Genomic DNA, 57,352 nt, shown 5'->3' with positions numbered 1-57,352 from the left:
TCATCGGTGTTCGCTTCTGCAAATGCGTAAGTGCCCATGACGTTTTCACGCATATCTTCGGGTAAATGACCAGACGATACTTCTACATCGACACGCTTAACAAATTTCTCTTTTGTAAATTTAGGGTCATAGGCAAACAGAATCGTATGCGATGCTTCTTTAGCGTGATGCTGATTGAACTGATGCTTGTTGGCAAAGCTATCGTGCAAACGCTGCTTGGCTTCATCACTTTCAACAACCACAAATTTCCATGGCTGAGAGTTGATTGAAGACGCTGATAGTCTCAACGCCTCAAGAATTGTCGCCAGGTCATCGACTGAAATGCGTTTACTCGCATCGTACTGTTTAACCGCGTAACGCTTATTTAAATCTTCAATAATTGGATGAGACACAACTAACTCCTCAATACGTCTGCTATTTGTTGTTCACGCATGAATGCAACGAACCGAAAATTAAAGTACTCAATGAATATGGCGTGTATGGTATAGATTCAGCTTTTCAATGATAAGCCCCATAAAAAACGAATTAGTTTCAAATATTTTTTGACAATAAAAAACCCTCGTCTTAGCGAGGGTTTTTATATCAATCTAAATTAGCAGAAGCTTAGTTAGGCGTAATCGCGTTGTGGTAAACGTCTTGCACGTCATCACAGTCGTTAAGCATGTCCATGAATTTTTCAAACATCGGCATGTCTTCTTCGCTTATCTCAGTTTCGGTCTGAGGCATCCAGCTCATTTCTTCTGCAATAAAGCTAATGTCTGGGTAGGCTTCAGTTAGCGCTGTTTTTACTTGATAGAATTCAGTGTGTGGCGCGTAAACTGTAACTTTACCGTCTTCAACTTCAACATCAGTTACGTCTACGTCGGCTTCCATTAGCACTTCTAGGATAGCGTCTTCGTCGTCACCTTCAAACTGGAATACCGCCTGGTGATCGAACATATGCGATACCGCACCCTGTGCACCAAGTTTCGCGTTGGTTTTAGTAAAGCAGTTACGTACTTCAGTGATGGTGCGGTTTGCATTGTCAGACAAGCAGTCAACAATGACCATGCAGTTACCTGGGCCAAAACCTTCATAACGCATAGGCTGGAAGTCTTCGCCAGCGCCACCAGCGGCTTTATCAATCGCTTTTTCAATAACGTGGCTTGGTACTTGGTCTTTCTTCGCCTTTTCCATTAGGCGGCGAAGTGAAAGGTTGGTGTCTGGATCGGCACCACCATTTTTCGCACATACGTAAATTTCTTTACCGTATTTAGAATAAACTTTAGTTTTTTGGCCGGCAGTTTTTGCCATGGCGTTTTTACGAACTTCGAATGCTCTTCCCATCTTAAAATTCTCTTTCTCGCAATTTGAAATGCTGCGTTGGGTTTTATCGGGCTACCTGTTGCCTGACCGTGCATCAGGCGCATCGCTCTGCCTTACTTGGTAGCATTGCCGAACTCGACGTTTCAATAAATGTTCGAACGCGACGGTGCTAGAAATTGCCAAGCGAAACACTGCCCAAAATAACGGTAGGCTAAGCGACACAAAAAATTTGGGCGAAATTCTACCTTAATTTTCGTGTAATACCAATGTGAACGCCCCTAGAAAGGGTGTAGGTTAGTAGCTTTCACATTTTTAATGAGGTCAAAATGTACTCTGACCCCATATTTATGCTTACGGTAAGTGCTCGGTTGCTAGGTAGTCGTGTGACTGCATTTCCTTTAAGCGGCTAAGACAGCGTCTGAACTCAAAATTAAGTAGCCCCTCGGTGTACAAGCTTTCCAGCGCGACTTCTGCAGATATGATCAGCTTTACATTTCGCTCGTAAAATTCGTCCACCATCGCAATAAAACGACGCGCCACATCGTCATTATGCTGGCCCATTTCCCTAACATTGGCTAAAAGCACTGAGTGATAACAACGGCTTAACTCAATGTAGTCGCTCTGGCTTCTGGGCCCGCCACACAAGGCTTTAAAATCAATCATCAATACCCCGTCAGCGTTTCTAAGCGTCGGTATTTTTCGGTTGTTCACCTCAATATCTTCGCCTTTAGAGCCTTCTTCCGGAGCTAATTGAGAAAAGTAGCTATGCAAGTTTTCGGTGGCTTCGCCATCAAGTGGGTAGTGATAAATTTCGGCTTGCTCTAACGTTCTAAGACGATAATCAATACCGCTATCAACGTTTACCACGCGGGTATTCTGATTGAGTAGATCGATAGCAGGTAAGAACCGCGCACGCTGCAATCCGTTTTTATACAAATCGTCAGGGACTATGTTCGACGTCGCCACCAGCACAATACCGTGACCAAACAGCTCTTCCATTAACGTGCCTAAGATCATGGCATCGGTTATATCAGACACGAAAAACTCGTCAAAGCATATTACCCGCGCTTCTTTTGCTAACTTAGCCGCTACCAGCTTTAGCGGGTCTTGTGCGTTTTTAAGCTGCTTTAGTTCATCGTGTACACGGTACATAAAGCGGTGAAAATGCACGCGCATTTTCTTTTCGAAAGGCAAACAGTCGTAGAATGTATCTACTAAATAGGTTTTGCCTCGCCCTACACCACCGTAAAAGTAAATGCCCTGGATACCAGGCTTCGCATGGCCTTTCCCAAACGCTGCTTTTAACTTTACCCGCCACGTCGTTTTCTTTTCAGGTTGGGTAAGTTCATCAAACAAACGTTGAAGTTCTTTTACTGCATTTTCTTGCGCCGCGTCGTAATGAAAGTCAGACGACTGAAGATCTAGCTGATATTTTTCCCATGGCGTCATCGCCGAAACCACTCCGTACAAAAGTCAATAGCGGCGCTTGCTGCACCGACCTGCTTGAATTTCTCAATTATGACCTTAATTTTAATGGAAATCACGGTAGAATCTCACATTGAAATTCGACATACACCGAATAAATGTCACGATGTATGCGCTTTTCGGGTTCGACCTTGCTATATTCAGCGTATGGTCGAAAGCAGCTTTTAGATCGTAGAAGTAAAGGTCGGCTGCAAGATGTAGATTGATTCGGAGAATATAATGGAATTGTTAGTATCTCTTGCTTTGTTAGTAGTTGGGTTAATTATTGGCTTTTTCGCAGGTCGCTTTTTTCAACAAAAGCAGGGCGCAGGCAATACTGCACAGACTGAGAAGCAAGTTAAAGAGATCCTCGCACAGCAGGCGCAACACCACATTCATCAAACTCGTCAAAGCTTAGAGAGCATTGAAAGCCAGTGCGAAACCTTAAAGCAACAAATTGAAGAGTATGAATTGCTGCTTGAGCAAGGCAGCGATGATGACAGCAAAGTTCCTTTTTATGGGGAACAAGCAACTACGTATTTACGTAACAACCTAAAAGGGTCTGACAAATCGAGAGTTCAGCGTGTATCTGACACACAGCCAAGAGACTTCGCTAACTCGGGTTCTGGGCTGTTCGTCGGCGGATCTGATAAGAATACCGCAGAAAAACAGTAACATCGGGAACTTTATCACGACCTCGGACTCTTTTAGTGAAACCATGCTATGTCGCATATAACATGAAGGAGTGTAAGCGAACATGAAAATGTCTTTCCGCCATTGTCTATTGGCGTCTGCCGTTGTTGTAAGTTCATTGGGCTTTACTGCTAGCACACAGGCGGCGTTACCGTTCTTTTCTGATAAGAAAGATGAAGTTCCCTCTTTAGCCCCTATGCTAGAAGAAGCTACCCCAGCGGTAGTAAGCATTGCGGTAGAAGGAACACAAACCTCTACGCAGCGTGTACCCGAGATGTTTCGCTACTTCTTTGGTGCCCCGCAAGAGCAGGTTCAAGAACGCCCTTTCCGAGGTCTTGGTTCTGGTGTCATCATTGATGCCGATAAAGGTTATGTTGTTACCAACAACCACGTTGTTGATAATGCAGATGAAATCACTGTTAAGTTAACTGATGGTCGCGAGTTTAAAGCGAAAAAGCTAGGCTCTGACGAGCAAAGCGATATCGCGCTACTTAAAATAGAACCTGATGATTTAAAAGCGTTACCGCTTGCCGATTCTGACGCGCTGCGCGTAGGCGATTTTGTAGTAGCTATTGGTAATCCGTTTGGTCTTTCTCAAACGGTTACTTCTGGTATTGTAAGCGCTCTGGGCCGCTCTGGCTTGAACATTGGCGGTTATGAAGACTTTATTCAAACCGACGCAGCAATTAACCGCGGTAATTCAGGCGGTGCGTTAGTTAACCTTCACGGTGAACTGGTTGGTATCAACACCGCTATTTTTGGTCCTAACGGCGGCAACGTCGGTATTGGTTTTGCCATTCCTGCCAATATGATGAAAAGCCTAATTGATCAAATTGCAGAATTTGGTGAAGTTCGCCGCGGCCTTCTAGGCATTTTAGGTAGCGATATTGACGCGGGCCTTGCTGAAGCCATGAATGCGGAAGTGAACATTGGTGCGTTCGTGAGCGAAGTGCAGCCAGACTCTGCTGCTGAAAAAGGTGGTCTGCAAGCCGGTGATATTATTACTGCCATTAATGGTCGTAAACTTCATAGCTTCCAAGAACTGCGCGCAAAAATTGCGAGTATGGGCGCGGGCGCTGAAGTTGAGCTCACTGTGATGCGCAAAGGTAAGAAAATGAATGTAGACGTTGTATTAGATGACGCTACAGACACGACAGTGACGGCTGCTCAAATTCACCCAGCCCTAGAAGGTGCAACCCTGTCTAACGGCACTGACGATGCTGGTAATGCTGGTGTAGTGGTTTCTGATATTAAGCGTGGTGCTCCTGCGGCGCGAATTGGCCTTCAGTCTGATGACGTTATAATCGGCGTTAATCGCGTACGTACGTCCACGGTTGCAGAGTTTAGAAATGCACTAGACGAAGCAAAAGGCGTTATCGCACTCAATGTAAAACGTGGAAACTCTACGCTTTACTTGGTAATCAGACAGTAGCAATTCAGCTGTTCAATTACGTTCCCCGCTTAGACGCATTAATGTCCAAGCTGAGGATTAGCATAAAAGCGGCGCTTTATTAGCGCCGTTTTTGTTTTCAAATGATAACCGTTGAAAACAGTATGCTCCTAGCTTCGTAACGGGGCTTCTTTACGGTCTCCTCTGATAAGTTGCATTCTCAAGCTACACCTATGTCCACGTAAATAAGGCTGTATGAACAGCATGCAAGGTTTCGAAGTACGTGCTAGTGTAAATCGAGTTGCACAAAATTTGCGTTTCATTACGGTAGTTTATTAAATAAAGTGATATCCTTTGCCATAAGATAATAATTTAAGAATGTTGCGCTTTAAGATTGTGAAGTAGTGCTGAGTTAATGGCACGTATTAATTAAGTGCGACAGATAACAAAAAGTGTGATTTGTGACTGGCCGCTCAATTTTTAACTTCTTACTAAAATCTGTATTTCTTGGCGTAGCTGTTGCTGCATTACTGTTAGTTTTCCTACCCGATCTACGTCAAGGCAAAGACTTTGCTCAAGGATTCTTTAACTCTCCATCAGTAAGCGCTAGTCGCGAAAGCTATTTTACAGCCCTAAGCCGCTCTGCGCCTGCAGTAGTCAATATCTACAGCGTCAGTATTGAGAACGGTTCAGGGCTATTCAGAAATCAATCTCGTGGGCGCACCAATTTGGGTTCTGGCGTTATCATGACAGAAAATGGCTACTTACTTACTTGTCACCACGTAGTTGCAGATGCAGATAGCATTTACGTAGCGGTTCAAGATGGACGTATTTTGGAAGCGCAAATTGTGGGCACCGACCCACTGACCGACCTTGCCGTGTTAAAAGTCACCGCTGATAACCTGCACATTATTCCTCAGGTTTCAGAACCTGACACCCATGTGGGTGATGTGGTGATGGCGATTGGTAATCCTTTCGATCTGGGGCAAACCATTACTCAAGGCATAGTTAGCAGAGCCGGGCGAAACGGTCTATCTAATTATGTTGATTTCATTCAAACCGATGCAGTTTTGAACCAAGGTAACTCTGGTGGCGCGCTGGTAGATAGCAATGGTATTTTGCTGGGTATCACGAACGCCAACTTCCAGGTGCTAGATTCAAACAATCGCGCTCGCAATGTAGACGGCATTAACTTTGCCGTGCCTTACGAATTAGCTAAGCGAGTCATGGATGAAATTATTAGCAATGGACGTGTTGTTCGCGGGCAGCTTGGCTTTGTTGGCGGTGAAAACCGCAACCGACCAGGCATAGACGTTTCAGCAGTAGCTAAAGGCAGCCCTGCCGACATCGCGGGTATCCGCCCTGGCGACATCATAGTAGCCATAGACGGCGTACGTTTAGAAAGCGCATCAAAAACGCTGGATATGATTGCCGAAACCGAGCCCGGTACCGAACTTGAAATTGAGCTCAGCCGCGACGGACGTTCAATTACTCTAACGGCAACGATTGCTGAGCTTCGCGCTGGTCAATAAGTGTTGTCGGAGCTGGCAAATTAGTTCGGCTTCCCAAGTTTAGAACGTGAAGATTTAATACCAGTTTGCATAGATAATAGACACAAAAAAAGCGCCAGATAGATAGTCTATCTGGCGCTTTTTCGTAAAAGTTCGAAATCTTGAGTTATTCTTTCACTCTTTCAATGATGGCACCCAAGCCACCCAACTTTTCTTCAATGGCTTCATAACCACGGTCTAAGTGATAAATGCGATTCACGTGAGTCTCACCTTCTGCGATGAGCCCAGCGATCACCAAGCTTGCCGACGCGCGCAGGTCAGTAGCCATTACCGGAGCTCCTTTAAGACTTGAGCTGCCTTTAGACACTGCCGAGTTCGCTTCCAATGCGATTTCTGCGCCCATACGTTGTAACTCTGGCACGTGCATGAAGCGGTTTTCAAAAATGGTTTCTGTAATTACGCCCGTGCCTTCAGCAACACAGTTTAAGGTAACAAACTGCGCCTGCATATCCGTAGGGAATGCTGGGTGTGGTGCGGTTTTAACTCGCACAGCCTGCGGTTTGCGCCCTTCCATGTCTAGCGCTATCCAGTCATCACCAGTGGTGATTTTAGCTCCGGCTTGCTCTAGCTTATCTAGCACTGCATCTAATGTATTTGGCGCCGCATGAGTACAGCGTATTTTCCCACCTGTTACAGCAGCCGCTACCAAGAAAGTACCGGTTTCTATACGGTCAGGCAGTACTGCATAATCACAACCGTTTAAAGTTTCCACGCCATCAATGGTTATTTTATCGCTTCCTGCACCGCTAATTTTCGCGCCCATCTGAATAAGACAGTTTGCTAAATCAACGATTTCGGGCTCGCGTGCCGCGTTTTCAAGAATGGTTGTTCCGTCAGCCAGCGCCGCTGCCATCAGTAGGTTTTCAGTGGCACCCACGCTTACCATATCCATGAAAATACGCGCACCTTTCAGACGACCATCGACTTCGGCTCTAATATAGCCTTCGTCTACTTCAATCTTCGCGCCCATCTTTTCAAGGCCAGTTAAATGAAGATTTACCGGGCGCGCACCTATAGCACAGCCACCGGGCAAAGAGACATTCGCTTTACCTTGCTTAGCTAACAATGGGCCAAGTACCAAGATAGACGCGCGCATAGTACGTACTAACTCATAGGACGCTGTAACGCTTTGTAGCGTACTCGCATCGATAACGATATCGTTAGGTGCGGGTAGTGCGACTTCAACCCCTAATTCACGCAAAAGTGCCGTCGTTGTATTGATGTCACGAAGACGAGGAACGTTGGTGTAACGACAAGGAGAGTCGGTCAGCAAGCTTGTCATCAACAATGGCAAGGCCGCGTTTTTAGCGCCAGAGATGCGCACGGTACCGTTGAGCGCAGGGCCCTTTTTAATTACGAGTTTATCCACGTGCTACGCCTATTATTGAGGAATATTAAACTGGCGCTCACGCTCCCAGTCTTTTACTGAAAACGTCTTGATGGTAATTGCATGCATGCTGCCGTCTGCAATTTTATCAGCCAGAGGCGCATATACCGCTTGCTGGCGCTTCACACGGCTCATTTCGTTAAAAGCATCGCTGACCGCAATAATATTAAAATGCGAACCTTCGCCCTTTACATGGACTTCGTGAAGGTCTAACGCATCTTTCAAGATTTTTTCAATTTCAGACAATTCCATAACTTACTTCTTAATTCGCTAACGGGTGTTTATTCTACGGGTAAAAAGCTATCTGCGTTGCTTATTTTAGCAAGCTTACGTAGCTTCTCAGGCATTTTAGATAGGCTCATGCTAACACCATTTTGCTTTGCATCCCTAACGGCATTAATAAGCCAAGCCAATCCTGCACTGTCTGCGCGCTCAACATCACTCAAATCAACAAGACATCTTTTATTGTTAATCAAGGTACTACGCTCATTTCCGTTCAAACTATCCCAGAAATTCTTCGACAGCGTTTCACGGTCAAGATGACCGCGAACCACTACATTGCCTTTGTCGTTTACCTCGAATAGGCTCACTCAGCCTCTCCTTCGATTTCGATTGGCTCGCCTTGCTTAAGCTCAACTGGCTTACCAATTTTGTCGCGCATTAGTGCGATAACTGCATCGATACCGTCTTGACGAAGGATTGATTCAAATTCGCTACGCTTGCTGTTTAGCATGCTGATGCCTTCAGCAACCATATCGTAGGCTTTCCAGTCGTTCGTTTTACTGTCTTTACGAACTTTAAAAGCAATTTTGATTTCAGGGCGGTTTGGATCTTGAACCACTGCGCGCACTGTTACTGATTTTTTATCATCAAAAGATGATTCAGGCTCAAAGATGACTTCTTGGTTGTCGTAGTAGCCCATTGCCACAGCGTAGGTTGTTACCAAATATTGACGAAATACGCTGATGTACTCGCCCATCTTCTCTTGAGGTACTGACTTAAAGTGTTTACCTAGTACCATAAAAGCAGCGAATTTGTAGTCGATATGAGGTACTAATTCTTCTTCCATAATAGTGCGTAGCATTTCAGGATCAGCTTTGATCGCTGCTTGGTTCGCTTTGATGCGCTCAAACGTGCGGTTTGCTACGTCTTGAACCAATTCATACGGATTTTGTTCATTAACTTCTTGTGCATTCGCTATGCCCGCTACAGACATCATGAAGATGCCAAGTGCTACCATAAACTTTTTCAAAATTACTCTCCTAACTTAAAGCTCTATTTAGCAGACCTGATGGCAATCCAATAAGTTTCATCACGCCGCTGGAATAATTTAACGACCTGGTAATATACGTCTGGCCGTAATACTGCGATTAGTCTTCGTCGCTTCCGCGATTAAATAAGAACTGACCAATGAGGTCTTCAAGAACCAAAGCTGACTTAGTATCCTGAAGGTAATCGCCATTCTGTAAATTAGCGACACCGTCGAAAGAGAAGCCAGGTTGGAAGCCAACATACTGTTCGCCTAGCAAACCCGAGGTCAAAATAGACACAGAGCTGGTTTCTGGAAAGCCGTTGTATTCATTTAAAATTGACAGCTCAACTACTGGCGTAAAATCTTCTTGGTCTAGCGTAATCGATGACACACGGCCAACCGTCACCCCACCAACCTTTACTGCCGATCTCGGCTTTAAGCCGCCAATATTGTCGAATTTTGCGTATAACGTGTAGGTATCGCCTTCGGTGGCTACCGTTTGGTTTGCTACTTTCAGTGCCAATAACAACAACGCACCGATAGTAAGCATGACAAACACACCAACCATTACTTCCGTTTTATACTTACTCATTCCAATCCCCTACTCGATACCAAACATAAGGGCAGTTAGCACGAAGTCCAGCCCTAATACTGCTAATGATGAATAGACCACCGTTTCGGTAGTCGCTTTGCTGATCCCTTCCGATGTTGGAATAGAATCGTAACCTTTAAATATGGCAATCCACGTTACAACCAAGGCAAACACGAGGCTTTTTATTACGCCGTTTATGACATCCTGGTTCCAATCTACTGTCGATTGCATAATTGACCAGTAGCTGCCTGCATCAACGCCTAACCAATCAACACCCACTAAGTGGCCGCCTAAAATACCAATGGCACTGAAGATAATGGCAAGCATAGGCATCGCTAACATTCCCGCCCAAAAACGCGGTGCGACGATACGTCGTAGCGGGTCTACCGCCATCATCTCTAAACTACTCAGCTGTTCCGTGGCTTTCATTAAGCCTATTTCAGCTGTTAAGGCTGAGCCAGCTCGCCCAGCAAAAAGCAATGCGGTAACAACGGGACCAAGCTCTCTTAACAATGAAAGTGCGACCATGGGGCCTAAGCTACCTTCTGCGCCATAATCAACCAAAATGGTGTAGCCTTGTAGCGCCATTACCATGCCGATGAATAACCCCGACACCATAATAATTAGCAGCGACTGAACGCCCACTACATACAATTGCTTAATCACCAGCGGTACATTTTTAAGCCTAGGAACAGCGATTAACGCTCCGAATAACATAAGAGCTGCTCGACCAACCGCAGTGACCTTCCCTATCGTTTTAGCGCCTATTGATTGGAAGAACTTCATTTATCTGCCCCCAAGAAGCTTGCTTTCAAATCAGGTGCAGGATAATGAAATGGTACCGGACCATCTGCTTTTCCTTTCAAGAACTGCTGGACTAACTCAGAGTCACTTTCTTTGATTTGCTGCGCCGTTCCTTCACCGATAACCCGCTTGTCAGCTAAGATATAAATATAATCAGCAATGGTCAGTACTTCAGTGACATCGTGAGTCACCACTATGCTGGTAAGGCCTAGTGCGTCGTTTAATTCACGAATAAGCTTAACCAGCACACCCATTGATATAGGATCTTGTCCGGCAAAGGGTTCGTCGTACATGATCAAATCTGGATCTAGTGCAATTGCCCTTGCCAAAGCAGCCCTGCGCGCCATACCACCAGACAATTCACTAGGCATTAATTGAGCTGCACCGCGCAATCCTACTGCCTGTAGCTTTAAAGCGACAATTGTCGCAATAACGTCTTCAGAAAGTTTTGTATGTTCGCGAAGGGGAAACGCCACGTTATCGAACACACTCATATCGGTAAAAAGCGCACCACTTTGAAAAAGCATGCTCATTCTACGCCGTGTCTCATATAGCGTTTTTCTCGACATAGAAACAATCGAATCGCCGTCGAATCTAACGTCACCTTCATCTGGCGTTAACTGCCCGCCAATAAGGCGTAGCAGCGTGGTTTTACCTATACCACTTGGCCCCATTACCGCAGTAATTTTGCCTTTGGGTACCTTTAGCGATATCCCATCATAAATGATGCGATCGGCGCGCTTAAAGGTAAGGTTATCTACTTCAACTAAATGATCCATAGTTACTTAAATGTCGACCCCTGACGTTGGATTGAGACCTTATAAAATAACGCGTTCAATCCACTTAGAAAATTTTAAGGTTATAAGAGTAAGTGAGTATTCAATTTCTGTGCCTTCACTTGATCCACTCTTAAGGTTTACTGCACAGTTTACTTTATGGTCACATAAAATCAAAAAAGTTTACTCTCCAGTGTACTTTTTTGAATTTCTAGCGCCAGACACTGCATAGAGCACCTTGTCTGGGCGGTGTAATTTAAGGGCATTGTACGCTTTTTCAAGCCCCTCGCCAAAGTCAAAAAGTTACAAGTTATGTTCGATTAAGACGAATTATATACCAGTCCGTATAGATTATTACCCACGCAGCGAGGTTTAAAATGTTCGTAATCGCGGCGTGTTACCGCAGGTATAGTGGTTCTACATCAAGGTGACACAGCAAAGAGTACGGACATTATAAACTCGCCCTTCGGGAAGGTCTGGCAAGCTTCCCAATTCAATCCTAATACCATCCTATTTTGTTCTTTCTTAACTGAAACTGAATATGAAGTCTTGTGTGTGTAAGTGCGACCTAATTTGCGTATTCAGCGGAAATTTACATCAATTGACAGTATTTGGCGAAAATAAAACGCTGCGAGCATAGGCAAATGGCACTCTTTTTGCGACAATCTAGCGAAATACTTTCTATTACAGGTTGTTGTGCTTTTAAACATTGTCATTTTTCTTGTTGGGCTGATTGTACTGAGTTGGAGCGCTGACCGGTTTGTATATGGCGCCTCAGCATTAGCAAAAAACATCGGCATTTCTCCAATGATGATCGGACTAACGATTGTCGCTATGGGATCTTCGGCACCTGAAATTGTGGTTTCCGCCATAGCCTCCGCAAATGGCAATATGAACACCGCCGTGGGTAACGCGCTAGGTTCTAACATCACGAACATCGCGCTAGTTTTAGGTATAACCGCGCTAGTGAAACCATTGCTTGTTTCATCAACAACGTTAAAGCGCGAACTTCCAGCACTCCTTATCATCTCATTGATTGCCATTGGCTTTATGTTTGACGGTGAACTTAAGTCTTATGAAGGCATTATCCTACTAGGCCTGTTCATTTTCGTACTGGCAATGATGGCGTGGCTGTCGCTACAGGTAGATAAAGAAGACCCTCTGGTTGCGGAAACCGCAGATGAAATCCCCAAAGGCGTTTCAAATACGTCAGCCCTCATTTGGATTGGTGTAGGCCTTGTAATACTTCCATTAAGTGCTCACTTTTTGGTGAACTCGGCAGTAGAAATTGCCAGATACATGGGCATTTCGGATTTGGTTATCGGACTAACGATTATCGCGTTTGGTACAAGTCTACCTGAGCTAGCAGCAAGTGTTGCGGGTGTACTGAAAGGTGAAGACGATTTAGCACTGGGTAATATCATCGGCTCAAATATCTTCAACCTACTTGCCGTACTTGGCGTGCCCGGCTTAATCGCGCCTGGTATCCTGGACCCTGACGTTTATAACCGAGATATGTACGTAATGCTTGGTTTAACCTTATTATTGTTCTTGTTCAGCTTCGATTTAATCGGCAAACGTACAATATCAAGAACTAATGGATTCATACTTCTGGCTTGCTTTATCGGCTATCAATTCTGGCTATTCGGATAATCATGAATACACAAACTCAGATGAACTATATCGACTCAGCGAAGCGCGTTATTGAAATTGAAACGCAGGCTATTGCTAATCTGGCAGAACGCTTAAACAATGAATTTATCGCTGCCTGTAATATTCTCTTTGCCTGCAAGGGTAAAGTTGTCGTGAGTGGTATGGGAAAGTCTGGGCATATCGGCAATAAAATTGCCGCTACGCTTGCCAGTACAGGTACTCCTGCGTTTTTCATGCACCCTGGTGAAGCCAACCATGGCGACTTGGGCATGCTAAGCAAAGGCGATGTCTTACTCGCCATCTCTAATTCTGGCGAGACTAACGAACTCGTTAATTTATTGCCCGTAGTTAAACGCTTAGGCATACAGGTGGTCGCCATGACCAACAGTGCTTCCAGCTCATTAGGACAACACGCAGATGTCGTACTTGATATCAGCGTTGAAAAAGAAGCGTGTTCGCTAGGCCTTGCTCCTACGTCAAGCACAACCGCCACACTGGTTATGGGTGATGCGCTTGCGGTAGCACTACTAGACCAAAAAGGTTTCACCTCAGATGACTTTGCGCTTTCGCACCCAGGCGGCAGTTTAGGCAGAAAACTTCTGCTTAAAGTTAGCGATATCATGCAAAGCGGCAGTGATATCCCCCTTGTCCATGCCAGTGCTTCTGTTGCTGACGCACTGCTGGAAATATCTAAAAAGGGGTTGGGTATGACAGGCGTGATAGCGGCAGACGGTACGCTGACAGGCGTCTTTACGGATGGCGACCTACGACGAATTCTCGATGCCCGCGTAGACGTACACAGTGCGACAGTGAAAGAAGTAATGACTAAAGGCGGCAAGACTACCACCGCAGGTCAGCTGGCTGTAGAAGCCCTGAATTTGATGGAAACCCATAAAATTAGTGCGTTAATGGTTACTGACGATAAGCGCAAACCTGTTGGGGCATTTAACATGCATATGCTACTAAAAGCAGGAGTGCTTTAAATGACAACCACCTTGTACACGGAAATAAATGACTCGCTTTTCGCTAAACTAGCCAAGATAAAGTTGCTGGTATGCGACGTTGATGGTGTGTTCTCAGATGGCCGAATTTATTTAGGTAACGACGGTGAAGAACTTAAAGCATTCCATACCCGTGATGGATATGGTGTAAAAGCGCTAGTGAGCAATGGAGTGAATGTCGCGGTTATTACTGGACGTCGCTCTGCCATTGTTGAAAATAGAATGAAGGCACTGAATGTTGCACATATAATTCAAGGCGAAGAGAATAAAGCAGACGCGCTTAGTGACCTGATGAAACGCCTTGAGTTAAACACTGACGAAGTGGCTGCGGTAGGTGATGACATGCCAGATACGGGTATGTACAAGCACGTTGCGGTTAAAATTGCGGTTGCCGATGCCCATCCTTACGTAGCAAAACAAGCAAACTGGATTACGACCCTTCCCGGTGGGTTTGGCGCGGTCCGAGAAATATCGGATACCATTTTGCAGGCCAAAGGGGTAACAAATGAGATTTTTGGAGCTAGTGTATGAGCCTGTTTGGCTTTAATCGCTTAGGATTAAGTATATCGGCGCTATTTATTCTGGCGATGCTGATGTACATCCCTACGTGGATGGAAGAGCAGCCTGAAACGCAGGGGAATCGTGAAAACGATGCGCTAAAGCCCGCCTACAAAGCAAAAAATCTAACCACTACGCTGTACAATCAAGACGGTGAGTTAAATCACAAAGTATTTGCAGAGTCGATGGAGCATTACGACCAGCTTGGCTTTGTATTGTTTCAGCAACCTAAATACACCCTTTATACAGAAAACGCGTCATCACCATGGGTGGTAACCGCTGATGAAGGTACACTATACAATAACGAGCTAATCCAGCTGGAAAACCAAGTTAATATTGAGAACCAAACTGGCGATGACTTTGTCAGAAGTATATCGACCGAGTACATTCAAATTAATTTAGAAACCAAGCAAATGACATCTGACCAACCCGTTGAAATACTGGGCACCCAATATGTCATTTTAAGTAATGGGTTTAACGCGAATTTACGCACACAAGAATACGAGCTTTTAGATCATGTACAAACCACTTATTCCCCTAGCAACTAGTTTATTGCTTGCCATCGCTAGCGGTGCGGTACACGCCAGTGAAGATGATTTTTCGCAGCCCATAAAAATAGGCTCGAACACCCAGTTTATCGACGGTAAAAATAAAACCGCGTTGTACAAAGACGACGTACTCATAACTCAAGGCTCTTTGGTTATTGAAGCTGACGAAGTGGAAGTAATTGCCACTGACGGTGGTGGTCGTGAAATATTTATTGCTAGAGGAAAGCCTGCAAGCTATTCCCAGCAATTGGAAGACGGCACGCCAGTTTCGGCAAAAGCTAATGAAATACGCTATGAAGTGGTGAACCGAACGATTTCTCTTGCTGGAAACGCAGAGTTGAAACAAGACACCAGTAAAGTACAGGGTGACAACATCACGTTCGATATGATTACCGAGCAATTGCTAGCGACTGGCGGCGCAGGTAAGGATGGTGAGGGTCGAGTGACCACAGTATTCACACCTGAGACCATTCGCAAAACTTCGTCTAAGAAAGACAAAAAAGACAACGAGGGCAATGAATAGCAATGGCAACTTTGAGCGCTAAAAATCTTGCTAAGGCTTACAAGTCAAGACAGGTTGTACGAGATGTAAGCCTGTCTGTCTCAACGGGTCAAATTGTCGGTCTTCTTGGCCCAAATGGCGCTGGTAAGACCACCACATTCTACATGATTGTTGGTTTAGTGAATTTGGATAAAGGCAAGATTGAAATTGACGACAATGAGCTAACTCATCAGCCCATGCACGAGCGTGCACGCCGCGGAATAGGCTACCTACCGCAGGAAGCCTCTATTTTCAGAAAGCTCACGGTACATGAAAATATCATGGCCATTTTGCAAACCCGTAAAGATTTAAATTCACAACAGCAAGAAGAAGAAGCTGATGCGCTACTTGATGAATTTAATATTAACCATATACGTAATAGTACGGGGATGAGTTTGTCAGGGGGCGAACGCCGTCGCGTTGAGATTGCCCGCGCTCTGGCAGCAAAACCGCAATTTATTTTGTTAGATGAACCATTTGCTGGTGTTGATCCAATATCAGTTAATGATATAAAGAAGATAATACAACATCTTCGCGATAGGGGGATTGGAATCCTTATCACGGACCATAACGTACGAGAGACATTGGATGTTTGTGAAAAGGCGTACATTGTGAGTCATGGCGAGCTTATTGCGCAAGGAACGGCGGAACAGGTTTTAAGTAATCAAAAAGTAAGGGATGTATACCTAGGCGAACAATTCAGGCTATAGTTAATGTAACCGAATTGTCATTTTTCAGTTTCGCTCTGGTATATTCAATTTAGAGCATTTAAATAAGACGTAGATGAAACCATCTTTACAGCTAAAATTTAGCCAACAACTTACCATGACACCACAGCTTCAGCAGGCCATTAAACTGCTGCAGCTTTCTACACTTGATCTTCAACAAGAGATCCAAGAAGCGCTCGATTCTAATCCGCTATTAGAAGTTGAAGAAGGTAATGACGAGCCGCAACTAGAAAAGAACAATATCGACAACGATGACAGCGGCTCTGAGGCCACTGCTTCTGCATCTAGTGACACACTAGAAGCCGGCGATGCACTTGAGAAAAACGATCTTCCCGATGAGCTGCCAATCGACAGCACATGGGACGAATACTACTCTGCTTCATCTTCGCCTGCTCCGGGTCCATCCAATGACGACGAGCAAATCTTCCAAGGTGAGACTACTGAAGATATTCAAGAGCACCTTCTTTGGCAAATGCGCCTTACCCATTTCTCGGATACCGATCGCGCAATCGCTACAGCAATCATCGACTCTATTGACGAGTCAGGTTATTTAACCGTTACCCTTGATGATATTTTAGAAGCGGTCAACGATGATGATATGGAAGAGCCAATTGAAATGGACGAAATAGAATGTGTGCTAAAGCGCATTCAGATGTTCGACCCTATTGGTTCTGGCTCACGCTCTCCACAAGAATGTTTGATGGTGCAATTGCGCCAATTTTCAGAAGACACACCGTGGCTTGCTGAAGCAAAGCAACTGATTGAAGAGTACTCTGACTTACTGAGCAGCAAAGACTATCGTACGCTTATGCGTAAAAGCCGATTGAAAGAAGATCAGCTACGCGAGGCAATGCGTTTACTGCAAACCTTGAATCCTCGCCCAGGTAGTGCTTTAGTTACTAAAGAGCCTGAGTACGTTATTCCTGATGTCTCAGTAACCAAGAAAAATGGCCGTTGGGTGGTTGAGCTGAACCCCGACAGTCTGCCTAAGTTAAGCGTAAATCAACAATACGCAGCAATGAGTCGCCGTGCCAAGAATAGTAGCGATTCACAATTCATCCGCTCACACATGCAAGAGGCTAAGTGGTTCATAAAGAGCCTTGAATCTCGTAACGAAACCTTAATGAAGGTTGCAAACTGCATTGTGCAGCAGCAAATGGGCTTTTTTGAGCACGGCCCGGAAATGATGAAACCAATGGTGCTAAATGATGTCGCAGAAATGGTAGATATGCACGAATCCACTATTTCGCGAGTGACAACGCAAAAGTACATGCATACGCCACGTGGAATCTTCGAATTGAAGTATTTCTTCTCAAGCCACGTTGCAACAGAGTCTGGTGGTGAATGTTCATCTACAGCGATTCGTGCATTGATCAAGAAATTAGTGGCCGCTGAAAAGCCTAGCAAGCCGCTAAGTGATAGCAAGATTGCTTCATTGTTGGCCGAACAAGGCATTAAAGTTGCCCGGCGAACAATAGCAAAGTACCGGGAATCGTTGTCGATCCCGCCGTCGAACCAACGCAAAAGCCTTATTTAATCGGGCTTAATAATATAAGGAAGACGAAATATGCAAATCAACCTTACTGGTCATCATGTCGAAATCACCGACTCTTTGCGTAATTATGTCGATACGAAGTTCAGCAAACTTGAACGTCACTTTGATCACATTTCTAATGTGCATGTCATCCTGAACGTTGAAAAATTAAATCAAAAAGCCGAAGCGACCGTTCATTTAAGTGGCGCTGAAGTATTCGCATCCTCAGAAAATACCGACATGTATGCGGCGATTGACAGCATGGTTGATAAACTCGACCGGCAGGTAATCAAGCATAAGGAAAAACTGAAAAAACATTAGTAGTTAATTAAGCATGGATATACAAGCCATCGTAAGTCTGGACCGCACCGAGTGTGCGGTTCAGTGTAATAGTAAAAAGCGAATTCTTGAGATCATCGCTGATATCGCTGCCAAGCAAAACGAGAACATTGATCAGGCAACGGTACTTAACAGTTTGATGGCTCGAGAGCGTATGGGTAGTACAGGCATTGGCAATGGTATCGCCCTGCCCCACGGGCGCCTGCCGGGCCTTGAGAAAGTGATTGCCATTGTTGTAACCAGCACGCCAGCAATCGACTTTGACGCCCTTGACGAGAAACCCGTAGACATCTTTTTTGCGCTACTCGTTCCCGAGGAACAGACCGAAGGACACCTTCAAACGCTGGCCACCGTGGCTGGTAAACTAAGCGACAAAGAAACGATTAAAGCAATACGTCGCGCAACGACAAGCGACGATATTCTATCTGCATTAAGTTAAACATTAAGCGCCTATTAACCGTTTAGTAGGCGCCTAATTCAACAACGCGTATGTGATAAAACCAGAGTATTAGGGAGAAAGTAGGTGAAGCTGATAATAATCAGTGGTCGTTCGGGGTCTGGTAAGTCTGTCGCACTTCGCGCATTGGAAGATTTAGGTTATTACTGTGTTGATAATATCCCGGTAAACTTACTTCCCACCTTAACCCATACAGTTGTTGACGAGTACGATCAGGTTGCGGTAAGTATCGATGTGAGAAACTTACCTAAAAATCCTGACGATTTGGTAGAAATTCTAGACTACCTGCCTTCTTCGTGGTCGATGACCATTGTTTACATTGACGCGAGCGATGATGTACTGGTTAAGCGTTTTAGCGAAACACGTCGTCTTCACCCTCTCGCCAAGCTTAATAAATCGCTTTCAGAAGCCATTAAAGCCGAGTCAGCCCTACTTGCTCCTATTGCTGAACGCGCAGATTTATATTTAGACACTGATAAGCTTACCATTCACCAACTGGCAGAGTTAATTCGAGAGCGTATCTTGGGTAAGAAAAGCTCACGCCTTGTGCTTGTGTTCGAGTCGTTTGGCTTTAAGCACGGTATTCCTAAAGATGCGGATTACGTTTTTGATGCCCGCTTTTTACCTAACCCCCACTGGGAGCCGGACCTTAAACATCTGACCGGATTAGACGCGCCAGTAGAAGTATTTTTGGGGTCGCAGCCTGTAGTGACCAAGTTCATTTGGCAAATTCAGAATTTAATAACGACATGGCTGCCTCATTTAGAGCGCAATAACAGAAGTTACGTAACCGTAGCGATTGGCTGTACTGGTGGCCAACACCGTTCGGTTTATATCGCACAGACCCTGTCGAAAACCTTCAGTGAAATACACCCTGATGTACAAATTCGCCATAGAGAGCTGAATCAGTAATGACTATTCAAAAAACGCTAACTATCGTCAATAAGTTAGGGTTGCATGCAAGAGCGGCGACCCAACTGGTTAAACTGGCTAATCAATTCGACGCTAAAATCATCTTAAAAAAAGGCGATAAAGAAGCAGACGCAAGCAGTGTATTGGGATTAATGATGCTTGAAAGCCATCAAGGTGAACAGGTAGACGTGATTGTGGACGGCAGTGATGCTGTTGATGCACTTGCAGCTATTGAAGAGCTTATTGAGGGCAGATTTAACGAAGACGAATAGTCTTACTTGCCCAATCCATTGACCAATTAATCAACACTTAGCGCAGTTATCTTAAAATCCCGCGCAAAACCTACGCAATTATCATGACAGACTCATCATAATTGCGATATTCTACGCCCACTTAGGCTCTATGGCCTGCATTGTTCATCTTTTAGCTTGTAGGAATAACGCCTTATGGCAGAAGCGCTTGTTTCTAAATACGTACAAACTCAGTTACGCGCACTCAACGCTGCGTTGACCAACGGTCAATTCGTATCTGTACGTAAGCTTCTGCTTGAATTACCGCCTTCAGACGTCGCCCACATTCTTGAATCTAGCCCTAGCAGAACCCGTGACGAATTATGGGAGCTCATTGATGGTGACTTTCACGGCGACATTTTAGAAGAACTGTCTGACGATGTTCGAAACGGTATCATTACAAAAATGCTTCCCGCTAATGTGGTTGACGCACTTGAAGAGATGGATACCGATGACTTAGCAGAGACGCTAAGCAGCCTTCCCGAGCCAGTATTGGCCGACATTCTAGACTCGATGGATGCACAAGATCGCGTGCGCGCAGAGCAAGCGCTGTCTTACGGTGAAGAAACCGCTGGTTTCATCATGAACACCGACACCATCACATTACGTCCCGATGTGACCATTGACGTGGTTCTGCGCTATATCCGCTTAAAAGGCGAGCTACCTGAGAATACGGATACGTTTTACGTGGTAAACCGAACTGACAACCTTGTTGGTATTGTTCCGGTTACCCGTTTACTCACCGCAGATACCGACGATAAAGTGTCTGACGTTATGGACGAGGAATCTGAAGCGATTCCTGTGAATATGCCAGACGATGAAGTGGCAAGCCTGTTCGAGCGATACAATTGGCTTTCAGCACCTGTTGTAGATGAAAACCATCGCTTAGTGGGCCGAATTACCATTGATGACGTGGTTGATATTATTCGTGAAGACGCGGAACACTCGATGATGAGTATGGCGGGTCTTGATGACGACGAAGATACCTTTGCACCCGTTATGCAAAGTACCAAACGACGCTCGGTGTGGCTGGCAGTAAACTTAGTGACGGCGCTAATGGCTGCGATGGTGAGTGATCTATTTGAAGCAACGCTGAGCCAACTGGCTGTGTTAGCTATTCTAAATACCATTGTCCCTAGTATGGGCGGTGTAGCGGGTAATCAGACGCTAACGCTAGTTATCCGTGGTATGGCACTAGGCCATGTTAACGCAAGTAACTCACGATGGCTTATCAGTAAAGAAATATCCATCGGCTTTTTAAACGGTGCTATTTGGGCGGTGCTTATTGCCTCTGTCATCGCGTTATGGAAACAAGATTACATGCTGGGCGTAATTATTGCCTTTGCCATGATGGTAAACATGATTGCGGCTGCTTTAGCGGGTGCAACCTTACCTATGATCATGAAGCGTCTTAAGATAGACCCTGCCCTAGCTGGCAGTGTTATCTTAACTACGATAACCGATGTAGTGGGTATTTTTGCTTTCTTAGGTACTGCGACGCTGTTTCTAATTTAAGTTAATTTTGAACTCTCATGCCTGATAGGGCATGGGTGAGCTAAACAACACTCATGCAATAAGCGCTTTCGCTATATATCCATTGACGTTCAGCTTGTAACCCACACCCCAGACGGTTTCTACTAGCTGTCCACCATTTTCAATACTGTTGATTTTATCAAGCTTAGTGCGTAAACGATTTATATGGGTATTCACCGTGTGCTCGTAGCCTTCGTGGTTATAGCCCCACACCTCACTGAGCAATTGATTGCGAGAAAAAACTTGGTTTGGATGACGACAAAAATAATCCAGTAGCGCAAACTCCCTAGCCGTTAACGTCAGCACTTGGCCGTTTAGGGTTACGCTATGAAAACGCTGGTCGATTTTAAGGGGTCCTATTTCGATGCGCTCTTCACTACCTTGAGATGGTCTTAAATGTGCTTGGCTAGGCATACTTCTGCGCATATGGGAGCGAATACGGGCAGTAAACATGCGTGCATCAAATGGCCCTGATAGATAATCATCTACGCCTACTTCATAGTAGTTTGCTTCATCTACCTCTTCGTCGGCCACATCGTCTGTCATCGCGTCACTTTCCACTGCCATCACCCAACTTTCTGGGTTCGTATCAACAAGGCCTTTTATACGATTAAGACAGATAATGTTTCCATGCGACTCAACAATAACGAGCGAATAATGCTGCGCCTTAAGCAACGACTCTGCGGATTGAAAATTAGAGACTGCGTCGTAAAGAAAGCTATGCTTACTTAAGCATTGCGATATGTTCTGTTGAAACTTATTTCCACTGTAGATGATAAGGATCATATCTCGCTCCTAATTCGCCAATAAAAAACAAGACCAGTGCGTTCGTGGTTTTCTTTCACAGTGATTACAATTTTTTTATAAAAAATATAAATTCAGAATTTATAACAGCACTGTTATTTATTGAGACGAATCTGTGTGCAATTTGTGAAAGTTCTGTGATGAATTGGACATTTTACTGCCCTAAATTTTTATGCGATTTAAGCCATAAATAAGGACAATAAAATGAAATTCACTAAACTTGCTAGCGCAACGCTTTTGTCGCTAGCAGCAGTATCAGTAAGCCAAGCTGTCACTTTAGACATTGAAATTACCAACCTTACTCAGGCGCAGAGTTTTACGCCGCGTTTAGTCATAGCTCACGATGACACCGTCGATGCCTTTGAAGTTGGGCAACCTGCGTCGTCAGCTTTAGCGTGGTTAGCTGAAGCTGGTGTTATTGACGACGAACAAAATGCTGATTCAAGCGGCGCAAACTTTGAAGCGTTACTCGGCCCTGTTGATACCGACAATGGTTCAAATACGTGGCACCGTTTTGGCGGACTTCTCGCGCCGAAAGCTACGTTAAGCTATCCCTTCGATACTATGGACAAGCCATATCTTTCGCTACTTTCCATGCTAATACCTACTAACGACGCTTTTGTTGGTATGGACAGTATTGAAATTCCAACCGAGCCGGGTACCTACACTTATTACCTTAATGCATACGACGCCGGTACTGAGCTTAACGATGAATTAAATAGTGCCCGTACAGATGTTGTTGAAGCTGGGACCGGAAACGCGCTGGGTGGATATGGCGTACCGGGTGTTGCCGGTGGCGGCGCTCCCACTCGTATTGTTGATTTGGGTACAGGTGGCACGGGTGTGGGTGCACAAATCGTTAATGGCGAAATTGAAGATGGTGAAGATGGCCCAGTACACATCCACCGCAATGCGCTTGGTGATACTGATAGCGCCGCTGGTGCCAGTGATCTGGACTCTACCGTACACCGTTGGTTGAACCCAGTAGCACGTGTAGTTATTACTGTTCCTGCATCTTAAGGAGCCAATACGATGAATAATCCAATAATTAAACTCAGTACATTATTGATGCTTTCAGCGCTTCTTGCTGCCTGCGGCGACGATGGTGATACAGGCCCTCAAGGACCAGCGGGTCCGCAGGGGGAAGCAGGTACTGACGGACAAGATGGTACGGATGGCCAGGACGGTTCGGACGGACAAGACGGTATTAATGGTAATTCAGCGGTTTATACCGTACAAATTACCAATTTAACCTACTCTCAGCCCTTTGCACCTGCCGCCGTCATATTGCATGAGTCAGGCTTCCATTCATTTAATGAAGGCGAGCCAGCCAGCATGGGCATTGAAATAATGGCTGAAGGCGGTGACCCGTCTATGGTCATTACTGAAGCCATGGACTCCACGGACTTTTTGGATGCCCAAAACTCTGGGGGCATACTGGGTCCTCGCTCAATGGGCGCAGAACTAACTCTTGTGGTTCCAGAACTCGATGCTGACGACCTTCGCCTTACGGTAACGATAATGCTGGTCAACACCAACGACGCATTCACCGGCTTAAACGCTGCGAATGTAAGCAACATGGCGGTTGGTGATATAAAAACGTTCATGACAGTGACTTGGGATGCGGGTACAGAAGCAAACACAGAAACAGCTGCTACTATGCCAGGCCCTGCCGCTAGTGCAGCGGGTGGCGGCGGAGAAGCTGCGGGCTATGATGTGGTGAGGGATGATCTTGCCGATGCAGTAAGACTTCACCAAGGTGTAGTCACTAGTGCAAACGCTGACGATCCAAGCCGTGAGGGCCTGTCTACATCGGTACTAACCGAGGCCCATCGCTTTGATTTCCCAACGAGCCGCGTGGTGATAACCCGAACCCGTTAAATGGTCAAACACAGTACACGTGAAAGCGCCCTATTACTCAGGTAATGGGGTGTTTTTACTTTTGTGCGAAGGGGAAACGGAGATAAAACTTAACGGGAATAAGAAAGATAAGCGCTGGCTTTGCTGAGTAGATAAACTTCACAAAACCAGGCTAATACGTTATTTGATAAGCTATTTAATAAGTTACTTAATAAGCTACTTAATAACTTTAAGGGTAGGTTTACCCTTTTTAGGTGGAACAGGTGCGTCTTTCACGTCGCTTGCATCAGCATCTTCCAGCGACGTCGGACCGCTAGGTTGAGAAACATCTTCAGATGTTTCTGGACGCTCTTGCTGCGCACGAGCCACATCTTCTTCAGTGGCGAATACCGTACCTGCACCATTTTCTCTTGCGTAAATAGCCATTACCGCTTCACAAGGCATACTTAATCTTCTAGGTTGCCCAGAAAAGCGTGCTTGAAACGATAAGCCATCTAAATCGAGAGAAAAGTTAACACACGCACTAGGTGATACGTTTAAAACGATCTGACCGTCTTTAACGAATTCCTGCGGCACTTCAACCAACTCGTTGGTTGCATCTACCACAATGTACGGCGTTAAGTCGTTATCAACAATCCACTCATAAAAAGCCCTAAGCAAATAGGGCTGGTTTGACGTCATAGATGTCATAACGGGTTGTGGATCTCGCGCTCTTGGTCAGTCAGAGACGCTTTAAATGAACTACGAGAGAAAATACGGTTCATGTAAGCGTTAATTTCTTTGCTGCCAGCACCGTTTAGTTCAATACCTAGTGCAGGTAAACGCCATAATAGCGGAGCAAGGTAGCAATCAACTAAGCTGAACTCTTCGCTCATAAAGTAAGGCATTTCACCAAATACAGGCGCAAGAGATAGCAAAGCTTCACGCAGCTCATTACGTGCTGCTTCTACATCACCTTCGCCACGGAAAATACGGGCAGCAAGCGAGTACCAGTCTTGCTCGATGCGGTGCATCATAAGGCGGCTCTGACCACGTGATACTGGGTAAACCGGCATAAGTGGTGGATGAGGGAAACGCTCATCAAGGTATTCCATGATGATGTGCGACTTGTAAAGTACAAGCTCGCGATCAACTAGAGTTGGAACAGTACCGTAAGGGTTAAGCTCCAACAGATCTTCAGACAAGTTGCTAGGATCTGTGTAGCTGATTTCAACACCCACACCTTTTTCTGCCAACACAATACGCACCTGGTGGCTATAAATATCAATTGTGTCAGAGAACAACGTCATAATAGAACGTTTATTCGCGGCTACGGCCATTCAATTTCCTCCGTCGAGAAACAAGTTTACGCTTACAAACGGTAAGCTTATTACGTTAACTCGTGCTACCTGAAGACCCTATTTACTAGGATTTTCAGATAGCACGAGTAAATACCAAAAAAGGGGGCGAGAAGCCCCCTTTTCATATTATACATAAATCTGTGCGATTAGTGCACTTCTCGCCAGTATTCTTTCTTCAGTAAGTAAACAAATACAAACAATACTGCGATAAAGATAAGTACCCACTTACCGATTTTGTGAGATTCAAGTTTAGAAGGCTCACCTGTGTACTCTAGGAAGTTCACGATATCGGCAACAGCTTGGTCGTACTCGTCAGGAGACATTGCGCCAGTACCATCTGACTTAATGCCTACATAACGCTTAACCATCTCTCCATCAACCATTTGCTCTTCATAAGTACGTGTTGGCGTACCTTGAAGTGGTTGAAGTACGTGTGGCATACCTACTTCTGGGAATACTGTGTTGTTCACACCAAATGGGCGGCTTTCGTCAACATAGAAAGAGCGCAGGTAAGTGTAAATCCAGTCTTCGCCACGAACACGAGCCACTAGCGTTAGGTCTGGTGGAGCAGCACCGAACCAGCCAGCAGCGGCTTCTTCTGGCATTGCACGAGTAATGTAGTCAGACACTTTTTCACCCGTGAACTGCAGGTATTCTTGACCTAGTTCGTCAGGAATACCCAAGTCTTGGAATGAACGCTGATAGCGCTGATACTTCATTGAGTGACAGCCTAAGCAGTAGTTCATGAACAATTGTGCACCGCGTTGTAAAGACGCCTTATCGGTTAAATCGATAGGCGCTTTATCTAGGTGTACGTTCCCGCCTGCCGCAAGCGCTACGCCAGGTAGGAAGAAGGCTAAAAAGCACATCATTTTTTTCATTTAGAAATCCTCTCTGGCACAGGTTTAGTGTTTTCGTTTTTGCTGTACAAGAACAGTGCTACGAAGAAACCGAAGTACATTACCGTTGCAACTTGCGACGCAATGATTTTCCAGTTTTCTTGTGGTGTACCACCTAGGTAACCTAGGAAAATAAACACAATTGCAAACACGATAAGGTTTACTTTGTGTAGGCCACAACGATAGCGCCATGACTTAACACGACCACGATCTAACCAAGGCAGGGCAAATAGCGCAGCAATTGCACCGAACATCGCTAATACACCGAATAGCTTATCAGGAACCGCTTTTAGTACTGCATAGAACGGTGTGAAGTACCAAACAGGGAAGATATGCTCTGGTGTTTTAAGTGGGTTAGCAATTTCAAAGTTAGGGTGCTCTAGGAATTTACCGCCCATTTCAGGGGCAAAGAACAGCACGTAAGTGAACAATGCTAAGAATACACAGAACGCCACAAGGTCTTTAAGTACGATGTGTGGGAAGAACGGCAATACGTCATCAGCAATGTCGTACTTGCTTGTGTAGTATTCATGAATTTCATACTTCGTCTTTTCAGACTCAGGTAGTGAACCTTTCTTGTGCTTGATAGCGATACCATCAGGGTTGTTAGAGCCCACTTCGTGAAGTGCAATAATGTGAAGGAACACAAGAATAACGATAACCAGAGGCAGCGCAATTACGTGAAGTGCGAAGAAACGGTTAAGCGTAGCGCCAGAGATAACGTAGTCACCTTGTAGCCAGATAACAAGGTCAGGACCAACAACAGGAATAGCACCGAATAGTGATACGATTACCTGCGCACCCCAGTAAGACATTTGTCCCCAAGGTAGAACGTAACCCATGAAAGCTTCTGCCATAAGCGCTAGGTAAATAAACATACCAAACACCCATAGAAGCTCACGAGGCTTCTGGTAAGAGCCGTAAATCATGCCACGGAACATGTGTAGATATACCACAATAAAGAACGCCGATGCGCCAGTACTGTGCATGTAACGGATGATCCAACCGTAGTCGATCTCACGCATGATGTATTCAACAGAAGCAAATGCGCCTTCTGAAGATGGAACGAAGTTCATGGTCAACCAAATACCAGTAACAATCTGGTTAACCAAAACAATAGTTGCTAGAAAACCGAACACATACCAGAAGTTCATGTTCTTTGGAGCAGGATATTGAAGAGCGTGCATATTCGCAACGCGCATCATTGGGATGCGCTCTTCAATCCAACCTAGGAAAGCATTCATATTACACGGCCTCCGCTTCTGAACCGATGATGATGTTATTGTCATCAACGAATTGATATGGCGGTACAACCAGGTTCAACGGTGCAGGAACGTTTTGGAATACACGTCCAGCCATGTCGAATTTCGAACCGTGGCACGGGCAGAAGAATCCATCTGGAACGCCTTCAACCACTTCTTCAAATGCACCGTCTTTAAGATGCTGTGGAGAACAACCCAGGTGAGTACAGATACCAACAAGGATAAGGTACTCTTCCTTCATTGAACGGAAACGGTTTTGAGCAAAGGCAGGCTGCTGCTCAGCTTCAGAGTTAGGATCTTTCAGCTTATCTTCGTGCGTGCCTAGTTCTTCAAGAATTTCAGGCGTACGACGTACAATCCACACAGGCTTGCTTCGCCACATCACACGTACTAACTGTCCAGGCTCAATCCCGCTGATATCTACTTCAACGTCAGCACCGGCGGCTTTCGCTTTGGCGCTTGGATTCCAGGACGCAATAAAAGGCACAGCAGCACCAACGACACCTACACCACCAACTACCGACGTGGCAACGGTCAAGAACCGACGACGAGTGTTGTTTTCTGGCTGGTTTTCATTGTGTGCAGACTCTGTTGCATCTACAGATACATTGCTCATCCACATTTCTCCAGGTTTGGATAATTATGATGTGTAACCCAAGCTTATACTGGTTTTATCACGCTTGCGTCATGCATCATATGGCTTGTCATGACAGCGACGTAACAGTAAAAATTTACTGGTTTACGAGGTCACGAAAGTTTTCAAAATTTTCGACCGCAAATGATAAAAGAAAAGCCCTTATAAACACAAGGTTTTACTGATATTTAAGCGATAAATTAATTCAAAAGGTGTGTTTAGGTTTAGTGAGGGAAAGGCCTAAAATCAAGGTTTTGAAGAATATTTGGTTAGATAACACCAGCAAATTAAACCTTTGTTATGAATTGTAGAGGCTTGAAGACTTTACTGAATGTGGGACGCAGGCAACTTGTAATAGAAAAAAGAGCAAAAAAAACCCGGCATAAGCCGGGTTTTTGCAAATACAAAAAACGTAAAAATTAACGCTTTGAGAATTGTGGACGCTTACGCGCTTTGTGTAGACCAACTTTCTTACGTTCAACGCGACGTGCGTCACGAGTAACGAAGCCAGCTTTACGAAGTGCTGGACGTAGTGCCTCATCATACTCCATAAGAGCACGAGTAAGACCGTGACGGATTGCACCCGCTTGACCGTTAGAACCACCACCTTTAACAGTGATGTATACGTCAAACTTTTCAGTCATTTCAACAAGTTCAAGTGGCTGACGAACAACCATGCACTCTGTTTCACGACCAAAGTACTCGTCAAGAGCGCGTTGGTTTACTTTAATGCTACCTGTGCCTGGACGTAGGAACACACGAGCAGTAGAACTTTTGCGGCGGCCTGTGCCGTAGTATTGAGTATCTGCCATGTTAATAGCTCCTTAAATGTCCAAAACTTGTGGTTGCTGTGCGGTGTGCTTGTGCTCTGCACCTGCGTAAACTTTCATTTTACGGAACATTGCGCGACCTAGAGGGCCTTTTGGCAACATGCCTTTAACTGCTTTTTCAATAACCATTTCTGGCTTGTGAGCAATTAGTTTTTCAAAGTTTGTCTCTTTAAGACCACCTGGGTAACCAGAGTGCGCATAGTACATTTTGTCTTGCGCTTTACGGCCTGTTACCGCAACTTTCTCAGCATTGATTACTACGATGTAATCACCAGTGTCCACGTGAGGTGTGTACTCTGGCTTGTGCTTACCACGAAGGCGTAGTGCGATTTCAGAAGCCAAACGGCCTAGAGTTTTGTCTGTGGCGTCTACCACATACCAGTCACGTTGAACCGTTTCTGGCTTAGCAACAAAAGTTTTCATTTTCAAATTCACCCGAATAATATCGTCGTTACTGATTTCTGAACACCAGAAATCACCTTAAAATCAACACAATGACCCCTTCGAGCCGGCTGATTCTTCCACCTTCCCAAAGGTGGGCGTAACTGGGCAGGGCGCGAATTATACAGGAATTGAAGGAAATGCGAACCCCTAAGCACAAAAAATATGGATAAAATTCCATCATCTGCCGATGACACAGAAACAGATTTAAGGTAACGTCAAACTGTTGTGTTCGGAACCAATATAAAAACAAATGAAAATGTCTCGCTTCGTAGCTTCAATGATGATGCTACACACGCTACTTTTGTCCAGTGTAAATGCTGAGGAGTTAGTATATACACGTGCGTTTGCCGATGATGATTATGGAAGTTATCACGTAGCTGTGCTCAATGCCGTATTTAAGGCAACAAAGGAATATGGCGATATAACCCTTGTCCCTCATCCTCAGCCCATGACGCAAAGTCGTCAGATGCAATCCCTATTAAAGGGAGAAGCAGACGTACTGTGGAGCGTAACGAACCAGACTCGAGAACAAAAGCTCATTCCTATTAAGCTTCCTTTACTCAAAGGATTTGCTGGATTCAGAGTGCTTGTTATTAACCCATCCCGGCAAAGCGAACTCACCGAAGATGCCGATGGCCGAACCTTGAAAAACCTTACAATGGTTCAAGGCACTGACTGGCCAGATATGGATGTCTTAACGGCTAATGGGTACAGAGTTGAAGGAGAAGATTGGAGTTCGTGGTTTGGCTCAATGTATTCAATGGTCTCTCGCAACCTTGTCGACGCCTTTCCCCGCAATATTATCGAAGTACACCGCGATTTAGAACGCCACAAAGATAAGCATGTCTCTTTAGAGCAGTTCCACCTATTAAAATACCCCAACTATGAGTACTTTTTTGTTAGCCCAGATAACCCTGCCCTCGCGAATAGATTGAGATTAGGTCTTATCAAGATTCTAGACGATGGAGAACTCGAACGTATCTTCGATAGCTTCGAAGGGCACAGAAAAGCAGAAATGCTTGCCGATGCTGAAAGTAGAAAAATTCACAAGCTCGGCAACCCAACAATACCTTATAAACTAGATTACGCGCGTTGGGATAAATACAAAGATATAGCAATACGCGCGCTCGAAAAAGAGATGTCAGAGTAAAACACTAAGCACTTAAGGTTTTCTTAAGGTCTCTCGTTTAGTGTTTTGATTTGTTTTTTTATCAATGAGTTTTTTATGCGTGTACTGCTTGTAGAGGACGATAGGCCGTTGTCTGGCGCCCTCGCCCTTTCACTAAAGAATGCCAACTTCACGGTAGACTGTGTTTATTCAGGCGCAGATGCCCTTGCAACGCTTCGAGCGGGCCAAAGTGACATTGTCATTCTTGACTTGGGTTTACCCGACACAGATGGCCTCGACGTACTAAAATCTATTCGAAAGAAAAACGCAACGCTTCCTGTGTTGATCTTAACTGCACGGGACAAAACGCTAGACAAAATCTCTGGCTTAGATGCAGGCGCCGACGACTACTTACCTAAACCGTTTGAAATAGAAGAACTGTTAGCTAGGATTAGAGTACTTGAGCGTCGTCTGAGCACAGCATCTCACAGCATTGTTAGTGTTAAGAATGTCAGCCTTGATACTGCCCATCATACGCTTACTATCGACAATCAAAACGTTCACTTACCTCGACGTGAACTCATGCTACTAAAAGCGCTTATTGAAAACGCAGGGCGCATACTGAGTAAAGATCAGCTGGAAAATAAACTTTATGAGTGGGGAGAGGAAGTGGCAAGCAACACAATAGAAGTACACGTGAGTAATTTGCGTAAAAAAATGCCTCCTGAGTTTATTAAGACTATTCGAGGCGTCGGTTATTGCATTTCAAAATCGGGGGAGTGAATTGTCTTCAATTCGCCGCTTTCTAATTCTTACACTGATCAGCGCGCTTGTTTTAGTGATATTTAGTGCAGCACTTAAAGGCTACCGCGCAACGCTGGGTATATCGAATACCTTGTTAGATAACGAGTTAGTTGAGCTATCCCGCGCAATCTCTTACGTAGATAGCGGCACCCGCACACAGCAACAGACACTTTTCTTCCAGGTATGGAAACAAGGTAAGCTGGCCAGCTCATCTACTGACGCGCTAAGCACGCCATTAACCAGCTTCTCCGAGGGTTTTTCTGAAGTAAACGCACTGGGTACACGCTGGCGGGTACATACCCGGTTTAACCCGAATAATGATAGCTGGTATATGGTAGCTCAACCCGTAAGTAGTCGCTTCACTTTAACTGACTCGCTAACTGTAGCCGCCATCACCCCTTTTATAATTAGTGTGCCTATTCTTGCATTCATTCTCTTTTTTGGCATTACTTGGGGACTATCGCCGTTAAAACACCTATCAAAACTCCTTGCCAGCCGACAGGGTAATGATTTTTCTACCATTGCGTTATCCCGTGAGCCCAGTGAACTTAGCCCTGTTGTTACTACGTTAAACACCATGTTCACGCGACTGAATTCAGCATTCGAACGAGAGCAGCAATTCGCATCAAACGCGGCGCATGAGCTTAGAACTCCGCTCAGCGTGATGAAAATAAACATTCACAATATAGCGAACGAGTTAGGTGAAAAAGGCCACGTGTTGGCTCCGCTCAAAGCAGACACTGATAGAATGATCCACGCGGTAAATCAATTCCTTTTGCTTACTCGCACCAGCCCAGAAACGTTTGCAGAACAGCGAGAACCTGTAAATGTGCACGTGGTCGCGCAAGAGGTGATTAGTGACCTATACGGCGCTATTGAAAATAAAAACCAAGAGATAGCACTGGAAGGAGAAGAAGCTTGGTTGCTAAGTTCTCAATTTGTCCTTTACACCTTGCTTCAGAACTTAGTGAGCAATGCGAGTAAATACTCTCCTAGCGGTGCACAAATAATTATTAAGATTGAACGACGGAAAGACGAGCTTATTTTAAGCGTCTGCGATTCTGGGCCAGGCATCCCTGCTGACCAGCGCGCTGTCGTGCTAAACCGGTTCAAAAGAGCATCTAACAGCTCGCCTCATTCGGGAAGCGGCTTGGGGCTAGCCATTGTAGAACAAATCGTTGTATTACACGGGGCTGAGCTCTCTTTAGATGAAAGTTCGCTCGGGGGATTAGAAGTTAGGGTGGCATTTTCCAATGACTACATACTCTAAGATTTCTTTATTCTGCTTTTCAGCCCTTTGTGCTTTTTATACGCCCCTTGCGTTCGCCTTACCTGAAGTGGTGGTGGAAATTAAAGAGCACTTATTCTTTCCTCAGGAAGTGATTGTGCCTGCAGGGCAAAAAGTAAAGCTAACCTTTGTCAATTTCGATGATACTCCCGAAGAAATAGATAGCTTTTCTTTGAACAGAGAAAAAGTGATATTTGCGAAAAGCCGAGGGACCATCTTTATTGGCCCATTAAAAGCCGGTGAGTATCCTTTTTTTGGTGAGTTTCATCCTAATAGCGCAATAGGAAAGGTAATAGTTAAAAGCAAAGAGGGCACGCTGGATGCTAATTAATACCGTCGTTCTCTTCTTGCGTGACACCTTGCCCATATTCATGCTCATTAGTGTATTGCTGGCGCTGCCGCGTGTATCTACGCTTGCCGTTGTGTGGCGGGTGTTGCTGCTGGTATTGCTCGCTGTATTTACCTACCCCCAGCTAGGACTGGTATCGCAACTATCAGAAGGTGCCGGATTTGAGTATCTCAAATCAATACTGTTTTTTATTGCGTGGTTGGGTATGTGCCTTGTTGTCCTTTTGCCGTCACGCATGTCGAATAGGTTCAGTCTAGGCCTCACCCTGCTAATAATAGGTATTGGCTTACCCAATTCGCTGCACTTTTTAGTTTATTTTGTTTCCGAGTTATCAGGTAATAGTGATAGTACGTTATTGCTCTTGGGCACTATCATTGGTCTGGGTATAAGTATTAGCATCGCGATTCTACTTAATATTTTGCTCACCCACTTTGTTAGCAAGCGAGCAACATACTTTTTTGCAACCACATTTGTGGCAGCTCAAACCGCTAATATCGCATTATTATTGGAACAAACTGACACCTTCCCATCGCCAAGGCAGCTATGGGATAGCAGCACAATTATTAGTGACAATAGCGAATATGGTCATCTTCTGAATTCTCTTATTGGCTATGAGGCTACGCCCTCTATGAGCTATTTATTGGTGTTTTTCTTCGCACTTATCGTGCCTAATTTAATTGCTTTCTTTTCTTCAAAAAAGAGATTCTCTGATGAAATTCAGGAGGTCGCACAGTGAGACGTTTTCTCCTTACTGCTATCGCATTATGCGCCGTGTTTTCAAGTAACGGTTATGCAGATAATTTTACCGTAGATAAGGTTTATCACCCTTATGTATTACCCTTTGAACGTGAGTTTGAGTGGCGACTTACCTCAAGACAAAATGACGATGGCAATGTTTTAATGCAACGCTTCTCATTCGGCCATGCACTTTCAGAGTTTATGATCCTCGAGACATACCTTGTCGGTGCGCGGGATGAAAATGAAGATTTTGGCTTAGAAAGCTACGAAGTAGAGTTACGCTGGATGATGACTGAACAAGGGCGATACTGGGCTGACTGGGCAACGCTGTTTGAGCTGGAAAAGCAGCACAATACCGATGACTGGGAAGTTAAAGCGGGGATATTAACAGAAAAAGAGTTTGGCCAATTCAGTTTAACAACTAACATTAGCTTGGTGTACGAGTGGGGTCAAACTGTTGAGAATGAATGGGAAAGCGAATTTAAAGCCAAGTTTAGGTATCGCTGGATCCCTGAAGTACAACCTGGATTGGAAGTGTATGTAGCAGAGGATTTTATCGGGGTTGGTCCAGCATTCATGGGTATAAAACGCTTTGACCGACAGAAGCAGTTAAAATGGGAACTGGGCTTTATTGCCGGACTAAATGGTGACAGTAAAGATCACACACTTCGCATGTCGTTGGAATACGAATTTTAATGCAAGTTTGCACTTTAGCGCCTAACTTAAGCTTTCCTTAAGGTTCAACATTTAAAGTGCACGTCATTCGATGATTTACCAAATATTCTTATGCACCAGTTTGACGTCAGTGTTGTTTTACCTGCTAAAAATGAAGCCAAAAACCTTTCTGCTTTGTTACGAGAAATTGCAGAAGTGGTTCCAAGTACAACAACAGAAATTATTGTTGTTGATGACGGTAGCAGTGACGACTCCCTATCCTTGCTGCATAACCTTTCAAGCACCTTGCCGGTAAGTTGTCGTGTCATCGTCCACCCTATGAGCTGCGGTCAAAGCACTTCGGTTTTTCACGGCGTTTTACAGGCAAAAGGCAAGTGGATCATCACCCTTGATGCTGATGGGCAAAACGATCCTGCTGATATACCGCGACTTATTCGCGCAGCTAAAGAGACTAATGCAGCGCACTTCTGCGTTATAGGGCATCGTAAAAAGCGAAAAGATACCCCGTGGAAGCGATTTCAGTCTAAAGTTGCCAATCGTGTTCGCCAGTGGATCCTACAGGACGACACACCAGACACGGGCTGTGGCTTGAAACTCCTCCCAAGAAGTACCTTTTTACTTTTGCCCTATTTCGACCATATGCACCGATATATTCCCGCTTTAACCAAAAGGCTTGGGGGAGACGTGGTATGTGTATCGGTTAATCATCGCGCGCGCTTAGAAGGTAAATCAAATTACACAGCGTGGAATCGTGGCTGGGCAGGGATCATCGATATGCTTGGCGTCAGATGGCTAATGCACAGAAATAAGCTTAATCACATTACCAGCGGAATTGGTAATGAAGACTAATATTCGCCGCCTCAAAAGCTTCATACAGTTTTTCATCGGGGCAGCAAGCATCGCGCTTGTCTGCTATGTGTCGCTTGAGGTCACTGGTGAAGTATGGAAGCACGGTGATGATACAGATTGGTTGAATGCCTATATTTCTAATTTAAATTGGCAATCGCTGTGCATGATACTGAGTGCTTGTGTTGTACTTTTAACCATGGGTTTTCCCCGTCAGGCTGTCAGTTTTTTTTGCGGAGTGGGCTTTGGCGCATTGCAGGGAGGATTAATTGCCTTGTTGCTAACGGTATTGTCTGCATGCATAGCCTACGCATTAGCAAATGGCCCTCTACGCTCACTTGCCGTCCGTCTTTTAGGTACAAAATTAAAGCCTGTTGAAAACAAACTGGCCAAGCGAAGTTTTCGCAATGTGCTAATTGTTCGTTTATTCCCTGTTGGCTCCAACCTAATCACAAACGCCGTAGCAGGTGTGCTAAGCGTTCCGTTTGTCCCGTTTATTGCTGCAAGTGCAATCGGCTTTGCGCCTCAAACTTTTTTGTTTACCTTGCTTGGAAGCGGTTCTCGATTTGTCAGCTCCCTCGAACAGCCTTTACAAATTGGTGGCTTAATCATTAGCCTTCTTCTACTTCTATCCTTATCAGGCATTTCTCGTAGGAGTGAGCCGTCGTGAGGCTTATGCTTAATTCAAATAGCCATGCATCTACCCTGTTCTTTTTTGCCTGTGCTCTGATATTTGTTGGTCTGGGTTTCAGAGATGCTTGGCCCCCCGATGAGCCTCGATTCGCATTGGTCGCAAAAGAGATGGTGAACAGTGGACAGTGGCTTGTGCCCATGCGCGGTGGCGAAATTTATCCGGACAAGCCCCCTGTGTTTATGTGGTGTATTGCCTTCTTTTACCTTATAACGGGTAGCCTGAAGGTGGCTATGCTCCTGCCTAACGCTATCGCAAGCCTTGTCACTTTGGGGTTAACCTACAAGCTATCGCTAAGACTTGCCAATGAAAAAGCGGCAATGTTGAGTATGCTCGTACTTCTACTGAGCCCTCAGTTTCTTATTCAAGCCAAATTCGCTCAAATAGATGCCCTTGTCGCCTGCTTTATCTGGATTGGCGTCTACGGACTCGTTCAGCACTTTTATGTGCATGTTAATTGGCGGTGGTACTTTGCAGCATGGTTCTTTATGGGGCTTGGGATCATAACCAAAGGCGTTGGCTTTTTACCTGTTCTTTTATTTATCCCCATTGCATTTTTCGCATTTACCAGCGGCTCACATAGCGGCAAGTGGTCATTGCGCATGTTGTTTGGTCCCTTAATCATGCTATCAGTTGTGGCGATGTGGCTTGCACCTCTGCTTTATCTTGGTTTGATAAAACAAGAGCCTCAAATACAACAATACTTGTCGAATATTTTGTTTAAACAAACGGCTGAGCGATATGCCAATGCCTGGCACCACATAGAGCCCTGGTATTACTATATTGTTGAAGTTATTCCTGTATTTTGGATAACTCCAATTGCCATACTTGTATCAAAAGCTAAGTCGTTAAAAGATGTACTTATTCACAACCCCGCTTACTCATCCTTGTTGATATGGGTAATATTGGTTGTCATTTTCTTTAGTATCAGCCCAGGTAAACGTGGTGTTTATGTTCTACCGGCACTGCCTGCGTTGAGTATGGTTGCAGGTCTGGTACTTGCGAATTCAACTTTATCAAGAGGGTTGCTGCTTTTTGCGCGCGCAGTTACCTCGTTAATCTCTGCCGTTTTATTGATTGCTGGCTTAGCACTGCTATTTCACGAGCCCACTGCTGTTAAGCTGATGACGCGCTTTGACAGCGACAGCGAAACCCTTGTTCGTTTAAGCATAGTATTACTTGTACTCGGATTCGCTGGGCTTTGTACTCTTATTGTCTACTATGTTTACAATAAAAAGCGCAACGCAGGGGATGGAGAATTACTCGCCCGCCAATTACTGGCATGGCTTTTCATTTTAACTGTAATTCCTTCCACATTCGGTGCATGGCTGCTAAACGACTACCGTACTCCCCGTATAGTCCTTCAAAATGCAGAAAGCCAGATAAGTAATATGTTGACGAAGGATTCAACTGCCTTCGAGGTGGGGATAGTCAGCTTTAAAGAACAGTATTTGCTTTATTCACCCTTTGAAATGGCTCATTTTGGTTACCATACTCCGAAAGAAGTAGAAAACGGGACAGCGTGGGCTTGGTTGACCGATACTTCCGAGCCTTCCCGCGAGCAGACAAAGATTTCAGACCGGCGGGTTAGACCGCCAATACGTCAACGCTTTTTGTTAGTTCCAAGTGACTACAAATTTCAATGTGTAGACTTATCACAAGCCACTTCACAGGGTGTAGCCCACCGTGACGAATGGTTGTTGCTTCCTGCCACTGCTGCGAACGCTACCTGTGATTTACCGGCTAACGGCCCAGTTTTTAATAGCTATGACGGCTCAAGCGATTAATTAGCTTGGGCGTTCTTAACATTTTGGGCTGACATTTATAAAAGTTTTTCCCACTTAAGGTTCTCTTAAGGTCTCGCGTAAATACTCATAACATCGCAAAACCAATGAGCATGTTTATGAGTCACGTTTTAGCTTCTGTTCCAACCCAGGTTGCTAGTCAGCAATCTGCGATTGTCTCAAAGGAAAAGCCCGCAATAACCTTTATCGCGGCAAAACATGGACATAATGCCCGCCGCCGTATTGAAGCGTTTATAGCGAGTGGTTTTAAAGCTCGCTACAACGCACGAGTGACTTCCTTTATGCCTATGCTGTTTGCTCTTGACGCTAAGGGAGTTAAAGCCGCCGCAGGCGCAAGATTTGCCGCCTATGATGGTCAGAATAATTCTCTTTTTATAGAGCAATACCTTAACACTTCGGTAGAAACTGCCCTCACCCTACAAGGGATAACCGTAAACAGAGCGCATATTGCTGAAGTTGGTAACCTTTTTAGCAGTGCATCGCGCTATACCCTCCCCTTGTTATTTGCCCTGTTCTTCGTTTTAAAACGATGTGGTAGCAAATATCTGGTTTTCAGTGCGACCTCACAGCTCACCTCTTTACTCATGGGCGCGGGTATTCAACTCCTCCCCCTTGTTAAAGCCGATGCGTCAAAACTTAAAGGGAATAGCGATGACTGGGGCACCTATTATGACACCGCTCCTCAGGTTACTGCCCTGTCGCTACATCACGTAACACAACACATAATTGGCTGCCCTGAACTTAATGCTCATTACCAACGTGCAATTGAGCTTATTTCCGCAAATGTGGATGCGTTAACGCAAAATATCTGCACAAAAAAGGAAACAGCGTATGTTGCTTAATCAGTATATAAACGGGCACGACGATGACGTTGCGCTGAAATGCAAAGACGGTTCAATGACTTACCGCGCCCTTTTGAGCGCCGTCGAGAACCTCGCAAGCTGGATAACAAACCACAATGCCGAGAGGGTGGGCATTGCCTTCGACAATAGCTTTGCATGGGTGATTGCTGATTTAGCCTGCCAACAGGCTAACGTCTGCTGTATCCCCGTTCCGCTATTTTTTACCGCTTCCCAACAAGAACATGTATTAAATGAGAGCCAGTGTCACTTTTTATTGACCAATCGCGGTGGTGAACTAAGTGAATGGAGTGAGTCACCGACTGTTATTGATAGCGAACACGACATTGTCGCTCATCCACTCAAACATGACTCTCGTGTATACACACCTGTAGGTACTAACAAAATAACCTTTACTTCTGGCTCTACGGGCTCACCGAAAGGCGTGTGCCTGTCAACTGAATCGCAATGGAAAGTTGCCCATTCTATTGAGCGCGCTGTTCAACCAGAAATAGTGAACCACCTGTGTTTACTGCCATTGTCTACCCTACTTGAAAATATTGCAGGTGTTTACGCCCCTCTGTACCACGGCGGCACAGTTTATTTAGCCACAGCATCTGAGCGCGGATTTCAAGGAAGCAAACTCGTTAATCCAAACGCACTGCTGTCACTGATAGACCGCGTTCAACCATCGTCTGTGATTTTGGTGCCCGACTTGCTAATGGTGCTAGTACAGGCATGTAATAAGGGCTGGACACCACCTTCATCACTAATGTTCATTGCTGTTGGCGGTGCACATGTAGCGCCCACTTTGCTGGCGCAAGCCCAAGCGAAGGGATTACCAGTATTTGAAGGTTATGGCTTATCTGAAGCGGTATCAGTATCAACATTGAACACGCCCAATTGCAATACGATCGGCAGTGCCGGAAAAACGCTTGGTCATAATCAACTGCACATCGAAGAGGGTGAAATCGTAGTTACAGGCAACCACTTTCTGGGCTATCTGAATCAACCTTCCTCATTTTATCCGACCCAGGTCAGAACCGGCGATTTAGGCGCCTTTTCTGACAACACACTTACGCTGAATGGGCGTATAAAAAACATAATGGTGAACAGCTTTGGTAGAAACGTATCGCCAGAGTGGATTGAATCTTTATTGCTGGGAACAGGACTGTTTAGGCAGGCTTTGGTGTATTGCGAAGCTAAACCCTACTGTGTCGCGCTCCTCGTACCCGCTTCCAATACTCTTTCTAATACACAGATTCAAAGCGCCGTGGCGCTTATCAATAAGCAGTTACCTGACTATGCGCAAGTTGTTAATTTCGCCACCATCGGTCTTTGCACGCCAGAAAACCAACTGCTTACCCCAACGGGAAAACTGAAACGTGACGCAATAATTACCCGCTACGCGACTGACTTAGACATGCTCTACCAGAGCCAAGACCAACACCAATACAGCGTTCAAAGTACAACAGCATTTTCTTCTCAATTTGTTATCAAGGAATAATTTATGAATTTCTATCAGCAACTTCAAAGCAACACCGAACATGCCAGACAGTCATTCTTACAGGCGCCGATTATACAACGCTGCTTTAACGGTGATTTTAATCTGAACGACTATATTGCCTTTCTTCAACAGGCTTATCATCACGTTAAGTTTACTGTTCCCCTGCTTATGGCTACAGGTGCCAAACTCAACGAAGATAAGGAATGGCTAAGAGAAGCAATTGGTGAATACATTGAAGAAGAAATGGGTCACCAAGAGTGGATCCTTAACGACCTTGCAGCCTGTGGCGTTGATAAAGAACAGGCGAGGATAAGTCAGCCTGCACCCGCCACCGAATTAATGGTTGCCTATGCTTTTGATGCAATAGCACGCAAAAGCCCACTGTATTTCTTCGGCATGGTATTCGTTTTAGAGGGTACAAGTATTGCGCTTGCCGACGCGGCTGCAAAACAAATCAAAGACAAGTTATCTCTGCCTAAATCAGCGTTTAAATACCTTACCTCTCACGGTGCGCTAGACCAAGAGCACATTGTTTTCTTTGAAGGGCTTATGAACAAAATTACTGACCCCAAAGAGCAGCAAATGATCATTCACAGCGCGAACATGTTTTATCGCTTATACGGAGATATCTTTCGCGAATTAACACCTGAACACGGTCTGGAACAGGTTGCTTGAATTCAAGGGTTTACCTCTGGTGCTTATCCCCCGAGGTAAATTGATAACACGTTAAGGTAACTACAATGAATATTCAGTGGCGTAATCAAGTGGTACTTCTTACAGGTGCAACTGGCGGTATTGGTCAAGCAATAGCCAAGGCGCTTGATGAAAAAGGCGCGCACATTATCCTAACTGGCAGAAGTAAGGCGAAGCTCGAACAGCTGCAACAAAATTTAACCCTTCATCATACTGCCATTGTGGCTGACATTACGTCAGATGAAGGCAAAGATAGAGTAGTAAGTGCCTGCCAACGACTTCCTTTAAGTATTCTGGTTAACAATGCTGGCATTACCTATGTGGGCGAGTTTGAGGGCACCCCAGTCGAGTCAATTGTGTCGACAAATATGCTGGCTCCGATGCTACTAACCCAACGCCTACTGCCGTTACTCGAACGTAGACCGTCTGCGCATGTCGTGAATGTAGGCTCAGCTTTTGGAAGCATAGGTTTTGCTGCGCACGGAACCTACTGCGCAACTAAATTCGCTTTGAAAGGCTGGACGGAAGCGATGCACAGAGAATTCAGCGATAGCAAAATTAAATTTCACTATCTAGCGCCACGCTCAACGCGTACCGACATAAATGACGATCGCGCTAATGCGCTAAATGAGGCATTGGGCAACCAGACAGACGAGCCTGATGCAGTAGCACAAGCATTCATTAAACAGTTAGAAAACAATTTGCCAAGGGTCGCGCTAGGACGTGCTGAACGCTTTTTTGCCAAGCTTAACGCGCTAGTTCCCAGTGTTGTTGACAACGCGTTGGCAAAGAAACTTCCAACAATTAAACGCTATGCCTTTCAAAAAGCGCAATCACAAGACAAACAGACCAGCGCTCAAAACGATACCCGCCTGGGTAACAAGCTGGTTTAACACGAGGACATTATTATGAAGAAATTAACCACGCTTAGCACCACGGTAATTCTGGGACTCGGTCTGGCATTAAGTCACACTGCTATGGCTCAAGCTAACGAAGTCACAGAAAGTACAGCGCCGACATCAGCCTTAAGCGAAACGGCTACCAGCCCTTTAAAGATACTTCAGCATCAATGGGCACATATTAACTATGAACTTGATGATGCAGAAAAGGAAAAAGCATTCGTCGCCCTTATTAATACCGCTAAATCTTTCGTAAAGGCAGAACCCAATAACCCTGAGTTATTGATTTGGCAAGGCATAATTCAATCCAGTACAGCCGGTGCCAAGGGGGGACTTGGTGCTCTGGACTACGCAAAAGATGCTCGTAAGAGTTTCGAACATGCAATGCGACTAGATGAAAATGCACTCTCGGGCTCAGCGATGACCAGTCTAGGCGTGCTGTACCATAAGCTTCCGGGTTGGCCTATTAGCTTTGGTAACGACAAAAAAGCTGAGAATTTGCTGAAGCATGCACTTGAAATAAACCCTGACGGGATAGACCCCAACTATTTCTACGCCGAGTACTTGTTCGATAATGGAAAATATGAGCAAGCGCTCAAGTTTGCCAAGAAAGCGCTCGACGCCCCAGCGCGCGCTGATCGTCCTATTGCAGATTCAGGTCGCAAAAGAGAGATCGCTTTATTGGAAGCGAAAATAGCGAGAAAAGGTTAGTCACCCTGAAGGTATACAGGGAAAGGCAATGATCTTATTGCCTTTCCATTTTCAACAAGTATTAGATTTTCGCTACAAATACCGTTAGATTAGCCGCCGATTCAACGATAATTCATGAAATTACTAACAATTTTGTCGAGTTATCTCGTTTATTCCTAACTACCTCTATCTTATAAAGGCGACTTTTCATGCAGAAAAAGAATTTCTTCTCTCCTTTTCTATTCATCCTTATTACTACGTTGTCGATATCTACGGTTCATGCAAACACCCCTGATTTACTACCGTTACAACACGCGTGGGCAAAAACGAACTATGAGCTTGAAGGTGAAGCCCAATTAGAGGCATTTTCTGCACTGATTGCGCAGGCGAAAGTGTTAGTCGAGCAATCAGAAAATAGCGCTGAAGCACTGACCTGGCTAGCTATCTCTCAATCAAGTACTGCAAGTGCGAAAGGCGGTTTAGGTGCCCTGGACTTTGCTGAAAGTGCGAAGGAAAATTTAGAACGTGCCATTGAAAAAGAGGAAGCGGTATTAGAGGGGACGGCACTCACTGTATTAGCGGCACTTTATCATAAAGTACCAAGCTGGCCAGTTAGCTTTGGAAGCGATAAGAAGGCAAAACAATTATTTAAGCGTGCATTAGAAATTAACCCAGAAGGTATGGACCAAAACTTCTTTTATGCTGAGTTTCTTTTCGACGATGGTGAATACGAAGAAGCCCAAGGGTTCTTAATCCGTGCTCAAAACGCGCCTGAAAAAGCCAACCGCCCTCTAGCCGATAAAAAACGTAGAGAAGAGATTGCTATACTTCAGGCAAAATTGGATAAAAAAGCATAGTATCATTTGCTTTATGCGGGGCTATTGCGCGTCGCTTATGAGTTCGAAATAAGCAACCCCCCCGCTTTTTGCGTGTAGAAAGGTGAATTTAACGCCTTTCTACATAAAAAGCGCATACATAGGTGGCACTTATCCTCATGTATAAATTGTAAACAGTTCTCATTCGGTATCAGCACTCCTATTATGAAAGAAAAAAGGAGTGGCCCAATGCCTAAAATCCCACGTTCCTCAGACAACGACTATACCCAAGAGATGAGCCGAACACGCCGCGAGTTTATTGCGCGCGAAACCGGCACCCAGCTAAATCACTTAGGACACTATTCTATCCCGCCTGAAACATTGTCGGGAAACATAGAAAACTTCGCCGGTGTTGCACAGGTACCTATTGGCTTCGCAGGGCCAATGCTAGTGAATGGAGAGCACGCCAAAGGTGAGTTCTACGTTCCAATGGCAACAACAGAGGGCACCTTGACCGCCAGCTACAGTAGAGGCATGCGCTTAACAAGAGAGGCTGGGGGCATAACTACCACAGTCATTGACGATGCTATGCAGCGGGCGCCTATGTTCGCGTTTTCTAACGCAAGAGAAGCCCTCGAATTTGGCAAATGGGTTGAGCAAAACTTTGAAGCCATCAAACGCGCCAGTGATAACACCACCAGCGTGGGCAAACTAAGGGATATCGAGCAGTACGCTGCGTCTAAGCTTCGCTGGCTAAGATTCAATTTCACCTGCGGTGATGCAGCTGGGCAAAACATGGTAAGCAAAGCTACCAAAGCAGGCTGCGAGTGGATACAGGCAAACTACTCGGGCCCTATTGAACACTTTGTGCTGGCTGCAAACCTTGATACCGATAAAAAGCACTCGCACTTAAACTCGCTGCATACCCGCGGAAAGCGCGTTGTAGCAGAAATAACCCTGCCAAAAAAACTAATGACGGACATTATGCATTGCCCGCCAGAAGCATTATTTAAACAGCGCCAGTATTCAAATATGGGCGCACTAATGGCAGGTAGTGTTAATAACGGCGCACACTTCGCTAACGGCATCACCGCCATGTTTATCGCTTGCGGGCAAGATGTCGCTAATGTGGCGGAGTCGTCGGCGGGGTTTACCTACGCTGAAATTACGCCAAATGGAGACTACTACTTCTCTGTGACCATTCCATCGTTAATCGTTGCTACATACGGTGGTGGAACCGGTTTAGCTACACAAAACGAATGTTTAAGCATACTTGGCTGCACAGAAAGGGGCAGCGTAAATAAGTTTGCGGAAATTGTCGCTGCGACTGTATTGTGCGGCGATCTGTCGCTGGGTTCTGCAGTCGTCGCAGACGAATGGGTAAGCAGTCACGAGCGACTGGGTAGAAACCGTTAAAGGTTTTTAAACCTGTCACCTAACGCTTAGCAATGCAGTTCGAATAAACTGTGCGCTACTGCCGAAGGTAACTAAATTCTGTATAGAGAAATTATACAGCAGGCATGCTGGGGCGTGTAACAACAAAGTACGCGCCTATTCCCATAAATAGACCTATGCCTATGTAAGCAGGAATAGGCATTGATGCGAACAGGCAAACCAGAATAAAGCTCACCAACATACTGCAGCACGCTATGCATTTCACTTTTTTCGAAATTGCTCCATGTTTTCGCCACGCAACAAGACTGGGGCCATATTTAGGGTGTTGAAGTAACCAGTTTTCAAGGCGCGGTGAAGATTGAGTAAAACAAAAAAGCGCACCTATCAAAAAAACAGTTGTTGGCATTACCGGCAAGAATGCGCCAATAATACCTAGAAGGGTAAAAAACAACCCGAGTGATAAATACAGTACTTTTTTCATGAAATACCAACGCCCAATGCTAGCCGATTCCTTGGTAGGTGCTGTGACCACACACCCGCTGAACACTTTTCCGAAGTGCTAAATTTATACAGTCATTTTAGATAGTATGGATCTATGTAGCCTTGTCGTAAATCAAACCTACCTTTTAACCATACGCCAAAATAACTAGGTTTCCACCTTCATTGATCTAAATTTGTAGTACTAACATTTGCCCGGTCAAAAGTGATGAGCAAATCCGAGACCTTACTATCTGGCTGATTTTCAGCCTCAACGGTGAAGTTGTAGCTGGATAAACTACTTCCTATCGGACGACTGTTTAACCTGCTGCCACAGCGCTTCCATTTCATCAAGCGTCAACGCGTCGAGCTTGTCGCCCTGTTCAGCCGCTAAGCGCTCTACGCCTTTAAAACGGTTAGCAAACTTGTTACTGGCGTTTCTAAGTGCGGTATCAGCATCTACCTTGCAATGTCTTGCCAAGTTAACCATGGCAAAAAGTGCATCACCAATTTCTTCTTCAATTGCTTGTTGGTTGTCGGGCACCCCACTGTTTAAAGGTACAACACCAGTCTTCAGTGCCCCTTGTGCTCGCTGTTTGAAATCCAGCTCTTGCTGAATCTCTTCCACTTCTTCACGCACTTTATCTATGACAGGTGCGGCATCAGGCCAATCAAATCCTACCTTAGCACAGGCTTTCTGCAGCTTTTGCGCGTACATAAGTGCTGGCATACCTTTGGGCACATTATCTAAAATACTGTTTTCTATTGCTTCGTTGTCTTGCTTTAAACGCTGCTTTTTAAGCTGCTTTTCCTGGGCTTTGATAGCATCCCACTGCGCGTTTAAAGCACTGTCGTTCAATTGGGTACGTTCGACCGTGACGTTTTCATTTGTATCGCCAGAGCCTTCAGATGCAAGCGCATTCGCAAACACATGAGGGTGGCGACGCACCAGCTTATCGCTAATGCTTTTCGCCACATCGTCAAAAGAAAATGCACGCGATTCACTGGCTATCTGTGCGTAGAACACCACTTGAAAGAGCAAATCACCCAACTCATCTTTAATGTCGTGCATATCACCATTGGCAATAGCATCGGCCACTTCGTAGGCTTCTTCTATGGTGTAGCGAGTTAGGCTTTCCATGGTTTGTTTTACATCCCACGGGCATCCAGATTGCGGGTCGCGCAGCTGCGCCATAATTTTAAGCAGCCGCTGCATTTCGCTAAGCTTAGCTTTGTTTGCGTTTTGCATCGGTCACGCCTTTAAGCTGTCGCAATCGGGTTAACACTTTAGACACCGTATCGAGGTCCTGAACCTCTATCGAAATAGTGATAAGCGCCGTCTGTCTATTTTTATCACTTAGGCTGTTCACGCCTAGAAGAGGCACGTTTTCATTCGCCAATACCGTGGTAATATCGCGCAACAGGCCAGTTCTATCGTGACAAAATATATCAATACCCGTCTCAAAACCTACTTTAAGCTCTTGTGACCAATTCACTTCTATCTGACGCTCAGGGTGCTGTGACAACAAGTGTTGCAGCTGGTCGCAGCTTTCTTTATGAACGCTTACACCACGGCCTTGTGTGATATAGCCTAAAATCGCTTCGCCGGGAACCGGCTTACAGCAGTTCGCCAGCTGGCTCATTAAGTGACCCACGCCCTGCACCACCACTGCATCTTTTTTGCCTGATCCGGCCGCAGTTTTGCGCGTTTTAACCTTAGGACTAATTTCGGGTTCTGGAGCTGGCGGCTCCTGCAAGTGATGAATAAAGTTAATCACCTGCATAACGCGCACATCACCGGCACCTACCGCAGTGTACAAGTCATCGAGGGTTTGTAAGTTAAACTTCTCAAATGCCTCATTGGGTACTTTGGCAGGTAAGTGGGCACGCTGAAGTTCGCGTTCTAGCAGCTCTTTACCGGCAGCAAGGTTTTTATCTCTGTCCTGCTTTTTAAAGAAGGAATGGATAGTGGCACGCGCCCGTGATGAATGCACATAGCCAAGACCTGGGTGCATCCAGTCGCGGCTTGGATTTGGCTCTTTTCCGGTAAGTACTTCTATCTGGTCGCCACTTTGCAGTAAATAAGTGAAAGGCACTATTCGCCCATTCACTTTTGCGCCAATACAGCGATGTCCCACATTACTGTGAATATAGTAAGCAAAATCAAGCGGCGTAGCGCCTTGGGGAAGGTCAATAACATCGCCTTTGGGTGTAAACACGTACACCCTATCGTCAAACACCTGACTGCGAAGCTCTTCAACCAAATCGCCAGATTCGGCCACTTCCTCTTGCCACGCAAGTATGCGGCGAAGCCAGTTTATGCGCTCGTCATAGCCTGACTGCTTGCCCGTGCTACCCTCTTTATATTTCCAGTGTGCAGCCACACCCAGTTCTGCATCCTGATGCATTTTCTGCGTGCGAATTTGAATCTCAACCGACTTCCCTTCTGGCCCCACGATAACCGTGTGAATAGACTGGTAACCGTTAGGTTTGGGGGTTGCGATATAGTCGTCGAACTCGTTAGGTAAGTGCTTATAGCTGGCGTGAACCGTACCAAGCGCGGCGTAACAGTCTTGAAGTCGCTCGGCAATAATACGCACCGCACGAATATCAAAAAGCTGCTCAAACGTAAGGCGCTTTTTCTGCATTTTTTTCCAAATGCTGAATATGTGCTTAGGACGGCCGTAAACCTCTGCGCGAATTTCTTCGCTATCAAGCAAGCCTTGCAAGTCGCCTACTATGGTTTCTATGTACTCGGCACGCTCTCGGCGCTTGCCGTCAAGCTGATGAGCTATTTGCTTGTAGGTGATGGGGTGTAGATAGCGAAACGCAAGGTCTTCAAGCTCCCACTTTAACTGACCAATGCCCAAACGGTTTGCCAATGGCGCATAGATGCTAGCGCACTCGCGGGCCACCATAACGCGGGTTTCTTCATCGGCTTTCTTAACCTGCTGCAATGCACAAATGCGTTCTGCCATTTTGATCACAACGGCACGCACGTCTTCTACCATCGCCAGCAGCATACGACGAATACTGTCTATGTGCTGTTCGTCCGACTTTTCGGCAAAGCCAGAGCCTTTTACTTTACGCGCATGTAACGACTTGATAGCATCCATTCGGCGCACGCCAACGATCAGGTCGCGTATTTCCCCGCCGAATTCTTCATAAATATCGTCTTCACTTAAGGCGTGCTGTTCGCAATATGGAAAAACCAAGGCTGCCTGAAGCGTTGCGTCATCCATATTGAGCTGACACAAAATCTCAACCATTTCCTGACCAACCAACAGTCGCTCGGGAATAGATGACACTGCACTTAGTTTTTCTTTTGTTTCTACACTTAACTCAAGGCTATCTAACCACGCTTCAAAGGGTGGTCGGTCGGCTTGGTGGACCTTTCTTGTCGATACCATATCCTTTACTCGTTACTGCTGCTTTCGCGTAAACAAGGCCATCATTTCCATGTGATGGGTGAAGGGGAACATTTCTGCTACGCCCGCTTTTTCCATTTCATAACCTCCGTCTATCAACACCTTCGCGTCTCTAGAAAACGTACTTGGGTTGCAAGAAACATACACTATCGTTTTTGGTAGTGCTTTTACAAGCGCATGACAAACGGTCAACGCCCCTTCTCTTGAGGGGTCGAGTAGTACCTTATCAAAGCCCAACTGTAATGAAGCCTCGACGTTGGTCTTATCAGCCAAATCTAAATGCAGCCACTCTACATTTTCAATGCCCTGTTGCTGTGCATTGTCTTTAGCGCGGCGCACCATCTCTGCCACACCTTCTACCGCCTGAACCTTTGCACCTAACTTAGCAATAGGTAAAGTAAAATTGCCCAGCCCGCTAAACCAATCAGCGATACGTTCGCTGGGCTTTGGGTTTAGCCAACCTATTGCCTGATTAACCATTTTTTCGTTAACCACTCTATTAATTTGAATAAAGTCGTTAGCACTAGGTGAAATTGAGCAGCCATTTACCGTGTTCATCACCATATCAGTACCACGGCCCACACTGCGAATTTGCCCCTGCTTATTTTCAAGCTTTAATTCAATACCGTAGACACCAACTGATGAACTCGTGTTCACCAATTCGCTCACTGCATCAATAAGCTCAGCTTCAAGGGCTTTGGTGTGTTTAATAACAAGATGCGAGGTGTTGTCGCCCGCAATAAGGCTGATATGTCCAATATGACGCGCTGACTCGAACCCTGTAAGCGCATCTCGTAAAGGGCCAATAAGTTTAGATAGCGGGTCGACCAGTATTGGGCAGGTTTCTACATTGATAACGTTACTGCTATTTGCTTCACGAAAGCCCAACTTAATTTGATTGGGGTTGCGGGCATCTATAGCCAGTCTTGCTTTCCTGCGATATTGAGGGCGCGGCCCTGCTAAAGGTGCTTGCCAAACGTGTGGCTTCATTGAAAGCTGGCGTTCCATCATCACTTTAAGAGCACGGTCACGTTGCTCAAGGGCAGCGTCAGGCTTTATGTGCTGTAGCTGACACCCACCACATGCATCAAACACAGGGCAAAAAGGCGCTTGTCTTGCATCACTTGGCGAGTGAATGTTTGTCGCCTTAGCGTTAATGACTTTCTTTTTGCTAGATACCATCTCTATGTCGCAGGTTTCTCCTACAAGGGCACCTTCCACAAATACCATCGGATTGCCGCGCACTACGCCATTGCCCATCCAGTCCAAATCTTCAATGGTGACCGTGTTAGGCTTTTGACTTTCACTGGTATCCGCTGCTTTTTTGCTTTTCCCAAATCGAAGTCCTGCGACCTGCGCGTTGGCTCTGGCATTCCCTTTTTTGGAAGCGCCACGCTCAGTAAGCGACGTTTTGCCTTTTTGCTTGCTACGAGATTGTTTAAAAAGGTTTGCCAAGTGTGACTCCGGTTACTTGCTTTACGTGGTTTGATGTTAGTAGAGGTTTTTGCGCGCGCTCACCAAATAGAAGTCGCCCACGTGGGTTAGGGACAGTTGCTCTATTCAGACTCTAGTATAACGGTGGCGACAGCATAATGCTGCTCATCTGAAATACTGACCACGCTTCGCGTAATACCTCGGTTTTTGCACATTGCAGCAAACTCGCCAGAAAAATGAAGCTCTGGCGCACCTAAATCGTTATTGCGCACTTCTATATGCTGCCAGCTGATCCCGTTTCCAATCCCTGTCCCAAGGGCCTTCACTGCCGCTTCCTTGGCGGCAAAACGTTTGGCTAAGAAGCGGACTGGCGTACCGTGTTCGCTGAACTGCTGCCACTCGGCAGGCGTAAGTACTCGCTTGGCTAAGCGTTCATTAGCACCATCGCCTTTACCAAGTCGCGCTATCTCTACAATGTCAGTACCTAGCCCTGCAATCGCCACGTTATCTACACCCTTTTGAATCTAAGGTTAAATGCCCGCTCGTGCTTCTAGCATAAGTTTACGCATATCAGCTACAGCCGTATGAAGGCCATCAAACGCGGCGCGAGCAATGATAGCGTGGCCAATATTAAGTTCGATTAACTGAGGGATAGCCGCAATAGGCTTAACATTGTGATAGTGCAAGCCGTGACCTGCATTCACTTTAAGTCCTAAGCTATCGGCGTATTCAATGCCTTCAACTAAACGCGCTAGCTCTTTATGCTGTTCTTCTTCGCTGGTGGCTTCTGCATATTGACCGGTGTGAATTTCAATATAAGGGGCGTTACATGCTGCGGCCGCGTCAATTTGCGCTTTGTCTGCATCAATAAATAGCGACACCAAAATGTTCGCATTAGCGAGTCGCTCGCACGCCGCTTTGATGTTGTCAAAATTCCCTGCCACATCAAGACCACCTTCGGTAGTCAGCTCTTCGCGCTTTTCTGGTACTAAGCAACAAAAAACAGGCTTCACTTCTTCGGCAATGGCCAGCATTTCATCGGTTACCGCCATTTCCAAATTAAGTCGGGTATTAATGGTCTGCGCTAAAATGCGTACATCGCGGTCTTTAATGTGACGGCGGTCTTCACGTAAATGAACAGTAATGCCATCTGCACCTGCACGCTCGGCAATATCCGCTGCGTGCACTGGATCTGGGTAATGCGTACCGCGCGCATTGCGCAGCGTTGCAATATGGTCGATGTTAACGCCTAATAAAATCGTGCTCATTTCACCACCTAGCCTGTAAGAGCGATAGAAGAGGGCTGCTCTTCCTGTTTAATACGTTGCTTTAAGGGTAAAAATACCCTTTTAAGGAAAGTCGCAATTGTAGCAAATTTTTTTGTAGAACGTGCTTATTAAGCGTTTGAGTTAAGAGAAAATAATTTAATGCTATTACCGCGGCTTGGGCATAAAAAGCTCGCGGCTTTTAAGTGGCTTGTCACCAATTAGCGGTTTCAGCAAGTCCCGGCAAAGCACCTTAGCCACTTTTTTACTAAGCGGCGTAAATTCCCCCTGTGACAAACTAAGCAGCGCTTGTCCAGGAAAGCCTCGCATACCCCTTGCACCAGCCATATCTTCGGGAATAGGCACAAAGCCCGCATCTATCTGAAAGTTATAGCTGCCTGTTTCTTCTATGGGCATTTCGTATTCTACGTCAGTAGTAAAGTCGGGCAGTAGCCCCATTTCGTCAAGCAGTGCAAATTCGAACTGTCGCAAGGTCACTTCTATATCGCTATTATCACGAAGGGACAGCAGCGCATTTTCATAAGCGTTGTGAACGCCATCGCTGGCAAGCCCTGCCGGCATAACGCGATTAGTTAGCTCGTTAACGTACATGGCGCAAAATAACGCCGTGCCCACAAGGTTGATGGAAGGCGAAACGCTTTCAACGTGACGTAAGTTTTTTAACTCTGACTTTCCGCTTAACTGTAAACGAAGATGCTGAAAAGGTTGAAGCAGGCTTTTCTTGTCAGATTTACTATTCTTCACCCCTTTCGCTACCGCACTAACACGCCCTTCTTCTAAGGTAAAAAAGTCAACAATATAGCTGGTCTCCCTGTAAGGGCGTCTATGCAGTACATAGGCATTTAACCATTCATTATTCATTGTTGCTCACTGTGTGTTAATTGTTGTCGAATTGGTGCCTTTGGCAACGTTAATATCAGCTGCGCTTAATTCGTACCACTTTCATGGTTTCAAACTCAATGCCAGCCACCTCTTCAACGTGGCGATAGTAGGTTACGTTCACTCGCGCGCCTTTTAAGCTTTGGTATTGCTGTTTACGCCGATAGATAAAAGGGACATCAATACCTTCTAGCATAATGGTGTGGCGTACCCAGTCGCTGTCTTTCTCTTCCCGCTGAACGTGGGAAATCACTTTAGCATTGTCGGTTTGATTCAGCTGACTATGCTTTTCCACCAGCTTTTGTCTTTCGCTTTTCACCTTTGCCTCTTCTTTCCTACTTTGCGCTTATCGTCTGTTAGGGTTATTGGCTTTTTTCTGCGTGTGAGCTTACTTCTGCTAACGCGCTTCTATTTGCTCGACAATAAGTTGCACGGTTTCCTGACCGCGAAATACGTTGATATCAAGTCGATAGGCAATATGCACGCGTTTGACCATGGCATTCGGCCATGATTTTAAATCAACGTTGAACGCAATAGCATCGACCTCGTTAGCACCGTCACTTTTCAACACCATTTTTAAGTGCTTTTGGCCAACTAAGCGCTGGTCAAGTAGTGCAAATTCACCATCGAATAGCGGTGATTCAAAGCCCTGTCCAAACGGACCTGCTTGACGCAGTAAATGCGCAAAGGGTAAACACAGCTCTTTCGATGACAAGTCACCGTCGGAAAGTAAAGCATGATTTCCATCAAGCTTTGCCATGTGCGCTCGCGCAATATCAACAAAAGCCTGCTCGAAGTCTTGAAGCCTAGCTACGGGCAAGCTTAATCCAGCAGCCATGGCATGCCCGCCAAATTTTTCGATAACGCCAGGGTAGCGCGTATTAACTTCATCAAGTACATCGCGAATGTGCACGCCAGGAATTGAGCGTGCCGAACCTTTAATAATCTCGTCGTCTTGATGGGCAAAAGCGATAACAGGCTTAAGATATTTCTCTTTCAAACGCCCTGCCACAATACCAATAACCCCTTGGTGAAAGTCTTCGCGATAAACCACCAGTGCGCTTGGCATATCGCCTTCATCCAGCGCCATTTGCTCTAGTACGGTTTCCGCTTGTGCTTTCATGCCGGTCTCAATTTCACGGCGTTCTTTATTAAGCGCATCGAGTTCCGCAGCGATCATTCGCGCTTGAATGGTTTCATCTTCCAACAAGCACGCAATGCCTTGCGACATGTCGTCTAATCGACCCGCGGCATTAAGCCTTGGCCCAACCACAAAGCCTAAGTCAGTTGAGGTTAAGTGAGCGCAATCGCGATTCGCTACTTCGACCAATGCTTTAATGCCAGGTCGACACTTACCCGCCCGAATCCGCTGAAGGCCTTGATGAACTAAAATTCGGTTGTTTTTATCCAGCACTACTACATCGGCCACGGTGCCAACCGCAACAATATCAAGTAGCGACGCTAGGTTTGGTGGCGCTAACCCCGCTCTTTCAAAATGCCCTTGCTGCTGTAACTCGGCTTTAAGTGCTAGCATGATGTAAAAGGCAACGCCAACGCCAGCCAAATTTTTAGACGGGAATTCACAGCCAGGTTGGTTAGGATTTACTATCGCATCAGCAGGAGGTAGAACATCGCCTGGCAAATGGTGATCGGTAACAACAACCTGCATTCCCAACGACTTTGCATGGGTCACACCGTCAATACAGGAAATGCCATTGTCCACTGTGACAATAACCTCTGCGCCCTGTTTGGCAGCTTCATCCACAATAGGCACGCTAAGTCCGTAACCAAAGTCAAAGCGGTTAGGTACAAGAAAATCAACGTTGTGATAGCCCATGGCTCGAAGCGCCAATATACATACCGATGTACTGGTTGCTCCGTCGGCATCAAAATCGCCCACAATAATAATACGTTTATTTTGCACAACAGCATTGGCGAGAATTTGCGCGGCCTGCGGCATGCCCTTCAAAACATTGAAGTGTGTTAGCCCTTTTAGACCATTCTCCAAGTCATCTAAATTCGCAATATTACGACCGCGATAAATTCTATCGATAACAGGATGTAAGTCGGAACTAAGCGAGGCGCCGGTAACCTCACGGCGAACAATAGGCAAAATCATGAAATACCACTAACCAATACTGTAAATGCAGTTGTCGATGCCAGTTCAAATAGGCTTTAAATAAAAAGACTGGAGTCGGGACACTTGATAATTAGTGCAGATTCCAAGTAAACGCCCGAGTGAACTGCAAAGCAAAACTGTACGAAAAAACGCTAGAAAATATGAGGACGAATCATACCGCAGAAAACAAAAAAACGCACAAAGCGTGCGTTTTTATCATATATAAGGTTAAGGACTGAATGGCTATTCAGCTTCCTCCAATGCTTTAGCAAGCAACGCAGCTGGCTGATAACCAGGAATCAATGAACCGTCTGGCAGTACGATATTTGGCGTGCCATTCACGCCTAATTTTTGACCTAACATGTACTGCTCTGCCACTTTATTTTTACAGCTTGCGCTAGCTACGTCGTTACCCGCTTTAGCTTTAGTTAACGCTTTTTGCGGGTCTTTCGCACACCACACCGACACCATATCGTTGTAGTTTTCACTGTTTAACCCAGAACGTGGAAACGCAAGGTAGTGTACGGTGATGCCCGCATCGTTTAGTTCATCAATCTCTTTGTGAAATTTACGGCAGTAACCACACGTAATATCAGTAAATACGCTTATTTCATGCTTTTCGTTTTTGGCCTTAAACGTAATAGACGATGATTCCATCTCTTTTACGCCTTCTTTGCGCAGCCCAGAAAGTGCCAGCTCTGTTTCGTTACGCATCTCTTCATCAATGTTAAAAACACGAGCCTGAAGCAGATACTGCCCGTTTTCACTTACGTAAAATAAACCGCGGTTTGTTGATACCTGAACCAGCCCTGATACTGGAGAGTCAGCAATAGTTTCTACATCTAACCCTAGCATTGAGGTTAATTTATCACGGATAGCCGCTTCATCAGCCGCTTGCGCACTAAGCCCTAATAGAGAACCTGCCGCAACTACACTGGCTAACAATACTTTCTTTACTGCTTTCACTAAATACTCTCCATTTTGCCATTTAAGTTCGCTTGTACTTACTGGCTTAACATGCAACTGCTTGAATCGGTATCTTTCCATTTAAAGCAATTGCTAAAAACTTTTACATTCATAACGTTCAGACCGTTAAACTTAGCAAAAAATTGCACGTTAAACGCTAATTTTCTTTTAACCTCAGTACATTTAACGTCAACATTTAAACTCAGCCGCGTTAAAGCACTAACGGAAAATGTATTTTCTAAACGCTTTGCATGGCTCGTATCCTACCATAGACCTTTTTATTTTATATACGTCGTCACTGAGCCTCGTCGTATACAGCCCCCAATTTATAGCATTCTTTATTTGTATATTTAGCCAATTTAGCCACGTGGGTGATGACTGTGGATTAAAGTTTGAAGTCGCTCTGTCGCAACATGGGTGTATATTTGAGTCGTTGACAAATCGCTGTGCCCCAATAGCATTTGTACCACACGTAAATCAGCACCGTGATTCAAAAGGTGTGTCGCAAAGGCATGACGCAACGTGTGGGGAGAAAGGTGCTGCTCAATTCCCGCTTTCACCGCATAGTATTTAATGCGATGCCAAAATGTTTGGCGCGTCATTTTCTGTCCACGCTTGCTCAGAAATACCACATCAGAAGCTTTACTGGCGAGTATCGGTCTTGCTGTTTTAATATAGGTCAGCAGCCATTCTATTGCATCTTCACCAAGGGGCACTAAGCGCTCTTTATTCCCTTTACCCACAACCCTAACTACGCCTTGCTGAAGGCTTATTTGATCCATTGTTAACCCAATAAGTTCACTTACACGAAGGCCGGTTGCGTAAAGCACTTCAAGCATGCTCTTGTCCCGACATTCAATAGGGTCGTCGGTAAGGGGGGCATTTAGCAAATCTTCAACTTGTTGCTCACTGAGTGAAGAAGGCAAAGCTTTGGGTGTTTTCGGATTAGACAGCGCGGAAACTGGGCTATCAACGCGAACCTGCTTACTAATTAGGAATACGAAAAACGCCCGGATAGCGCTAAGCGCACGTTGGGTGCTGCGTGTGGACAGCCCCTTGTCGTGACGATAGGCTAAATAGTCCTGAAGCTGCTCAGTGGTCAGCACAGCGATATCTTTTACGCCTTGATTGTTGCTGAAGATAGCAAGCTTAGTAAGGTCGGTGCGATAGCTCTGCTGAGTATGATCGGACAGTCCTTTCTCAAGCCAAAGCATCTCGATAAAACCATCGATATGCGCCTGACTCGCTGCAGGCACATAAGTTAACTCACGTTGAGTTTTTGCCATCTAAAAGCCACGCTTTTGCTTAATCAGCTCGTAGGCTGATTGAATATCTTGCGCTTTCTTTTTCGCAATTTCCATTGCCTGTTCAGGTAGCCCTTTAGACACCAGCTTATCTGGGTGATGCTCAGACATGCGCTTCCTGTAGGCACGCTTTATTGTCTTTTCATCGTCGGATGCCGCCACACCTAATATGTGATAGGCATCATCTAAACTTTGCTGTTCTGAATAGGCTGATTGGCTGTGCTGACGTTGACCTGAATGAGTGCGTTGTCCTGAGCCAGAGTTAGACCGCTGCCTAAAGCGTATTTCAGCTTCATACATTGAAATTAGATAATCTAAATCACGACGCCTAAAGCCTAGTGGCTTCGCTACTTTTTCAAGTACGTTGTATTCTTCCTGTGAAAGCTGACCGTCGGCGAAAGCGGCTTGAATAAGAATCTCTAAGAATACTTGAAGAATATCCCGTCTACCGTGGCTGGCGTCGTAAAAACCTTTCAACGTATCGACTAAAGGAAAGTCTCGCGCTTTGCCTTCTCTAAATGCATCCTGAGCTTCACGACAGGCATCCCCAGTTAAACGCATCTCGTCCATTAATGCTGTGGCGATTTGAATTTCTCTGTCCGTTACTTTGCCGTCAGACTTAGCAAGATGGCCTAACGCACTAAACAAACTATGAAAGAAAATAGCTTGCTGCTTCAGATTGTCCTGATCGGTAAAAAAGCGCCCAAAGCCGCCTAGCTGATTGAAGTCTTGGCGATAGGCTTTATCAAAAAAGTGCCCGACTAACAGCCCTAAGATCGCCCCAGGTATTTTAAGAAACATAAAGCCGAACAAGGCGCCGAGGATTTTTCCCCAAATTGACATCGCGTCATACTCCGTTGGTGCACTGTTTAGAAAGTTGATGTTACTGTAGTGAAATCACGCCGTGCAGAGCGCG

At 45.4% G+C, this 57,352-nt stretch carries 63 protein-coding genes (1 of these 63 cut by a window edge); 33 read left to right on the top strand and 30 right to left on the bottom strand.

Annotated elements, in window-relative coordinates; all coding sequences use genetic code 11:
- The 3 genes from ACFI6J_RS14000 to zapE all read right to left on the bottom strand — a co-directional run.
- A protein-coding gene (locus ACFI6J_RS14000) for an NAD(P)H-dependent oxidoreductase (protein WP_278347057.1) crosses the window boundary here: on the bottom strand, nt 1-392 show its 5' portion. It extends 265 nt beyond the left edge of the window; only the first 392 of its 657 coding nucleotides appear in the window; the start codon lies at nt 390-392; its stop codon lies beyond the left edge, outside the window.
- Between the two features lie 211 nt (nt 393-603).
- Complete coding sequence (locus tag ACFI6J_RS13995) at nt 604-1,326, bottom strand: YebC/PmpR family DNA-binding transcriptional regulator (RefSeq protein ID WP_014948360.1); 723 nt, start codon at nt 1,324-1,326, stop codon at nt 604-606.
- 330 nt (nt 1,327-1,656) lie between these two features.
- Nucleotides 1,657-2,754 (bottom strand): cell division protein ZapE, encoded by a 1,098-nt coding sequence (gene zapE, locus ACFI6J_RS13990; RefSeq protein ID WP_014948359.1) that lies wholly within the window; start codon nt 2,752-2,754, stop codon nt 1,657-1,659.
- A gap of 255 nt (nt 2,755-3,009) precedes the next feature.
- Between zapE and ACFI6J_RS13985 the strand changes: the two genes are divergently transcribed.
- The 3 genes from ACFI6J_RS13985 (at nt 3,010) to ACFI6J_RS13975 (ending at nt 6,384) form a co-directional block, all read left to right on the top strand.
- Nucleotides 3,010-3,444, top strand: coding sequence for a ZapG family protein (locus ACFI6J_RS13985; protein ID WP_014948358.1), 435 nt, complete (start codon nt 3,010-3,012; stop codon nt 3,442-3,444).
- Nucleotides 3,445-3,532: 88 nt separating this feature from the next.
- Nucleotides 3,533-4,894, top strand: coding sequence for a DegQ family serine endoprotease (locus tag ACFI6J_RS13980; RefSeq protein WP_202942341.1), 1,362 nt, complete (start codon nt 3,533-3,535; stop codon nt 4,892-4,894).
- 419 nt (nt 4,895-5,313) lie between these two features.
- Complete coding sequence (locus tag ACFI6J_RS13975) at nt 5,314-6,384, top strand: trypsin-like peptidase domain-containing protein (protein WP_462586227.1); 1,071 nt, start codon at nt 5,314-5,316, stop codon at nt 6,382-6,384.
- 145 nt (nt 6,385-6,529) lie between these two features.
- Here ACFI6J_RS13975 and murA read toward each other — a convergent pair whose 3' ends face one another.
- The 7 genes from murA to mlaF all read right to left on the bottom strand — a co-directional run bounded on the left by murA (nt 6,530) and on the right by mlaF (nt 11,237).
- On the bottom strand, nt 6,530-7,792 hold the full coding sequence (gene murA / locus ACFI6J_RS13970) for a UDP-N-acetylglucosamine 1-carboxyvinyltransferase (RefSeq protein WP_462586226.1): 1,263 nt from the start codon (nt 7,790-7,792) through the stop codon (nt 6,530-6,532).
- Nucleotides 7,793-7,804: 12 nt separating this feature from the next.
- Complete coding sequence (locus ACFI6J_RS13965; RefSeq protein ID WP_012517351.1) at nt 7,805-8,062, bottom strand: BolA family protein; 258 nt, start codon at nt 8,060-8,062, stop codon at nt 7,805-7,807.
- Nucleotides 8,063-8,091: 29 nt separating this feature from the next.
- A complete protein-coding gene (locus ACFI6J_RS13960; RefSeq protein WP_462586225.1) occupies nt 8,092-8,400 on the bottom strand; it encodes an STAS domain-containing protein in 309 nt (102 codons plus the stop codon).
- Nucleotides 8,397-9,062, bottom strand: a complete 666-nt coding sequence (locus ACFI6J_RS13955; protein ID WP_462586224.1) for an MlaC/ttg2D family ABC transporter substrate-binding protein — start codon at nt 9,060-9,062, stop codon at nt 8,397-8,399. Before ACFI6J_RS13955 ends, ACFI6J_RS13960 begins: the two co-directional genes overlap by 4 nt.
- A 118-nt stretch (nt 9,063-9,180) precedes the next feature.
- Nucleotides 9,181-9,654 (bottom strand): outer membrane lipid asymmetry maintenance protein MlaD, encoded by a 474-nt coding sequence (mlaD, locus tag ACFI6J_RS13950; protein ID WP_014948351.1) that lies wholly within the window; start codon nt 9,652-9,654, stop codon nt 9,181-9,183.
- 9 nt (nt 9,655-9,663) lie between these two features.
- Nucleotides 9,664-10,440, bottom strand: coding sequence for a lipid asymmetry maintenance ABC transporter permease subunit MlaE (mlaE, locus tag ACFI6J_RS13945; protein ID WP_014948350.1), 777 nt, complete (start codon nt 10,438-10,440; stop codon nt 9,664-9,666).
- Nucleotides 10,437-11,237 carry a phospholipid ABC transporter ATP-binding protein MlaF gene (mlaF, locus tag ACFI6J_RS13940; RefSeq protein ID WP_462586223.1) on the bottom strand — a complete coding sequence of 267 codons (801 nt, stop codon included), beginning with the start codon at nt 11,235-11,237 and terminating at the stop codon, nt 10,437-10,439. The genes mlaE and mlaF overlap by 4 nt, the downstream gene beginning before the upstream one ends.
- A gap of 693 nt (nt 11,238-11,930) precedes the next feature.
- On the opposite strand from mlaF, the gene ACFI6J_RS13935 reads away from it, so the two are divergent.
- The 12 genes from ACFI6J_RS13935 to mgtE all read left to right on the top strand — a co-directional run bounded on the left by ACFI6J_RS13935 (nt 11,931) and on the right by mgtE (nt 21,310).
- Nucleotides 11,931-12,887 (top strand): calcium/sodium antiporter, encoded by a 957-nt coding sequence (locus ACFI6J_RS13935; protein ID WP_462586222.1) that lies wholly within the window; start codon nt 11,931-11,933, stop codon nt 12,885-12,887.
- 2 nt (nt 12,888-12,889) lie between these two features.
- Complete coding sequence (locus ACFI6J_RS13930; RefSeq protein WP_283633306.1) at nt 12,890-13,870, top strand: KpsF/GutQ family sugar-phosphate isomerase; 981 nt, start codon at nt 12,890-12,892, stop codon at nt 13,868-13,870.
- Entirely contained in the window at nt 13,871-14,419 is a 549-nt protein-coding gene (gene kdsC, locus ACFI6J_RS13925; protein ID WP_131136027.1) for a 3-deoxy-manno-octulosonate-8-phosphatase KdsC, read from the top strand.
- Nucleotides 14,416-14,994 (top strand): LPS export ABC transporter periplasmic protein LptC, encoded by a 579-nt coding sequence (gene lptC, locus ACFI6J_RS13920; RefSeq protein WP_014948345.1) that lies wholly within the window; start codon nt 14,416-14,418, stop codon nt 14,992-14,994. The genes kdsC and lptC overlap by 4 nt, the downstream gene beginning before the upstream one ends.
- Nucleotides 14,963-15,517: a lipopolysaccharide transport periplasmic protein LptA gene (lptA, locus tag ACFI6J_RS13915; RefSeq protein ID WP_014948344.1), complete on the top strand. Its 555-nt coding sequence runs from the start codon at nt 14,963-14,965 to the stop codon at nt 15,515-15,517. The genes lptC and lptA overlap by 32 nt, the downstream gene beginning before the upstream one ends.
- A gap of 2 nt (nt 15,518-15,519) precedes the next feature.
- Nucleotides 15,520-16,245, top strand: a complete 726-nt coding sequence (lptB, locus tag ACFI6J_RS13910) for an LPS export ABC transporter ATP-binding protein (protein ID WP_014948343.1) — start codon at nt 15,520-15,522, stop codon at nt 16,243-16,245.
- 73 nt (nt 16,246-16,318) lie between these two features.
- Entirely contained in the window at nt 16,319-17,800 is a 1,482-nt protein-coding gene (locus ACFI6J_RS13905; RefSeq protein WP_014948342.1) for an RNA polymerase factor sigma-54, read from the top strand.
- Nucleotides 17,801-17,830: 30 nt separating this feature from the next.
- Nucleotides 17,831-18,118, top strand: coding sequence for a ribosome hibernation promoting factor (hpf, locus tag ACFI6J_RS13900; RefSeq protein ID WP_012517338.1), 288 nt, complete (start codon nt 17,831-17,833; stop codon nt 18,116-18,118).
- Between the two features lie 13 nt (nt 18,119-18,131).
- Nucleotides 18,132-18,575, top strand: coding sequence for a PTS IIA-like nitrogen regulatory protein PtsN (ptsN, locus tag ACFI6J_RS13895; protein WP_014975727.1), 444 nt, complete (start codon nt 18,132-18,134; stop codon nt 18,573-18,575).
- Nucleotides 18,576-18,659: 84 nt separating this feature from the next.
- On the top strand, nt 18,660-19,505 hold the full coding sequence (gene rapZ, locus ACFI6J_RS13890) for an RNase adapter RapZ (RefSeq protein ID WP_014948340.1): 846 nt from the start codon (nt 18,660-18,662) through the stop codon (nt 19,503-19,505).
- Entirely contained in the window at nt 19,505-19,777 is a 273-nt protein-coding gene (locus tag ACFI6J_RS13885; protein WP_014948339.1) for an HPr family phosphocarrier protein, read from the top strand. Before rapZ ends, ACFI6J_RS13885 begins: the two co-directional genes overlap by 1 nt.
- Nucleotides 19,778-19,951: 174 nt before the next feature.
- The gene (gene mgtE, locus ACFI6J_RS13880; RefSeq protein ID WP_014948338.1) at nt 19,952-21,310 is read left to right on the top strand and encodes a magnesium transporter; all 1,359 of its coding nucleotides are present in this window, start codon (nt 19,952-19,954) and stop codon (nt 21,308-21,310) included.
- Nucleotides 21,311-21,361: 51 nt separating this feature from the next.
- On the opposite strand, the gene ACFI6J_RS13875 is transcribed toward mgtE, so the two are convergent.
- Nucleotides 21,362-22,114, bottom strand: a complete 753-nt coding sequence (locus tag ACFI6J_RS13875) for a response regulator transcription factor (RefSeq protein ID WP_156085968.1) — start codon at nt 22,112-22,114, stop codon at nt 21,362-21,364.
- 222 nt (nt 22,115-22,336) lie between these two features.
- Here ACFI6J_RS13875 and ACFI6J_RS13870 point away from each other — a divergent pair, with 222 nt between their 5' ends.
- On the top strand, nt 22,337-23,152 hold the full coding sequence (locus ACFI6J_RS13870; RefSeq protein WP_039224560.1) for a spondin domain-containing protein: 816 nt from the start codon (nt 22,337-22,339) through the stop codon (nt 23,150-23,152).
- 12 nt (nt 23,153-23,164) lie between these two features.
- Entirely contained in the window at nt 23,165-24,013 is an 849-nt protein-coding gene (locus ACFI6J_RS13865) for a spondin domain-containing protein (RefSeq protein WP_061439592.1), read from the top strand.
- Between the two features lie 195 nt (nt 24,014-24,208).
- On the opposite strand, the gene ACFI6J_RS13860 is transcribed toward ACFI6J_RS13865, so the two are convergent.
- From ACFI6J_RS13860 to rplM, 7 genes are all read right to left on the bottom strand, one after another.
- Complete coding sequence (locus ACFI6J_RS13860; RefSeq protein ID WP_014948334.1) at nt 24,209-24,682, bottom strand: ClpXP protease specificity-enhancing factor; 474 nt, start codon at nt 24,680-24,682, stop codon at nt 24,209-24,211.
- Nucleotides 24,679-25,311, bottom strand: a complete 633-nt coding sequence (sspA, locus tag ACFI6J_RS13855) for a stringent starvation protein SspA (RefSeq protein ID WP_012517332.1) — start codon at nt 25,309-25,311, stop codon at nt 24,679-24,681. Before sspA ends, ACFI6J_RS13860 begins: the two co-directional genes overlap by 4 nt.
- A 167-nt stretch (nt 25,312-25,478) precedes the next feature.
- Nucleotides 25,479-26,213: a cytochrome c1 gene (locus ACFI6J_RS13850; RefSeq protein WP_014948333.1), complete on the bottom strand. Its 735-nt coding sequence runs from the start codon at nt 26,211-26,213 to the stop codon at nt 25,479-25,481.
- Nucleotides 26,210-27,475 carry a cytochrome b gene (locus ACFI6J_RS13845; protein ID WP_014948332.1) on the bottom strand — a complete coding sequence of 422 codons (1,266 nt, stop codon included), beginning with the start codon at nt 27,473-27,475 and terminating at the stop codon, nt 26,210-26,212. Before ACFI6J_RS13845 ends, ACFI6J_RS13850 begins: the two co-directional genes overlap by 4 nt.
- A 1-nt stretch (nt 27,476) precedes the next feature.
- Nucleotides 27,477-28,109 (bottom strand): ubiquinol-cytochrome c reductase iron-sulfur subunit, encoded by a 633-nt coding sequence (gene petA / locus ACFI6J_RS13840; protein ID WP_049586157.1) that lies wholly within the window; start codon nt 28,107-28,109, stop codon nt 27,477-27,479.
- 437 nt (nt 28,110-28,546) lie between these two features.
- Entirely contained in the window at nt 28,547-28,939 is a 393-nt protein-coding gene (gene rpsI / locus ACFI6J_RS13835) for a 30S ribosomal protein S9 (RefSeq protein WP_014948330.1), read from the bottom strand.
- A gap of 12 nt (nt 28,940-28,951) precedes the next feature.
- A complete protein-coding gene (gene rplM / locus ACFI6J_RS13830) occupies nt 28,952-29,380 on the bottom strand; it encodes a 50S ribosomal protein L13 (RefSeq protein ID WP_014948329.1) in 429 nt (142 codons plus the stop codon).
- A gap of 271 nt (nt 29,381-29,651) precedes the next feature.
- Here rplM and ACFI6J_RS13825 point away from each other — a divergent pair, with 271 nt between their 5' ends.
- From ACFI6J_RS13825 to ACFI6J_RS13750, 16 genes are all read left to right on the top strand, one after another.
- Entirely contained in the window at nt 29,652-30,551 is a 900-nt protein-coding gene (locus ACFI6J_RS13825; protein WP_156085966.1) for a transporter substrate-binding domain-containing protein, read from the top strand.
- Nucleotides 30,552-30,626: 75 nt separating this feature from the next.
- Nucleotides 30,627-31,292: a response regulator gene (locus ACFI6J_RS13820; protein WP_156085965.1), complete on the top strand. Its 666-nt coding sequence runs from the start codon at nt 30,627-30,629 to the stop codon at nt 31,290-31,292.
- Between the two features lies 1 nt (nt 31,293).
- Entirely contained in the window at nt 31,294-32,583 is a 1,290-nt protein-coding gene (locus ACFI6J_RS13815) for a sensor histidine kinase (RefSeq protein ID WP_014975720.1), read from the top strand.
- A complete protein-coding gene (locus ACFI6J_RS13810) occupies nt 32,567-32,932 on the top strand; it encodes a cupredoxin domain-containing protein (RefSeq protein WP_156085964.1) in 366 nt (121 codons plus the stop codon). Before ACFI6J_RS13815 ends, ACFI6J_RS13810 begins: the two co-directional genes overlap by 17 nt.
- Nucleotides 32,922-33,686, top strand: a complete 765-nt coding sequence (locus ACFI6J_RS13805; RefSeq protein ID WP_049586151.1) for a hypothetical protein — start codon at nt 32,922-32,924, stop codon at nt 33,684-33,686. The genes ACFI6J_RS13810 and ACFI6J_RS13805 overlap by 11 nt, the downstream gene beginning before the upstream one ends.
- Entirely contained in the window at nt 33,683-34,384 is a 702-nt protein-coding gene (locus ACFI6J_RS13800) for a hypothetical protein (RefSeq protein WP_039235893.1), read from the top strand. The genes ACFI6J_RS13805 and ACFI6J_RS13800 overlap by 4 nt, the downstream gene beginning before the upstream one ends.
- A 90-nt stretch (nt 34,385-34,474) precedes the next feature.
- Nucleotides 34,475-35,212, top strand: a complete 738-nt coding sequence (locus tag ACFI6J_RS13795) for a glycosyltransferase family 2 protein (protein ID WP_049586146.1) — start codon at nt 34,475-34,477, stop codon at nt 35,210-35,212.
- A complete protein-coding gene (locus tag ACFI6J_RS13790) occupies nt 35,202-35,879 on the top strand; it encodes a TVP38/TMEM64 family protein (protein WP_049586145.1) in 678 nt (225 codons plus the stop codon). Before ACFI6J_RS13795 ends, ACFI6J_RS13790 begins: the two co-directional genes overlap by 11 nt.
- Nucleotides 35,876-37,687 (top strand): ArnT family glycosyltransferase, encoded by a 1,812-nt coding sequence (locus ACFI6J_RS13785; RefSeq protein ID WP_156085963.1) that lies wholly within the window; start codon nt 35,876-35,878, stop codon nt 37,685-37,687. Before ACFI6J_RS13790 ends, ACFI6J_RS13785 begins: the two co-directional genes overlap by 4 nt.
- Nucleotides 37,688-37,803: 116 nt before the next feature.
- On the top strand, nt 37,804-38,547 hold the full coding sequence (locus tag ACFI6J_RS13780; RefSeq protein ID WP_156085962.1) for a thermostable hemolysin: 744 nt from the start codon (nt 37,804-37,806) through the stop codon (nt 38,545-38,547).
- Nucleotides 38,537-40,051 (top strand): AMP-binding protein, encoded by a 1,515-nt coding sequence (locus ACFI6J_RS13775; RefSeq protein ID WP_462586221.1) that lies wholly within the window; start codon nt 38,537-38,539, stop codon nt 40,049-40,051. The genes ACFI6J_RS13780 and ACFI6J_RS13775 overlap by 11 nt, the downstream gene beginning before the upstream one ends.
- Before the next feature lie 3 nt (nt 40,052-40,054).
- Nucleotides 40,055-40,726, top strand: a complete 672-nt coding sequence (locus ACFI6J_RS13770) for a TenA family transcriptional regulator (RefSeq protein WP_014975712.1) — start codon at nt 40,055-40,057, stop codon at nt 40,724-40,726.
- Between the two features lie 65 nt (nt 40,727-40,791).
- Entirely contained in the window at nt 40,792-41,637 is an 846-nt protein-coding gene (locus ACFI6J_RS13765; RefSeq protein WP_061439583.1) for an SDR family oxidoreductase, read from the top strand.
- A 15-nt stretch (nt 41,638-41,652) separates the two neighbouring features.
- Entirely contained in the window at nt 41,653-42,354 is a 702-nt protein-coding gene (locus ACFI6J_RS13760; RefSeq protein ID WP_061439581.1) for a tetratricopeptide repeat protein, read from the top strand.
- A 188-nt stretch (nt 42,355-42,542) separates the two neighbouring features.
- Nucleotides 42,543-43,190 carry a tetratricopeptide repeat protein gene (locus tag ACFI6J_RS13755; RefSeq protein WP_061439579.1) on the top strand — a complete coding sequence of 216 codons (648 nt, stop codon included), beginning with the start codon at nt 42,543-42,545 and terminating at the stop codon, nt 43,188-43,190.
- A gap of 207 nt (nt 43,191-43,397) precedes the next feature.
- Complete coding sequence (locus ACFI6J_RS13750; RefSeq protein WP_081106061.1) at nt 43,398-44,564, top strand: hydroxymethylglutaryl-CoA reductase; 1,167 nt, start codon at nt 43,398-43,400, stop codon at nt 44,562-44,564.
- A 91-nt stretch (nt 44,565-44,655) separates the two neighbouring features.
- Here the strand turns inward: ACFI6J_RS13750 and ACFI6J_RS13745 are convergent, their stop codons facing one another.
- The 12 genes from ACFI6J_RS13745 to djlA form a co-directional block, all read right to left on the bottom strand.
- Nucleotides 44,656-45,024 (bottom strand): YbaN family protein, encoded by a 369-nt coding sequence (locus ACFI6J_RS13745; RefSeq protein ID WP_061094246.1) that lies wholly within the window; start codon nt 45,022-45,024, stop codon nt 44,656-44,658.
- A 294-nt stretch (nt 45,025-45,318) separates the two neighbouring features.
- Nucleotides 45,319-46,269 carry a nucleoside triphosphate pyrophosphohydrolase gene (gene mazG, locus ACFI6J_RS13740; protein ID WP_061439577.1) on the bottom strand — a complete coding sequence of 317 codons (951 nt, stop codon included), beginning with the start codon at nt 46,267-46,269 and terminating at the stop codon, nt 45,319-45,321.
- Nucleotides 46,247-48,430, bottom strand: coding sequence for a GTP diphosphokinase (relA, locus tag ACFI6J_RS13735; RefSeq protein WP_049586138.1), 2,184 nt, complete (start codon nt 48,428-48,430; stop codon nt 46,247-46,249). Before relA ends, mazG begins: the two co-directional genes overlap by 23 nt.
- 12 nt (nt 48,431-48,442) lie before the next feature.
- On the bottom strand, nt 48,443-49,903 hold the full coding sequence (gene rlmD, locus ACFI6J_RS13730) for a 23S rRNA (uracil(1939)-C(5))-methyltransferase RlmD (protein WP_061439576.1): 1,461 nt from the start codon (nt 49,901-49,903) through the stop codon (nt 48,443-48,445).
- Between the two features lie 101 nt (nt 49,904-50,004).
- Nucleotides 50,005-50,385: a holo-ACP synthase gene (gene acpS / locus ACFI6J_RS13725; protein ID WP_014948318.1), complete on the bottom strand. Its 381-nt coding sequence runs from the start codon at nt 50,383-50,385 to the stop codon at nt 50,005-50,007.
- Nucleotides 50,386-50,412: 27 nt separating this feature from the next.
- Complete coding sequence (gene pdxJ, locus ACFI6J_RS13720) at nt 50,413-51,150, bottom strand: pyridoxine 5'-phosphate synthase (protein ID WP_061439574.1); 738 nt, start codon at nt 51,148-51,150, stop codon at nt 50,413-50,415.
- Nucleotides 51,151-51,315: 165 nt separating this feature from the next.
- Nucleotides 51,316-52,029: a DNA repair protein RecO gene (gene recO / locus ACFI6J_RS13715; protein WP_061439573.1), complete on the bottom strand. Its 714-nt coding sequence runs from the start codon at nt 52,027-52,029 to the stop codon at nt 51,316-51,318.
- A gap of 55 nt (nt 52,030-52,084) precedes the next feature.
- Nucleotides 52,085-52,366: a hypothetical protein gene (locus ACFI6J_RS13710; protein WP_014997360.1), complete on the bottom strand. Its 282-nt coding sequence runs from the start codon at nt 52,364-52,366 to the stop codon at nt 52,085-52,087.
- Nucleotides 52,367-52,444: 78 nt separating this feature from the next.
- Nucleotides 52,445-54,166, bottom strand: coding sequence for a single-stranded-DNA-specific exonuclease RecJ (gene recJ / locus ACFI6J_RS13705; RefSeq protein WP_081106060.1), 1,722 nt, complete (start codon nt 54,164-54,166; stop codon nt 52,445-52,447).
- A 243-nt stretch (nt 54,167-54,409) separates the two neighbouring features.
- Nucleotides 54,410-55,132, bottom strand: coding sequence for a bifunctional protein-disulfide isomerase/oxidoreductase DsbC (dsbC, locus tag ACFI6J_RS13700; RefSeq protein ID WP_171338363.1), 723 nt, complete (start codon nt 55,130-55,132; stop codon nt 54,410-54,412).
- Nucleotides 55,133-55,491: 359 nt separating this feature from the next.
- On the bottom strand, nt 55,492-56,418 hold the full coding sequence (xerD, locus tag ACFI6J_RS13695; RefSeq protein WP_014975697.1) for a site-specific tyrosine recombinase XerD: 927 nt from the start codon (nt 56,416-56,418) through the stop codon (nt 55,492-55,494).
- Entirely contained in the window at nt 56,419-57,279 is an 861-nt protein-coding gene (gene djlA / locus ACFI6J_RS13690) for a co-chaperone DjlA (RefSeq protein ID WP_081106059.1), read from the bottom strand. It lies immediately after the preceding gene.
- Between the last annotated feature and the right edge of the window lie 73 nt (nt 57,280-57,352).

The sequence above is a fragment of the Alteromonas sp. G4i13 genome, from assembly GCF_054960505.1.
Note: the sequence above shows the minus strand (reverse complement) of the source record. Positions and strands in the feature narration are given on the sequence as shown.

Coding starts and splice junctions, on each gene's coding strand:
- ACFI6J_RS13995 (WP_014948360.1), bottom strand. CDS start 1,326: ATGGGAAGAGCATTCGAAGTTCGTAAAAACGCCATGGCAAAAACTGCC.
- zapE (WP_014948359.1), bottom strand. CDS start 2,754: ATGACGCCATGGGAAAAATATCAGCTAGATCTTCAGTCGTCTGACTTT.
- ACFI6J_RS13985 (WP_014948358.1), top strand. CDS start 3,010: ATGGAATTGTTAGTATCTCTTGCTTTGTTAGTAGTTGGGTTAATTATT.
- ACFI6J_RS13980 (WP_202942341.1), top strand. CDS start 3,533: ATGTCTTTCCGCCATTGTCTATTGGCGTCTGCCGTTGTTGTAAGTTCA.
- ACFI6J_RS13965 (WP_012517351.1), bottom strand. CDS start 8,062: ATGGAATTGTCTGAAATTGAAAAAATCTTGAAAGATGCGTTAGACCTT.
- mlaD (WP_014948351.1), bottom strand. CDS start 9,654: ATGAGTAAGTATAAAACGGAAGTAATGGTTGGTGTGTTTGTCATGCTT.
- mlaE (WP_014948350.1), bottom strand. CDS start 10,440: ATGAAGTTCTTCCAATCAATAGGCGCTAAAACGATAGGGAAGGTCACT.
- mlaF (WP_462586223.1), bottom strand. CDS start 11,237: ATGGATCATTTAGTTGAAGTAGATAACCTTACCTTTAAGCGCGCCGAT.
- ACFI6J_RS13930 (WP_283633306.1), top strand. CDS start 12,890: ATGAATACACAAACTCAGATGAACTATATCGACTCAGCGAAGCGCGTT.
- kdsC (WP_131136027.1), top strand. CDS start 13,871: ATGACAACCACCTTGTACACGGAAATAAATGACTCGCTTTTCGCTAAA.
- lptC (WP_014948345.1), top strand. CDS start 14,416: ATGAGCCTGTTTGGCTTTAATCGCTTAGGATTAAGTATATCGGCGCTA.
- lptA (WP_014948344.1), top strand. CDS start 14,963: ATGTACAAACCACTTATTCCCCTAGCAACTAGTTTATTGCTTGCCATC.
- lptB (WP_014948343.1), top strand. CDS start 15,520: ATGGCAACTTTGAGCGCTAAAAATCTTGCTAAGGCTTACAAGTCAAGA.
- ACFI6J_RS13905 (WP_014948342.1), top strand. CDS start 16,319: ATGAAACCATCTTTACAGCTAAAATTTAGCCAACAACTTACCATGACA.
- hpf (WP_012517338.1), top strand. CDS start 17,831: ATGCAAATCAACCTTACTGGTCATCATGTCGAAATCACCGACTCTTTG.
- ptsN (WP_014975727.1), top strand. CDS start 18,132: ATGGATATACAAGCCATCGTAAGTCTGGACCGCACCGAGTGTGCGGTT.
- ACFI6J_RS13885 (WP_014948339.1), top strand. CDS start 19,505: ATGACTATTCAAAAAACGCTAACTATCGTCAATAAGTTAGGGTTGCAT.
- mgtE (WP_014948338.1), top strand. CDS start 19,952: ATGGCAGAAGCGCTTGTTTCTAAATACGTACAAACTCAGTTACGCGCA.
- ACFI6J_RS13875 (WP_156085968.1), bottom strand. CDS start 22,114: ATGATCCTTATCATCTACAGTGGAAATAAGTTTCAACAGAACATATCG.
- ACFI6J_RS13870 (WP_039224560.1), top strand. CDS start 22,337: ATGAAATTCACTAAACTTGCTAGCGCAACGCTTTTGTCGCTAGCAGCA.
- ACFI6J_RS13865 (WP_061439592.1), top strand. CDS start 23,165: ATGAATAATCCAATAATTAAACTCAGTACATTATTGATGCTTTCAGCG.
- ACFI6J_RS13860 (WP_014948334.1), bottom strand. CDS start 24,682: ATGACATCTATGACGTCAAACCAGCCCTATTTGCTTAGGGCTTTTTAT.
- sspA (WP_012517332.1), bottom strand. CDS start 25,311: ATGGCCGTAGCCGCGAATAAACGTTCTATTATGACGTTGTTCTCTGAC.
- ACFI6J_RS13850 (WP_014948333.1), bottom strand. CDS start 26,213: ATGAAAAAAATGATGTGCTTTTTAGCCTTCTTCCTACCTGGCGTAGCG.
- ACFI6J_RS13845 (WP_014948332.1), bottom strand. CDS start 27,475: ATGAATGCTTTCCTAGGTTGGATTGAAGAGCGCATCCCAATGATGCGC.
- petA (WP_049586157.1), bottom strand. CDS start 28,109: ATGAGCAATGTATCTGTAGATGCAACAGAGTCTGCACACAATGAAAAC.
- rpsI (WP_014948330.1), bottom strand. CDS start 28,939: ATGGCAGATACTCAATACTACGGCACAGGCCGCCGCAAAAGTTCTACT.
- rplM (WP_014948329.1), bottom strand. CDS start 29,380: ATGAAAACTTTTGTTGCTAAGCCAGAAACGGTTCAACGTGACTGGTAT.
- ACFI6J_RS13825 (WP_156085966.1), top strand. CDS start 29,652: ATGAAAATGTCTCGCTTCGTAGCTTCAATGATGATGCTACACACGCTA.
- ACFI6J_RS13820 (WP_156085965.1), top strand. CDS start 30,627: ATGCGTGTACTGCTTGTAGAGGACGATAGGCCGTTGTCTGGCGCCCTC.
- ACFI6J_RS13810 (WP_156085964.1), top strand. CDS start 32,567: ATGACTACATACTCTAAGATTTCTTTATTCTGCTTTTCAGCCCTTTGT.
- ACFI6J_RS13805 (WP_049586151.1), top strand. CDS start 32,922: ATGCTAATTAATACCGTCGTTCTCTTCTTGCGTGACACCTTGCCCATA.
- ACFI6J_RS13795 (WP_049586146.1), top strand. CDS start 34,475: ATGCACCAGTTTGACGTCAGTGTTGTTTTACCTGCTAAAAATGAAGCC.
- ACFI6J_RS13790 (WP_049586145.1), top strand. CDS start 35,202: ATGAAGACTAATATTCGCCGCCTCAAAAGCTTCATACAGTTTTTCATC.
- ACFI6J_RS13780 (WP_156085962.1), top strand. CDS start 37,804: ATGAGTCACGTTTTAGCTTCTGTTCCAACCCAGGTTGCTAGTCAGCAA.
- ACFI6J_RS13775 (WP_462586221.1), top strand. CDS start 38,537: ATGTTGCTTAATCAGTATATAAACGGGCACGACGATGACGTTGCGCTG.
- ACFI6J_RS13770 (WP_014975712.1), top strand. CDS start 40,055: ATGAATTTCTATCAGCAACTTCAAAGCAACACCGAACATGCCAGACAG.
- ACFI6J_RS13765 (WP_061439583.1), top strand. CDS start 40,792: ATGAATATTCAGTGGCGTAATCAAGTGGTACTTCTTACAGGTGCAACT.
- ACFI6J_RS13760 (WP_061439581.1), top strand. CDS start 41,653: ATGAAGAAATTAACCACGCTTAGCACCACGGTAATTCTGGGACTCGGT.
- ACFI6J_RS13755 (WP_061439579.1), top strand. CDS start 42,543: ATGCAGAAAAAGAATTTCTTCTCTCCTTTTCTATTCATCCTTATTACT.
- ACFI6J_RS13750 (WP_081106061.1), top strand. CDS start 43,398: ATGCCTAAAATCCCACGTTCCTCAGACAACGACTATACCCAAGAGATG.
- ACFI6J_RS13745 (WP_061094246.1), bottom strand. CDS start 45,024: ATGAAAAAAGTACTGTATTTATCACTCGGGTTGTTTTTTACCCTTCTA.
- mazG (WP_061439577.1), bottom strand. CDS start 46,269: ATGCAAAACGCAAACAAAGCTAAGCTTAGCGAAATGCAGCGGCTGCTT.
- relA (WP_049586138.1), bottom strand. CDS start 48,430: ATGGTATCGACAAGAAAGGTCCACCAAGCCGACCGACCACCCTTTGAA.
- pdxJ (WP_061439574.1), bottom strand. CDS start 51,150: ATGAGCACGATTTTATTAGGCGTTAACATCGACCATATTGCAACGCTG.
- recO (WP_061439573.1), bottom strand. CDS start 52,029: ATGAATAATGAATGGTTAAATGCCTATGTACTGCATAGACGCCCTTAC.
- recJ (WP_081106060.1), bottom strand. CDS start 54,166: ATGATTTTGCCTATTGTTCGCCGTGAGGTTACCGGCGCCTCGCTTAGT.
- xerD (WP_014975697.1), bottom strand. CDS start 56,418: ATGGCAAAAACTCAACGTGAGTTAACTTATGTGCCTGCAGCGAGTCAG.
- djlA (WP_081106059.1), bottom strand. CDS start 57,279: ATGTCAATTTGGGGAAAAATCCTCGGCGCCTTGTTCGGCTTTATGTTT.